Raw genomic sequence first — 55,623 nt, 5'->3', positions numbered from 1 at the left:
CGGCGCGAAGGTGAGCACCGCGCCCAGCCCCGAGGCCGGCAGCATCGTGGCGGCCAGGAGCAGCACCGCGATCGGGGCGGGCAGGCGGTGCTGCGGCGCGCCGAGCACCGGCGCCCACAGCAGCCAGGCAGCGGTGACGAAGCAGAGATGCTCGACGGCGTGCACGAGCGGCTGCTGCAGGGCGGCGACGTAGGGCGCGGGCAGGTGCCAGACCCACAGCACCAGCGTCTGCACCCCGCCTGCCAGCGCGGCCGTGGTCACCGGCCGGCGCAGCCACCGGGCGGCGGGGGCGGCCCGGAGCCGGGCCAGTCGTTGCCGTAGCGGCTGCGGGCAGGCGAGGGTCAGCGGCAGCCCGGCGGCGCCGGCGGCGAGCAGCGGCCCGGCGACCAGCAGCAGGGCCATGTGCTGGGTCATGTGCCCGGTCAACGACCGCCCGGCCAGGTCGGTCAGCGGAGGGCCCTGCGCGGCGAGCGCGACCAGCACGCCGAGGCCGAAGGTGGCCACCCGCCAGCCCGGCAGGACGCGTCCCGCGCCGCGGCGGGCCCAGAGCTCGTGCACGCCGCGGCCGTAGCCGGCGGCCAGCAGGGCCAGCGTCAGCACGAGCAGGATGTCGAGCAGCCCGGCCACGACGGACGCCTCCTGCGGCCCGCCGCCGGTCGCCGTCATCCCTGGCATGGCGCCAGCACCAGCAGGGCGGCCCCGCCCAGGGCGATGATGGTCAGGAAGAGCAGGTTCAGCCAGATCCCCACGACGGCGAGCATCCTGGTGCGGGAGACAGACCGGTCCTCGCCGTCCTGGCGGATGCGCCGCCAGGCCAGCCCGGCGGCGAGCAGCGATCCCACGGTGGCCAGCGCCGGCAGCACCACCGCCAGGGTGACGACCAGGCGCAGCGGCACGGCGCCGACGCGCGTGGAGCCGGTGGCGCAGGTGAGTTCCTCGACGCCCCAGGCGACGAGTAGGTGCACGGCCCAGGCGAGCGCGCCGCCGAGGACCCCGTACCAGAGCAGCAGCCCGCCGGCGAGGCGGGCGCGCTGACCGGGCTGGACGCTCATCACAGCCACGGCGAGACGTAGACGGTGAACAGGATGGCGGCCCACACCGCGTCGACGAAGTGCCAGTAGATGGCCGTGTTGCGGACGCGGTCGTGGCGGTGGCCCCCGAGGTTGCCGCCGAGCAGCGAGGCGGCGAGCAGCCGGCTCAGCATCGTCAGCCCGACCAGCACGTGCAGGCCGTGGAACCCCGTGATGACGTAGAACAGCGAGCCGTAGACGTTGGTGGTCATGGTGAACTCACGCAGCAGTTCGGCGTACTCGGTGGCCTGCAGGGCCAGGAACGTCAGCCCGAGGAGCAGGGTGGCGGCGACGCCAATGTTCAGCCGCCGGCGCTGCCCGGCGCGGATGCCGCGTTCCGCCCAGATCAGGGGCAGGCTGCTGGGCAGCAGCACCGCGGTCATCACCAGCGGGCGCAGCAGCGCCGGCTCGGCGATTCCGTCGGGGGGCCACGGCGAACCGTGCTGGAAGCGCAGGTAGAAGTAGCTGCCGAGCAGGTAGGCGAACAGGGCCGCCTCGGTGGCGACGAACATGACCATTCCCCACCAGCCGATGGAGCGGCCGACCGGCAGTTCCGTGGTCAGCGCCTCGGCGCCGGTGGCCGCCGCGATGCCGCCCCGGGCGTCTCTCATCCGGTCACCCCCGGCTCTGCCGCTGGCCGGCGCGGCGGCCAGAGCCAGACGGCCAACGTCGCGGCGACGGCCAGCGCGGCGGCGGCGGCGACCGGGTACCAGGCGAACAGCATCGCGGTGAAGAAGACGAGCAGTTCCACGGCGACCAGGAGCGGCTGCAGGGAGGCCTCGGGCATCTGGACCGCGCGTTCGCGTCGGCCGTCCAGTTCGCTGGTGATCAGCGTCGTCCGGCCGTCGGCGAGGATCCGGTCACCCGTGGCGCCCGCGCCCAGCGACTCCATGCTCCGGGCGTCCCACACGGGGTGCAGGCTGTGCACCCGCGGCAGCACCGGGAAGTTGTAGGGCTGCGGTGGTGACTGGGTCGCCCACTCCAGGCTGTCCCCGCCCCACGGATCGGCCGGGGCGGGCCGGCCGCGCCGGATCGCGTGCCCGACCCCGATCAGCACGAGCAGCAGCCCGACCGCGAGGAGGTACGCCCCGGCGGTGCTGACCAGGTTCCACCGCTCCCAGCCGAGCTCTGCGGGATAGGTGTAGACGCGTCGGGGCATGCCCCACAGGCCGTAGAGGTGCATCGGGAAGAACGTGACCTGCATGCCGGTGAACACCAGCCCGAAGGCCCATCGGCCGAGCCGCTCGTGGTACATCCTGCCGGTGATCTTCGGCAGCCAGTAGTAGATGCCGGCGAGGATCGGGAACAGCGCGCCGCCGACGAGCACGTAGTGGAAGTGCGCCACGACGAAGTACGAGTCGGTGGTCTGCTGGTCGAAGGCGGTGATCGCGAACATGGTGCCGGTGAAGCCGCCGACCACGAAGGTCACCAGGAATCCGATCAGGAACAGCATCGGCACCCGGAGGACCAGCCGGCCGAGCAGCATGGTGGCCAGCCAGGCGAAGATCTGGATGCCCGACGGGATGGTGATGATCGTGCTGGCCGCGCTGAAGAAGCTGTAGGACAGCTGCGGCAGCCCGGTGGCGAACATGTGGTGCACCCACACGCCGAAGGAGATGATCGCGATGGACACGATGGAGAGCACGATCAGCGCGTAGCCGACCACGCCCCGGCGGGTGAAGGTCGGCAGCACCGCCGAGACGATGCCCAGTGCCGGCAGCACGATGATGTAGACGTCGGGATGGCCGAAGATCCAGAACAGGTGCTGCCAGAGCAGCACGTTTCCGCCGGCCTCCGGGTCGAAGAAGTGGGTGCCGAAGCGGCGGTCGAAGAACAGCATCGCGTTGTCCAGGTTCAACGCGGGCAACGCGAAGATCACCATGAACGCGGTGGCGACGATCGCCCAGACGAACAGCGGCACCCGGTCGAGCGACATGCCGGGGGCGCGCAGCTTCAGCGCGGTGACGATGAAGTTGATCGAGCCGGCGGTGGTGGCGATGCCGAGGAACAGCAGCCCGAGGGTGTAGACGTCGATGTTCAACCCGGGCAGGCTCTGCTCACCGGCCAACGGCACGTACGCGAACCAGCCGGCGTTCGGGGCCGCGCCGAAGGGCAGGCTGGCCCACATGAACAGCCCGGCGAAGAGGAAGATCCAGTAGCCCAGCGCGTTCAGCTTCGGGAACGCCATGTCCCGCGAACCGATCATGAGCGGGACCAGGTAGTTGCCGAAGCCGAAGAGCATCGGGGTGGCGAACAGGAAGATCATCGCCGTGCCGTGCATGGTGAACAGCTGGTTGTACTCGTCCGGGGTGAGCAGGGTGGACTCGGGGCGGGCCAGTTGGGTGCGCATCGCCAGCGCGCTGATGCCGGCGAGGGCGAAGAACAGTCCGGCGGTGACCAGGTAGCGCCGCCCGATCCTCTTGTGGTCGACGGTGCCGAACCAGGCGACCAGGGACGGCCGCTCGCCCCAGTGTTGTTGCAGCCGTGCCAGGTCCTCGCGGGTCGCGCCGGTCGGCGGCGCGGCAGCGGTCGACATGTCGTCACCTCCCCCGTGTGGTCACTTCAGCGACTGCAGGTACGCGATGAGGTCCGGCAGCCGCGCGGCGTCGATCGGTTGCGGCGGCATGTGGCTGCCGGGTTTGACGGTCTGCGGGTTGGCGATCCAGCCGCCGAGGTGGCCGGCGTCGTTCGGCACCGCGCCGGCGCCGAGGCTCCAGCGGGAACCGACGTCGGACAGGTCGGGACCGGCCCGGCCGTCGGCGCCGGTGCCGCGGATGGCGTGGCAGCCGGCGCAGGTGCCCTGGACGAACGCCTGCCGCCCGCGCTGTTCGGCGTCGGTCCGCGGCTGCCGGGCCGGTGAGCCAAGTCGGGCCAGCCAGGCGTCGAACTGCGGGCGGGGCTCAGCCACCACCAGGAACGCCATGTGCGCGTGCTGGGTGCCGCAGTACTCGGCGCACTGGCCACGGTAGGTGCCCGCCCGCTCGGCCTGCAGCCACGTCTCACGGGTCTCGCCGGCGATCAGGTCGGTCTTGGGCATCAGCTGCGGCACCCAGAAGCTGTGCAGCACGTCCGCGGTCCGCAGCCGCACCCGGACCCGCTCCCCCACCGGGATGTGGAGTTCGTTGGCGGTCGCCCCGTCGATCCCCGGCACCCGCACCTCCCACCACCACTTGTGGCCGGTGACCTCGATGGTCGGCGCCTGCGGCTCCGGGCCGGCGCCGAGCGCCGCCAGGTCCCGCAGCCCGACGCCGTAGACCGCGACCAGGATGAGCAGCGGAACGCCGGCGCCGGCGACGGCCACGAAGCGCAGTGGCTGGCCGTGCCGGACCCGGGTCGTCGGTGCGCGGCGGAACAGCAGCGCCCAGGCCAGCAGCGCCATCACCTCGACGAAGACCGCCAGGGCGATCCAGAACAGCAGCCACCAGGTCCGCTCGACGCGCTCGGCGCCGGTCCCCGCGGTGTCGAGCGTCGACGGCGCGTCCGTGGCACAGGAGGTCAGGGCGAACAGCGCCGCCAGGGTGCCGAGCGCCATGACGGTGCGACGGTGTGACCGCCGCGCGGTCCCACCGGCCGTCGACGCCGCTGACGTGTCCACCGCCAGGGACGGTAGCGGCACGAACCGCTTTGGGCTGCAACTATGCCAAAAGCCGCCTATTGCCCTCTTTGGGCCGCTAGCGTCCTGTTCGAGCGATAGCCAGCGGAAGCGCCCGGTCGGGGCGCGGACAGGGAGATCATGCACCAGCGGGTCCTCGATCTCGTCGCGGATACCCCGCGGGCCGCCGCCGGCCGCCGCACCCTGGCCTGGATCGCCGGCGGGTTGGCCGCCGCGGCGGCCCTGACCGGCGGGTTGGTGGCGCCCGCGGACCAGCTCCAGGGGCAGGCGCAGCGGCTGATGTACCTGCACGTCCCGGCCGCGTGGGTGGCGTACGCCGCCTTCGCGGTCGTCCTGCTCGGCAGCGGCGCCTACCTGCTCAACCGGGATCTGCGGTTCGACCGGCTGGCCAGGTCGGCGGCCGAGATCGGCGTCGTGCTGACCGCCGTCGCGATCGCCACCGGCGCCGTCTGGGGCCATCTCGTGTGGGGCACCTGGTGGGCCTGGGATCCGCGGCTGGTGAGCACCGCCCTGCTGCTGGCGGTGTACGCCGGCTACCTGGCGTTGCGCCGCCTGCTCAGCGAGCGGCACGCCGCGGCGGACAGCGCCGACCATCGGGTCGCCCGTTCGGTGGCCACCGTCGGCGTTGCCGGGTTTCTGCTGGTACCGGTGGTGCACTTCTCGGTCGTCTGGTGGCGCTCCCTGCACCAGCAGGCGACGGTGCTCGCGCCGCAGCGCCCCCCGATCGACCCCCGGATGGGGGCCGCTCTGCTGCTCGCGGTCGCCGCCGCGACGGCCGCCGCGCTCTGCGTCCTGCTGCGCCGGCTGGCGGCTCTGGAACGCCAGTCCGCCCCCGCGGTGCGGCAGGCGACCGCTGCCCGGACGCCGGTCCGGACGGGATGACCCGCCGCATCGGCCGGATCGCGGTCGGCTTGGTCGGCCTTTCCGCCGGTGCCCTGCTGGCGGCTGCCGCCATGCAGGGCACTCTCACCTTCTACCGCACCCCGGCGGAGGTGTCCCGGGATCCGGAGGTCCGTCAGGAACGGCTGCGGGTGGGCGGCCAGGTGGTGCCGGGCTCGCTGCGCCGTGCCTCCGATCGGACGGAGTTCCGGCTCGCGGAGGACGGCCACGAGATCGCCGTGCGGCAGCGCGGTGTGCCGCCGGAGACCTTCCGGGAGGGCGAGGCGGCCGTCGTCGAAGGCCGCTTCTCCGCCGACGGGGTCTTCGACGCGGATCAGGTCGTCGTTCGGCACGGCAACGAGTACCGGCCTCCGGCAACCCCGGGAGGGCCGGCGGATGGCCGGTGAGTTCGGCACCGCGAGCCTCGCCGCCGGCCTGGTCACGGCCACCCTCGCCGCCCTGCTCTGGCTGCGCGCCGGGCTGTCCGGCGGGCCGGTCAGGGTGGCGCGCGCCGCGACCGTCGCCAGTTTCCTGGCCGCCGTCCTCGGTGGCGCCGTGCTGGAGTACGCCCTGCTGCGCCACGACTTCAGCGTCCGGTTCGTGGCCGAGAACGGTGGACGGGACGTGCCGGTCTACTACACCGTCACCAGCCTCTGGTCGGCGCTGGACGGCTCGCTGCTGCTGTGGCTGGTCATCCACTGCGCGATCGCCGCGCTGCTGGCGACTCGGGCGTCGCGGTACCCGGCCCGGCTGCACGCGTACGCCATGCTCGTGGTCAGCGCGGTCGGCGTGTTCTTCTTCGCGCTGACCTACTTCGCGGCGAACCCGTTCCGGGAGGTGCGGCCGGTGCCGCTCGACGGTCCCGGACCCAACCCACTGCTGCAGCAGCACCCCGCGATGGGAGTGCACCCGCCCCTGCTCTACCTGGGCTACATCGGCCTGGTCGTGCCGTTCGCGTTCGCGCTCGCCGGGCTGCTCGCCGGCCGGGACGGGCACCGCTGGCTGCGCGCCGCCCGGCCCTGGGCCCTGGTCGCCTGGTCGGCGCTCACCGCCGGTATCGGGCTCGGCGCCTGGTGGTCCTACGCGGTGCTGGGCTGGGGCGGATACTGGGCCTGGGATCCGGTGGAGAACGCCTCCCTGTTGCCCTGGCTGACCACCACCGCGCTGCTGCACACGGCGCTCGGCGGCGCCCGGGCGCGGGCGGGTTGGAACGTCGTGCTGGCCTGCGCGAGCTTCCTGCTGGTGCTGCTCGGCACGTTCCTCACCCGCTCCGGCGCGGTGGCCAGCGTGCACGCGTTCACCGAGTCGCCGCTCGGTCCGATGCTGCTGGGCTTCGTCCTGTTCGCCGTCGCGGTCTCGACCGCGCTGGTGGGATGGCGGGGCCCGGGTGCGGTCCCGCGAAGGCGGACGCCGGTGCTGTCGCGGGGCGCGGCCGTTCTGGTCAACGGGGTCCTGCTGCTCACCATCGCGGCGATGGTGCTGGTCGGCACGATCTTCCCGCTGCTGTCCGAGTCGCTCGGTGGGATCCGGACGGCCGTGGGCCCCCGCTACTACCAGCGGACCGCGGTGCCGCTGGCCGTCGTGGTGCTACTGGTGATGGGCGTGGTGCCCGCGGTGGTGTCGGCCCGGCGGGCGGGCGGGCTGCGCCGGCTGGGCGTGCCATTCGGCGTCGCGCTGGCCGTCGTGGCCGTGCTGGGCTGGGCCGGCCGCCCCGGTGCGCCCGCCCTCGCCGCGTTCGGGGCCGCGGCGTTCGTCCTCACCGGCCTGGCGGGGCAGGCCGTCCGGGCCGCCCGCATCGTGACGGCCGCCCCTCGGCTGGGCGCTGCGAGGCTCGGCGGACTGCTGGCGCATGCCGGGATCGCGCTGGTCGCGGTCGGGGTCGCCGGCTCGTCGGCGTACGGCAGCAGCATCGAGCGGGAGATCCGGGTGGGCGAGGCCCTGCGCGTCGACGGGGTCCAGGTGCGGCTGCTGGAGGTGCGTCGAACGGGCGACACGGATCGGATGGCGGTGACCGCCCGGCTCGAGCGCGACGGCGGCGGGACACTGGCGCCGGCCCTGCGCTACTTCCCCGCCCACGACACCGCCGTCACCGTTCCGCAGATCCGCACCGGAATGCTCCGGGACGTCTACGTCACGCTGATCGCCGCCGGCGCGGACGGCGGCAGCGCGACCGTACGGCTCGCGGTGAATCCGCTGGTGGCTCTGCTGTGGGTCGGTGGCGGGCTGACGGCGACCGGCGGGCTGCTCGCGGTGCCGGCGGCGGTGCGGCGCCGCCCTGCGCCCGGGGCCGCCGTCCCGACCGCGACGGCCGTCGAGCGGCCGGAGGTGCGGGTGTGAGCGTGCTCCGCACGCGGCTGTGGCCGGCGCTGGTGCTGGTGGTCACCGCCGCCGTCGGCGCCGGCCTCGCCGCCGGCCTCGACACGCCGAACCGATCGGCGCCGGCCGGCGCCTCGACGGGGGACCTCGCGCCGCCGATCGCCGGCACGACCCTGGACGGGGGCCGGTTCGACCTCGCCGAGGTGCGGGGGCATCCGGTGCTGGTGAACGTGTTCGCGTCCTGGTGCGGACCCTGCCGCGACGAGCTGCCGCTGCTGGCGGAGGCCGGCCGGCAGGGGCAGCCCGCCGGGTTGCGGGTGGTCGGCATCAACCTGCGCGACGGGCCCGACGCGGTACGGGCGCTGCTACGCGAGACCGGCGCGGAGGCGATGACGGTGGTGCCGGATCCCGACGGCACGCTGGCGATCGGCTGGGGGGTCCGGGGCGTGCCGGAGACCTTCCTGGTGGACCGGGACGGGCGGGTCGTGGACCGGCGCCAGGGCGTGGTCACCCGGCAGTGGCTGGAACAGCGGCTCGGTCCGCTGCTGGCCAGATGAGGCGGCGTCAGGCCCTCGGCGGCGCCGTGCTGGCCGTCCTGCTGGCTGCGGCGGTCCTCGGAATGGTTCGTGCGGGCCAGCCCGCACCACGGCAGGATCCGGTCCGGTCGGTCGCCGTCGGGTTGCGCTGCCCGTCCTGCCAGGGCGAGTCGGTGGCCGACTCGCGTTCCCCGATCGCCGCCGGAATGCGGCAGGTGGTGGCCGACCAGCTCGCGCGGGGCCGCGACCCGGACGACATCCGGCTCTGGTTCGTGCAGCGCTACGGCGAGGAGGTGCTGGCCGATCCGCCGGTGCGCGGTTCCGGGCTGCTGCTGTGGGTCGTACCAGCGCTGGCGCTGGTCGGCGCCGGGTACGCCGCGGTTCGGACGCTGCGCCCCCGTGCCCGGGCGGCGCCGGCACCGGCACCGGCGGAACCGGCGCCGAGCGACGCGGCGGCCCGCCGGGCCTGGCGGGCCGGCTCGCTCGGTCTGGTCGCCGTCGTCGTGGCGGTGGCGGTGGCGGCCGCCGGGGTCCGGGACGGGTCGACCGAGGGCGGCGAGCCACCGGATCCGGCGGCGGTGGCCGTGCTGCTCGCCCGGGACATGGAGCAGCAGAGCCGCTTCGACGCGGCGGCGGAACTGTACCGGCAGGCGTTGCGAACCCGTCCCGACGACGGGGTGCGGCTGCGGTTGGGCTTCGCGTTGGTCCGCGCCGGTGACACGGCCGGTGCGGAACGGGAGGCCCGGCAGGTGTTGGCGCGCGTTCCCGATTCACCGGACGCGCTGCTGGTGCTCGGGCTGGCCCAGCGACAGTCCGACCGGGCCCAGGCCGAGGTGACCCTGCGTCGCTTCCTGACCGCCGCCCCGGACCATCCCGCCGCCGCCGAGATCCGCCGGCTGCTCCCCTGACACTCACCCGTGCCGACCCACGCGGCGGCCCCGTTCGCCGACGGCACCGGCGCCGCCTCGCTCCCCCCGCGCCGGCTCATGCCTTCGGCCGGGTCGTCCGCCGACAGAACGAGCATCCCCACGTTCGGGACCAGGCTCACCCGATCCGGTGAGTGCTGTCGGCACACAGGGACGACGAGCACTTACGACCACCCAGCCGGATGGACTAGACCAGGGTGACGGCTCACCGGAGCTGGTTCCGTGCACCGCGGAGGGGGGGCAGCACCATGCAGACGCATCCGCGCGGCGGTGGCATCCACGGCGCCGAGGCGGTCGCGGAGGCGATCCTGTACGAGGGCTACCTGCTCTACCCCTACCGGCGGTCATCGGGCAAGAACCGCGTCCGTTGGCAGTTCGGTGTCCTCGTGCCCCCCGCCTGGGCGGATGCGCACGGCCTGGCCGGCAGCACGGTGGCAGGTTCGGTCGAGTCGCCGTGGCAGCAGACAGAGTGCCTGATGGAGGTCCCGGACACCGCAGTCGTCCGGATCAGGGTGCGGTTCCTGCACCTGCAAAGAAGGGTGGCCGAGGAGCGGACGGCCGACGGCGTCTACCGGCCTGTCGACCGGAAAGATGCCGGGAGCCGCACGGAACTCAGCTTCGACGAGGCCGTACCACAGGAGTTCGACCTCGAAGCGTCGGTCGCCGACCTGCGCTGCGGCCGTCGCCTCGACATCCGCGTTCCGGGCGGCGAGGACGTCGACCAGTTGGTCGACGATCGGGGCGAACCGGCGGGACGGGTGGTGCGCCGGCGATGGCCGTTGTCCGCATCGGTCACCATCTCCGCCGTGCCGTGTCAGGCGCCCTTCCGGTTGCTGCGGCTCCGGATACACGTCGAGAACACGGACCGGACGACTCCGGCGGCCAGCCCACGCGACGAGGCGTTGCGGTGTTGCCTGCTGGCAACCCACACCCTGGCCTCCGTCAGTCAGGGTCGGTTCCTGTCACTGCTCGACCCGCCCGAGTGGGCGGCGCACGCGGCGAAGGAATGCCGCAACGTGCACACCTTCCCCGTGCTGGCCGGCGAGGTCGGCGCCGCTGACGTCCTGCTCTCGTCGCCGATCGTCCTCTACGACCATCCGCAGATCGCACCGGAGAGCCCAGGCGACCTGCACGACGCGACCGAGATCGACGAGATCCTCTCGCTGCGCACGCTCACGCTCACCGACGCCGAGAAGCAGGAGGTCCGGGCCACCGATGCCCGGGCCGCCGCGATCCTCGACCGCGTCGATGCCATGCCGCCCGAGGTTTTCGCGCGGTTGCACGGCGCCGTTCGGACCCTGGAGCCCGTGCAGCGAGACGGCGGTACCGCCACCTCACGAGACTGGTGGGAGCCCGGTGCCGATGCGGGGATCGCGCCGGAGAGCGACACCGTCCTGGTCGGTGGCACCCTGCTGTCCCGGGGCAGCCGGGTCCGGTTGCGCCCCCGAAAGCGCGGCACCGACGCGCACGACATGTTCCTGGAGGGCCGCACCGGCCGGGTGGAGCAGGTCCTGCTCGACGTCGACGGGTCACGGTTCCTGGCCGTGACGGTGGACGACGACCCGGGCGCCGACCTGCACCAGTGGTACGGGCGGCTACGCCATTTCCGTGCCGAAGAGGTCGAGCCGTTGGCCGGCGAGGTGGAGGCGCCGTGAGGAGCAACGGCGGCGGGCGGATCCTGGTCGCCGGCATCGGCAACATCTTCCTCGGCGACGACGCCTTCGGCGTCGAGGTCGTCCGGCGCCTCCGGGACGCTGTCCTGCCGGAGATGGTGGATGTGTCCGATTACGGCATCCGGGGGATGCATCTGGCCTACGATCTGCTGGACGGCCACCACGACGTGTTGGTCCTGGTGGACGCGTTGCCACTGAACGAGGCGCCTGGCACGTTGGCCGTCCTCCACGTGGACCTCGACGACCCCGGCTGGACGCTGGGGCCGGCGGACGCGCTGGCGGCACCGGCAGCCGACGGGCACGGGATGGATCCGGAGTCCGTGCTCCGGTTGCTGCGCAGCCTGGGCGGCACCGTCGGCCGCGTCCTGGTCGTGGGATGCCAGCCCGCTGTCATGGACGAGCGCATGGAACTGTCGGCGCCGGTCGCCGAGGCTCTCGACGAGGCAGCCCGGATGGTGGTCGGGGTCGTGGAGGAGGAAGCAGCACGGCTCGGTGCTGCGGCAGAGCAGCGGGAGACAACCCAGCAGACGTCAGCCGAGAGGGAAGTGACCGCGCATGCATGAGACGGGGCTGTCCGAGGCGATCGTGACCGCCGCGGTGCGCAGAGCCGCGGGCCGCCGGGTCACCGGGCTACGGGTGCGGATCGGGGGTCACCCGGTCGACCCCGAGATCGTCGCGCAGGGCATCCAGTTGGCCGCAGCCGGCACCATCGCCGCGGACGCCGCCGTCGACCTGGTCCTGGAGCCGATGACGGTGACCTGCCATGACTGCGGTCGCAGCGGGCCGGTCGACGACCACCTCGCAATGGTCGCCTGTCCGGGGTGCGGCGGCGTGGACATCGATGTCACCGGCAGCGACGACGTCGTCCTGGAGTCCATCACCGTGAACTCCGGCGCGCGGAAGCCGGCCTGATGGACGCCGTCGAACTGCTGCGGCATGACCACCGCGTGGTCGAGCAGTTGTTCCGAGACTATCGGGCGGCGGCCTCCGACGCCCAGCGGCGCGGGGTGGTCGACGTCCTCATCCGGGAGCTGTCGAAGCACGCCGCGCTCGAGGAGGTGCTCTTCTATCCCTTCGCCGCGCGGGTGTTGGACGACGGGCAGGTCGACGGACACCTCGCGGGGCATGTGCCCATCAAGGAGCTGCTGCTTCAACTGGACCGGTGCGGGGTCGGCGATCCGGCCCAGGACCAGCTGATGGAGCGGCTGGCGTCCGCCGTCGCCCGGCACGTGCACGACGACGAGAACCAGCTCATGCCGCTGCTGTGCCGGCAGGCGGACGAACAGGCACTCCGCGAGCTGGGGCAGGAAATCGACCGGGGCAAGCAGCGCGCTCCCACGCGTCCCCACCCGCACGCACCGGACAAGCCTCCGGCGCTGGCCCTCGCGGCGCCGCTGGCAGCCATCTACGACCGGCTTCGGGACCGGATGCAAGGGAGGCCACGCACATGACGCAGGGTATGCGCGACGCCGGCGCGGCGATCCCGCACGAGAACGGGTTCGACGAGGTCACCGTTCTCTGGATCTCCGAGGGCATGAGTTGCGACGGAGATTCCGTGTCGATGACCGCCTCCGGTCAGCCGGCGATCGAGGACATCGTCCTCGGGCTCGTACCCGGTCTGCCGAGGGTCAACCTGCACAACAAGGTGCTGTCGCCGACGGCCGGCGGCGAGGAGTTCCTGGCGCCGTACCGGAAAGCGGCCCGTGGGGAGATGGTCGAGCCGTTCATCCTCGTCATCGAGGGATCGATTCCGAACGAGAACATCAACGGCGACGGGTACTGGACGTCGTTCGGCAACGACGAGAACACCGGTGAGCCGCTGACCTTGAACTGGTGGATCGACCGGCTCGCGCCGAAGGCCTGGGCGGTCGTCGCGGCCGGCACGTGCGCGACGTACGGTGGCATCCACGCCATGGCGGGCAACCCGACGGGGTGCATGGGCCTGGCCGACTATCTCGGGTGGGACTTCCGGTCCCAGGGCGGCTTGCCGATCGTCAACGTGCCCGGCTGCCCGATCCAGCCGGAGAACTTCATGGAGACCCTGACCTGGGTGCTCTACCACGCCGCCGGCTCGGCCCCGCCTCCGCCGCTGGACCACATGCTGCGGCCGCAGTGGCTGTTCGGCAAGACCGTGCACGAGGGCTGCGACCGGGCCGCCTACTACGAGCAGGCCGACTTCGCCAAGGACTACAACTCCCCCAAGTGCCAGGTGAAGATCGGCTGCTGGGGGCCGGTCATCAACTGCAACGTCCCGAAGCGCGGCTGGATGGGCGGCGTCGGCGGCTGCCCCAACGTCGGCGGCATCTGCATCGGCTGCACCATGCCGGGATTCCCCGACAAGTTCATGCCGTTCATGGACATGCCTCCCGGCGGCAGCCTGTCGACGTTGCTCATCAAGCCGTACGGCGCCATGATCCGCCGCTTGCGCGGCATCACCAACGCCACCGCCAACCGGGAACCGAAGTGGCACCACAACGGTCCGGAGCTCACCAGCGGCTACAACCCCCGGTGGCGCCCCTACGGTCCGGCAGATCCCCGGCGACAGGCAACAATCGAGAGGAACCGACCGTGACCGCGACGAAACCCAAGCCGGCCGCCGGCCAGAAAACCGGCGAACTGGTGGAGATGGCGTGGGATCCGATCACCCGGATCATCGGCAACCTCGGCGTCTACACGAAGATCGACTTCGCGAACCGCGTGGTCGCCGAATGCCACACCACGTCGTCGCTGTTCCGCGGCTACTCGGTGTTCATGAAGGGGAAGGATCCCCGCGACGCCGGCTTCATCACCAGCCGGATCTGCGGCATCTGCGGCGACAACCACACGACCTGCTCCGTCTACGCGCAGAACATGGCCTACGGCATCAAGACACCGCCGCTGGCGGAGTGGATCATCAATCTCGGCGAGGCCGCCGAGTACATGTTCGACCACACTCTGTTCCAGGACAATCTCGTCTTCGTCGACTTCTGCGAGGCGATGGTCAAGCAGACCAATCCGAGTGTGCTCGCCCTCGCGGAGAAGACCGCGGCACCGGGTCGGGACATCCACGGCTACCGGACGATCGCCGACATCATGCGGGCGTACAACCCGTTCGAGGGCGCGGTCTACAAGGAGGCGCTGAAGGTCAGTCGGACGACCCGGGAGATGTTCTGCCTGATGGAGGGCCGGCACGTCCACCCGTCGACGGTCTATCCGGGCGGAGTCGGCACGATGCCCCAGCCGACGCTGTTCACCGACTACCTGAGCCGGCTGATCAGCATCCTGGACTTCGTCAAGAAGGCCGTGGCCATGAACGACGACATCTTCGACTTCTGGTACGAAGCGCTGCCCGGCTACGAGGAGGTCGGTCGCCGCCGGGTCCTGCTCGGCTGCTGGGGCGCGTTCCAGAATCCCGACGTCGTCGACTACCGCTACGAGACCATGTCGACGTGGGGACGGGCGATGCACGTCACGCCCGGCATCGTCGTCGACGGCAAGCTGCTCACCACCGATCTCGTGGACATCAACCTCGGCATCCGGATCCTGCTCGGCAGCTCCTACTACAAGGACTGGGCCGGCGAGGAGGAGCCGTTCGTCAAGTACGACCCGCTCGGCAATCCGGTCGACATCCGCCATCCCTGGAACCAGACCACCCTGCCTGACCCTCAGAAACGCGATTTCGACGACAAGTACAGCTGGGTGATGAGCCCCCGCTGGTTCGACACGAGCAGCGGGGAGCACCTCGCGCTGGACACCGGAGGCGGCTGCTTCGCCCGGCTGTACACCACAGCGCTCGCGAAAATGGTCGACACGCCGTACGTCAGGTCGACCGGGACGAGCGTGCTGATCTCGCTTCCGAAGAGCCAGCAGCTGCCCGAGATGACGTTGGAGTGGAAGATCCCGCGCTGGTCGAACGCGCTGGAGCGGGACCGTTCACGGGCCTACTTCATCGCGTACTCCGCGGCGATGTCGCTCTACTTCCTGGAACGGGCGATGGAGCGGATGCGCGGCGGCGACATGCGGGTCTTCACCGAGTTCGACGTGCCGAACGACGCCATCGGCTGCGGCTTCCACGAGGCCGTGCGGGGCGCGCTGTCGCACCACCTCGTGATCCGGGATCGCAAGATCGCCAACTACCACCCGTACCCGCCGACGCCGTGGAACGGCAGTCCCCGCGACAGCTACGGCACGCCCGGTCCGTACGAGGACGCGATCCAGAACATGCCCATCTTCGAGGAGAACGGCCCGGACAACTTCAAGGGCGTGGACATCATGCGGGCGGTGCGCAGCTTCGATCCCTGCCTCCCCTGCGGGGTGCACATGTACGTCGGTGGCGGTCGTACCCTCAAGAAGATCCACTCGCCGATGTTCGGCGCGTCCCATGGGTGAGCAGCCGGACGTCCAGCGGCTCGACGACGAGGCCGTCGAGCCGCGGCTGGCCCGCCTGGACGCCGCGCTCGGCCAGCTCGAGCAGACCCCGGGCCGCACCGCCGAGCTGGGGCTGGAAGCCGTCGAGATCCTGACCGAGGTGTACGGCGAGGCGCTCGCGCGGATCATCGACGTCGTCGCCGACGTCCCCCGGACGCTCGACCGGCTCACCGGCGACGAGTTGCTGCGGCATCTGCTGCTGTTGCACCGTATCCACCCGGATCCGCTGGAGCCGCGCGTGGCCCGTGCGGTCGACGATCTCCGGCCGCAGCTGCGCGCGCAGGGCGCTGAGATCGCGCTGGTCGACGTCCAGGACGAGGTGGCGAGGATCAGCCTGTCCGCGAGTTCGTGCGGCGGTGGCGGCGGGGCCCTTGGTGACCTGGTACGGGAGCAGGTGCTGACGTTCGCGCCGGAGCTGTCCGCCGTCGAAGTGGTGGCGCCAGCGCCGACTCCGGCGCTGATCCCGGTCGCCACCTTGTGGAAGCGGCCGGACCGGACCGATGAGACGGCGACGAGCGCGGCGGGGCGAGCTGCGGGGCCCCTGGCATTGGGTGGCACGGAATGACGGCGGGCGCGCTGCAACGGGCGATCCGCCGCGCGCGGCAGCGCGCGGCCTCGGTCGAGCGCTGCGGCATGTGCGCCGGGCCGGTCGGCCCCGAGCACCGGCATGTGTGGGACGAGCAGGACGCAGAGCTGATGTGCGCCTGCACGCCCTGTTCCCTGCTGTTCGAACGTGAGGCGGCCGGCGGTGGCCGGTACCAGCTCGTCCCCACCGAGGGCAGACGGTTGACGGGCCTGTCCGTCGACGAGCTCGGCGTGCCGGTCGGCCTGGTCTTCTTCGTGAAGCAGCGGGACGGCCGAGTTTTCGCCCACTACCCGAGTCCCCTCGGCACGACCGAGTCGGAGATCGATGCCGGCGTCTGGGGGGCCGCCGAGGCGCGATCACCCGCGCTGGCCGCGCTGAAGCCACGGGTCGAGGCGTTCCTGGTGTGGACGGGCACGCCGCGCGGCGGCGGCCAACAGTGGGTGGTGCCGGTCGACGACTGCTTCCGACTCGTCGCACTCATCCGGCAGAACTGGGCGGGCATGTCGGGGGGAAGCGCGGTGTGGCGGGAGATTCCCCGATTCTTCGACGAACTCGGCCGACGACACCATCGGCCGTCCGGCAACGACTGACGGAGGAGGCGGGAATGGGCGAGATCCGAGTGGGCGATCCCGATGTCGAACTCGACGCACCGGCGCACACCAAGGGCGTGGAGGAGGGGAACTCGCGGCGGAGGAGGCAGTCAGGCCATCAGGATGACGGAACGGTGGACGCCCGTCGCTCGACCGGCATCCGGCCCGAGAAAAACGACCCGATCCTACCGATCATGCCGAATCTGCCGCCGGGCTGAGCGTGCCCGGGGCAGGCCCGAAGGAGGTGAGCTGTGCGGAAGCTGTTGGTGCTGCTGGCCGGCGTGGTGGTGGCCGGGATGTTCTGGAAGGAACTTCCCGCGCTGCGGCGCTACATCAAGATCGAGAGAATGTGATCCGGAGAGGACCAGCGGGTCGATGTGTCTTGGTATCCCGGGCGAGATCGTCGAGATCAAGGCCGGTCACGACGATCTCGCCATCGTCGACGTCGTGGGCGTCCGGCGGGTGATCAACGTCGGCCTGCTCGACGGTGATCAGACAGGTGTCGGCGACTGGGTGCTGGTCCACGTCGGGTTCGCCATGTCGAAGATCGACGAAGCCGAGGCGACCGCCACGTTGGCGCTGTTGTCCGGCCTGGGCCAGGCGTACACCGACGAGCTGCAGGCGCTCGCCGAATCCGATATCAGCTAGGGAATGACCAGATGCGTTTCGTCGACGAGTACCGCGATGCGGACAAGGCCCAGGCGTTGGCCACGCAGATCGCCGCGTTGTGCGAGCCCGGGCGGCAGTACAAGTTCATGGAGGTCTGCGGCGGGCACACGCACACCATCTACAAGCACGGGCTGGAGGACTACCTGCCAGAGAACGTCTCGCTCGTGCACGGGCCCGGCTGCCCGGTCTGCGTGATCCCGATGGGCCGGGTGGACGACGCCATCGCCATCGCACGCGAGCCGGGCGTCATCATGACGGCGTTCGGCGACATGATGCGGGTTCCCGGCGGCAGCGGCTCGTTCCTCGACGCCAAGGCGGCCGGCGCGGACATCCGGATGGTGTACTCGCCGTTGGACGCGCTGAAGGTCGCGCGGACCAACCCGGACCGCAAGGTCGTCTTCATGGCGATCGGGTTCGAGACCACCTCGCCGTCCACCGCGATGACCGTGCTGCGGGCGGCCGCCGAAGGAATCGACAACTTTTCGGTCTTCTGCAACCACGTCACCATCCTTCCGGCGATCAAGGCCATCCTCGACTCACCCGACCTGCGCCTCGACGGCTTCCTCGGCCCCGGGCACGTCTCCACCGTGATCGGGTGCCGACCGTACGAGTTCATCGCCCACGACTACGGCAAGCCGCTGGTCTGCGCGGGTTTCGAGCCGCTGGACCTCCTGCAGTCGGTCTTCATGCTGCTCACGCAGCTCGCCGAGGGCCGCTGCGAGGTGGAGAACCAGTACACCCGGGTGGTGCCCTGGGACGGCAACCCGCGGGCGCTGGAGGCGATCGGCCAGGTCATGCAGCTGCGGCCGCACTTCGAGTGGCGCGGTCTCGGGTTCATCTCGCACTCCGCGCTGCGGATGCGGGACGAGTACGCGGCGTACGACGCCGAGCGGATCTTCGACGTTCCCGGGGTGCGCGTGGCGGACCCGAAGGCCTGCCAGTGCGGCGAGGTGCTCAAGGGTGTGCTCAAGCCCTGGGAATGCAAGGTGTTCGGCACCGCGTGCACGCCGGAGACACCCATCGGCACGTGCATGGTCTCGTCGGAGGGCGCTTGCGCGGCGTACTACAACTTCGGCCGCTTCACCCGGCAGCGGGTGGCGGAGGCGACGCGGGTATGACGACAGAACGTACCGCCGAGTGGGCCGAACGCGCGGTGGCCGAGGCCGAAGCGGCAGTCGACCGGGAGCCCGGGCGGCTGTCGCCCGAGCAGCAGGTCCTGCAGCGCATCGAACGGGCGCGCCGGCGCAAGCCGAAGATCAGGGAGGATCTCGTCACCCTCGCGCACGGCGCCGGCGGGAAGGCGACCCACACCCTGGTCGAGGGGCTGTTCGTCGAGGCGTTCCGCAACCCGACGCTCGAGGCGCTCGACGACGGGGCGGTGCTCTCCGTGGCTGGCGGCCGGTTCGCCTTCACCACCGACTCGCACGTCGTGTCCCCGCTGTTCTTCGCCGGGGGTGACATCGGCGACCTCGCCGTGAACGGCACGGTCAACGACCTCGCGGTCAGCGGCGCCCGCCCGTTGTACCTGTCGGCCGGCTTCATCCTCGAGGAGGGCTTTCCGGTCGCCGACCTGCGACGGATCGCCGCCTCGATGGCCGTCGCGGCGCAGCGGGCCGGTGTGCAGGTGGTCACCGGTGACACGAAGGTGGTGCAGCGTGGCAAGGCCGACGGCTGCTTCATCAACACGGCGGGGATCGGCGTGGTGGAACGGCCGGTGGTGCTGGGCGCCGCACAGGTCAACCCTGGTGACGCGATCCTCGTCTCCGGGCCGATCGGTGATCACGGTGTCACGATCATGCTCGCCCGCGGCGAGCTGGACATCGAAGCCGACCTCGCCTCAGACACTGCGGCGCTGCACGGTCTCGTGGCGGCTCTGCTGGACGCCGCTCCCGGGGTGCGGCTGATGCGCGACGCCACCCGCGGCGGAGTGGCGACCATCCTCAACGAAGTGGCGCAGGCGGCACGGGTCGCCGTGGTCGTCGACGAGGCCGCCGTACCGGTACGTCCCGCCGTGACCGGGGCGTGCGAACTGCTCGGCATCGATCCGCTCTACGTGGCCTGTGAGGGACGCTTCATCGCCGTGGTGGACGGCGCGCAGGTGGACGTGGCGCTCTCGGCGCTGCGGGGGCATCCGCTCGGCGAGGACGCCGCGGTCATCGGCCGGGTCGTCGCCGACCCGCCCGGGATCGTGCTGCTCAAGACGGTGTTCGGCGGCACCCGCATCGTCGACATGCTGGTCGGGGATCCGCTGCCGCGCATTTGCTGACGCGACGGTCGTCGGCTCAGCTGGACGGGGTGGCCCGGTGACGGGCCGCGGCCACCACGGCCTGGCCGAGGGAGATGCCGCCGTCGTTGGGCGGCACCCTCGAGTGCACGAGCACCCGGAACCCCGCCGCCTCCAGACCGCACACCACGAGGTCGAGCAGCAGCACGTTCTGGAAGACGCCGCCGGACAGCGCAACACCTGCCAGACCCGTGCGTTCGCGGACGGCTTCGGCCGCCCGCACCACGGCGTCCGCCAGTCCTCGGTGGAAGCGCGCGGCGATCCGGCCGGGGTCCACACCGGAGAGCAGGTCGTCGACCACGCACCGGACCAGCCCGCGTCCGACGTCGGCGAGCGGGGCCGTCCCGGCCGCCTCGACCCGGTAGCCGCCGCGTTCGTCGCGATGAGCCCGCTGTTCCAGGGCAATCGCGGCCTGGCCCTCGTACGTGACGCGGTCCCGCAGGCCGAGGATCGCCGAGACGGCGTCGAACAGCCGGCCCGCGCTCGAGGTTCGCGGCGAGTTCGTCCCGCCCCGCGCCAGAGCCACCATCACGGGCCACCGCCGCTCGTGTCGCCGCAGCACCGCCAGGTCGGGCACGGCGTCGCCGTAGATGTCGTCGAGGTACGCCACCGCCATCCGCCACGGCTCGCGGATCGCCGCGACCCCGCCCGGCATCGGCATCGCGTCCAGGTGGCCGACCCGCTCGAACCCGATCAGGTCCGCGACGAGCACCTCACCTCCCCAGAGGGTGCCGTCCGGGCCGAACCCGAGGCCGTCGAAGGCGACCCCGATCACCGGGCCGCGTTCGCCGTTGTCGGCCAGGCAGGACGCGACGTGGGCGTGGTGGTGTTGAACGCCGACCAGTTCGACGTCATCGCGCTGGAGCGCATACTTCGTCGACAGGTACTCGGGATGCAGGTCGTGGGCGACCAGCTCCGGTCGGACGTCGAAGAGGCGGCTGAAGTGCTCGATCCCGTCGGTGAACGCACACAGTGTCTCGTAGTTCTCCAGGTCGCCGATGTGATGCGAGACGAACGCACGCCGTCCCTTCGCCACGCAGAAGGTGTTCTTCAACTCCGCGCCGCACGCCAGCACCGGTCGGTCGAACCGCCACGGCACCGTCACCGGGGCGGGCACGTAGCCGCGGGACCGCCGCACCGGCAGCTCACGGCCCCGGAACACGCGCACCACCGAGTCGTCGGTGCGGACGTGGATGCGCCGGTCGTGGACCAGGAAACCGTCGGCGATCCGCGCCAACCGCTGCCGCGCGTCGTCATCCCTGTGGGCGATGGGTTCGTCGGAGGTGTTGCCGCTGGTCAGCACGACGGGCATGCCGAGCCGGCCGATCAGCAGGTGGTGCAGCGGCGTGTACGGCAGCATGACGCCCAGGTCGCGGTTGTCCGGTGCCACCGACGCGGCGACCGGAGCGTCGGCGCGGCGTGGCAGCAGCACCACGGGACGGCGTGCACCGGTGAGCACCCGCACATCTGCCGGCGTCAGGTGGACCAGGGTGCGTGCCGCCCGGAGGTCGGCGGCCATCACGGCGAACGGTTTCTCCTCGCGGCGCTTGCGGGTGCGCAGGGCCGACACGGCCCGTTCGTCGTCGGCACGGATCGCCAGGTGGTAGCCGCCCAGCCCCTTCACCGCGAGGATCCGGCCGTCCCGCAGCCACCGTGCGGCGGTGTCCACGGGATCGCCGACGACAGGGGCGCCATCGGCGTCGACGAGCCGGAGAGCCGGGCCGCACTCCGGACAGCACACCGGCTCGGCGTGGAAGCGCCGGTCTCCGGGGTCTGCGTACTCGGCGGCGCAGCCGGCGCAGAGTGCGAAATCCACCATCGTGGTGGCGCGCCGGTCGTACGGCACGTCCGTCACGATCGTGAACCGCGGCCCGCAGTTGGTGCAGTTCGTGAACGGGTAGCCGTGGCGGCGGTCCGTCGGATCGGAGACGTCCGCGAGGCAGTCCGGGCAGGTGGCGGTGTCGGGGGAGATCAGTGCTTCCCGACCGGCGCCGGTGACGCTGGCGACGATGGCAAAGCCCGGCCGCCCCGTCCGGGGCACCGCTTCGGTGGTGACCCGCTCCACCTGTGCGAGTGTCGGTGCACGCCGGCTGAGGTCCGTCACGAACGCGGTCAGCTGGTTCCCATCCCCTTCGACCTCGACGAAGACACCTCCGGTGTCGTTGCCGACGAACCCGGCCAGGTCGTACTCCGTGGCCAGGGCGTGCACGAACGGACGGAAGCCAACCCCCTGCACGATGCCCTCGACGCGGACCCGCACCCGCCTCGGATCAGGCGTGACCATGCCGGCCGTCAGAGTTCGCCGGCCAGCGCCTGCTGGGTGAGTTCCCAGAGCACGTGATAGACCGTCGTCTGCGCCTCCTGCACCCGGTGCACCGACGAGGACGGCACCACGAACAGGTGATCGACGGCGTCCGACTCGGCCATCCGGCCGCCGTCGTAGCCGGCGAGCCCGACGGTGACCATGCCCCGCCGGGTGGCCTCCTCGAAGGCCCGCAGGACGTTGGACGATCCGCCGCTGGTGGAGAGCCCCAGCGCGACGTCGCCGGCGCGACCGAACGCGGCGATCTGCCGGGCGAACACCACCTCGAACCCCACGTCGTTGGAGAGCGCGGTGAGCACCGCGACATCGTGGGTCAGCGAGATGGCCGGCAGCGGTCGGGAGGTCGTCGGTGGGTGCAGGAACAACTGCGCGAGGTCCTGGGCGTCGGTGCTGCTGCCGCCGTTGCCGAACGTGAAGAGCTTGCCGCCTGCCTGGAACGCCGCCGCGAGCGTCCGGGCGCATTCGACCAACCGGCACCCGTGCTCGGCGACCAGGGAATCGCGGAGGGTGACGATCTCCCTCGCCTTGTCCGCCGTGGATCGGGCGACGTCGGCGAGCACCGCGCCGGCGTCGGCCGCCCGGGTGTCGAGGAACGGATAGAGCGCCCCCAGCGCGCCCCCGACGCGGGCGCTCACCGGGCCTTCTCCACGACCGCGATGGCCTCCTTCGCGTGTACGAGCACCACGTCGCCGGCCGCCGCGTCGACCAGCGCGACGCTGACCTCCTGCGGCCCGCCGTCCGTGTCGACCACGGCCAGGCGGCCGGCCACCAGTTCCCGGATCCGAACCGCCACCGCGGCGTCCGAACAGGTGACGCAGGCATCGCCGTGGCAGTCGGTCACGATCGTTGTGCTCGGCCGACCGGCCGGCGGGAAGAACGCGTCCCGAGTCACCGGGCCTCCTCCGGTTCGAGCAGGCCGGGCTGCTCGAGGAACACGTGCACCAACTCCCACAGAAGGTGATAGACCGTCACGTGGACCTCCTTCACGATGCACGGATCAGCTGAGCGAGCGACGACGAGATGGTCGGCGGTGGCATCACAGGCGATGTCCCCGCCGTCTCCCCCAACCAGCGCCACGGTGAGGAGGCCGAGGCGGCGGGCAGTCTCCAAGCCTCGGCGGACGTTGACACAACGGCCGTCGACGGAGAGCCCGATCGCGATGTCCTGCGGGGTGGCGAGCAGGCGCAGCTGGGCGGCGAACACCTCGTCGAAACCCTCCGCCCGGGCGATCCCGGTGAGGGTGGCGGCGTCGTTGGTGAGCGAGAGCGCCGGCAGCGCCCGCTTGCCGACGATGACGGGGTGAACGAACTCGACCACGATGTGCTGGGCATCGGTGGCCGGCCCGCCGTTACCGAAGACGATCAGCTTGCCGCCACGATGAAAGCGCTGGGACATCTCGTAACAGGCCCGCGCGACCTGCGCCGCGTCGCCGGCGAGCGCCTCCGCAGGGGCCACCCGGCGGGCGAACGCGCGGTGAACCGCCGGGAACACGGACGATTGCATCGTCCTCCTTCAACCTCGGGAAGCGGCATACGAGTCACGCCCGTCCCGCGGCCGCTCGAAGGCGACCGCCGAGCGCCGCAGAAAGGCATCCATGACGTGGTCCAGTTGCGCCAGGCGGGCAATCCACGACCGGAGGTCGTTGCGTCCCTTCGCCGTCAGCTCGTAGCGCCGACGCGCCGGGCCCGCCTCGGCGGCCTCCCACATCGACAGCAGCGAGCGGTCGCGCTCCAGCCCGCGCAGCACCCGGTAGACCTGACCGGATTCCACGTCGGACATTCCCATCGCTTCAAGTCGCTCGATCAGGTCGTACCCGTGACTGGGTCGCTCGAAGATCAGGAGCAGAAGGAATGGATGCAGCAGGCTGCGCAGTTCACGCCCATGCATGTCAGCCCCTTCCACGGTCGGGCCGCCTCTCCTCCTTGCAGCTAAGCACACCGAACCTCCCGAAAATGGAGAAATGTCCAGCTTGAGGTTGCGGAGCCGATGGCGTGAGAGCCGGGCCGCGTGCCCCTTGGGCCGCCGCCGGTCCCCACCGCGGGTTACCGGGCGGCGAGTCGGGCTTGTCGGAGCAGGTACTCGCGTTCCGGGATGCTCGCCGTCTGGCGTGCGGCGGCGCGGTAATGGGCGACGGCAGCCTCGTGATCACCGGCTTGGTGGAGCAGGTGGGCCCGCACGGCGGCCAAGCGGTGGTTGCCCGTCATCCGGGGATCGGAGTCGAGCGCTTCCAGTAGCGTCAGGCCGGCCCGGGGCCCGTGGACCATGGCGACGGCGACGGCGCGGTTGAGCGTCACGACGGGGTTGTCGTCGAAACGCTGGAGCATGCCGTACAGGTTGAGGATGTGCGGCCAGTCGGTGTCTTCGGCACGGGCGGCCTGGCTGTGCGCCGCGGCGATCGCCGCCTGGAGCTGGTAGGGGCCCGGCCGGCGGTGCGCCAGTGCCGCGGCGAGCAGCGTGACGCCTTCGTGGATGGTGCGGCGATCCCAGCGGCCGCGGTCCTGCTCCGCCAGCGGCACCAGTTCACCGGCGGGGCCGGTGCGCGCCGCCCGGCGGGCGTCGGTGAGCAGCAGCAGCGCGAGCAGGCCGGCGACTTCGGCGTCGTCGGGGCGGGTCCGGTGGCACGTACGGGCCAGTCGGATCGCCTCGGTGGCCAGGTCCGTACGCTGCAGGGCAACACCAGAGGTCGCCGTGTGGTCACTTCCTGGTCCAGCGCGTTCACCTCGTCCAGGGCGACCAGACCACCTCCGGTGTCGAGTACATCGGATACGACCCGGAGAGCGGCACCCTGAAGTCGCACTTCTTCGGCAGCACGGGAGAGATCCTGGAGTACGTGTACGAGGTGGCCGACCGCGAGCTGACCATCTGGTTCGGCGAGCCAGGCTCGCCGGCGAGGTACCGCGGGACCTTCGACGCGGAGGGCACCAGCGCCACCGGAGCGTGGTCCTGGCCCGGTGGCGGCTATCAGTCCACTATGACCCGTGTCCATCCCGTCATCTGTTGACGGCCTGGTGGGGCGGTGTCTCTCAGCAGGTACGCCGCAGTGCTGAGGCCGTGACGGTGAGCACGGACAGGGCGACCAGCGACAGGCACGGTCCGAAGACCGTCCACGGGGCGCCGTACGGCCGCGGCGGTGAGTCGGGCCCGGTCGGTGACCCCGCACAGCCGGCGAATCGGCTCCGCGACGATGTCGAGGACCCGGGCGCGCGGGTCGAGCGTGGAGCCGGGGTCCTGCGGCACGTACTGGACGCCCCGGCGGTACCAGCGCAGCCGGTGGACCGGTCCGGGCGTCACGTCCCGGCCCTCGCAGCGGATTGTCCCGGCCTCCACCGGTTCCAGGGCGAGCAGCGCCCGTACCAGAGTGGATCTGCCGGACCCGGACCGGCCGACCAGCGCGACGCGCTCACCGGCGGTGATCGTGAGATGGACGCCGTCGAGCACGGGCACGGCGGGCGCCGAGCGGTGGGACGGCGGGTAGGCGTGCCGAAGCCGTTCGCACTCGATGACGGTCATCGGCGTGCGGCCAGGGCGACGGTCGAGAGCCGGGCGGCGTCAACGAGGTCACGGGCCCGGGGATGCCGTGGGTCGTGCAGCACGTCGAGGGCCGGACGGTCCTCGACGACGCGCCCCTCGTGCAGCACCACGATGCGGGTGCACAGTTCGGCGGCGACGGCGAGGTCGTGCGTGATGAACAGCAGCGCCGGGCCGTCCGGGCCGCCGGTACGCTCCCGCAGCAGCCGCACGATCGCGGCCTGGGTGACGACGTCGAGGGCGGTCGTCGGTTCGTCGGCGATCAGCAGTGGCGGGCGGGCGGCCAGCGCCACGGCGAGGCAGGCGCGTTGGCGTTGCCCGCCCGAGAGCTGGCTCGGGTAGCGGCCGGCGACCTGCTCCGGGTCCGGCAGGCCCACAGCGGCCAGCAGTTCGAGAAGCACGCGCCGGGTGTCGGCGCGCCGGAAGTCGCGGTGCAGTGGCAGGGCGACCTGCTCACAAAAATGAGATCGGTTTTCGTCGTCCGCGTAGCCTGCCGCCCGGCCGTAACGCCGCCGGCCCGAACCCTCGAACACTGAAGGCCACAATGAGAATCGTTGCCAACCAAATCGCGGCGTCATGTCCCACCGACAAGCCGCGCTGAGGGTGCTGAGCTTTCGTCGCAGGCAGCCGCCCGCCGTTGCTGGCTTGTCAGTCCCCGAGGGCCATCCGGCGGGCACCGACGGGCCAGAGGATCGTGGTCGGGATGCCGTGGTGCCGCGCCCAGTCGACGGTCCGGTCCGTCGACGCCGCGTGGCAGCCAGGTTCGCCGTCCCATACCGCCACGAGCCGCTGCACCCGTCGCACCATTTCCCGGTTGGCGGCCACGTAGGCGGCGGTGTTCGAGCGGTCGTAGCCGGTGTGGATGACCGCCGCCGCCCGGGCGAGCAGCTCATCGAAGGCCGTCCGGTTCTCCGGGCTGATCACGGCGGTCCGGTAGTCGCGGGCCGGGAGGATCACCTCGTGCGTGCCGCCCATCTCCAGAATCGTGCGCACGAAGACCTGATCCGCACCGGCCGCCAGGCAGGTGACGCCGTGCACCGGCCGGTCGCTGATCCGGCGCAACTCGACGCGGAGCGCGTCGGCGACGAGCAACTCGGTGTCGCGGGTCAGGTTGATGTGCCCGGTCATGCCGACGCGCACCGGTGCGGAATCAGCCGGCATCCCCCGGTCCTCTCCGCTGCGCGGGCACCGCGGGTGCCAGCCGGATCAGCTCGAACCCGCTGTCGGACAGCACGTCGGGCAGCGCCCGGATCTCCTCGCGGTTCTGCTCCTGGACGTCGGGAGGCAGTTCGTGCCACGGCCGCAGGGCGGGATGACGCCGCCGGACATCGTCGCGGGGCTCGCCGTACGTCCAGCCCTCCCCTCGCCGTTCCCGGCACCACCGTTCGTGCTCGAGGCGGGCGAGTTCCTCGATCCGGTCGTCGATGACCTGCCCGGAGGCGTCGCCGGTGCCGCCGCGCCGGGGCGCCACGACGCACCCGAGCTTCAACAGCTTCGCGGCGATGTCCTGGACGTGGGCCCGGTTGGCCCGCCGCAGCGACTCGGGCAGTCGCGACCAGTCCACCATCGCCGGCGCGTCGCCGGGGCGTACCCCGGCGCGCTGCTGGGCCTGGAGGTACCGCTCGTGGATCAGCCGGGCCAGTCGCTCGGTGAGGTCCTCGGCGATCAACCGGGCATCGCAGGCGCGGGTCAGCACCGGATAGAGGCGGAGCTTGCCGTGGACCTCGTCGAGCAGGTCGTGACGGGAGTCGCCGTGGAAGGCGGCGGCGAGCGCTGCCTGCTGGTAGACCGGCACGAAGACCGAACTCTCGGCGCTCTGCCAGAGGGCGGGCGTGTTCAGCACGAACTGCAGGCCACCGGTCTCGTCCGGTGCGCAGACGTAGATGCGGTCGTAGCGGTCGCGGTCGAGCTGGTCGAGCCCGTCGAGGTCCAGGTTGTACGCGGTGAGCTGGCAGACGGTGGTCAGGAACGGGTAGCGGGACGCAGCGACGGCGAGTTCGGTGTCGGCGTCCGGGGCCACGAGGTCCACCCGCAGGGGTGGCACGACGTGGCCGGGAGGGATGTCGGCCCGGCGTGCCCGCCAGTGCCGCGCGGTTTCCGCCAGGAGGGCTCGGCGGAAGGCGCCGGTGCCGGCGATGAGGACCTTGGTGGGTCGGCCGGTCGCGTGTGGCAGCGGGTGGTGCCGGTGCAGCGCACGGGCGGCGACGTCGTCGACGTGGAAGTAGTCCAGCCGCAGCCGGCTGGATCCGGCGGCGCCGAGTCGTCGGGCCTGCAGTGACAGGCACATCTCGGAGTCGTGGACCAGTACGTAGACCCGAGGTGGTTGCCGTCGGTCCTGGACGAGCCGGCTGGCGGTGTTGGCGATCGCGTGGTTGCGGTCGTCGTCCTCGCTGCAGGCGTAGATGGTGTGGGCCCGGGGCAGGCCGGCGCCGCGCAACACCTGAGGGCTGGCCGGGTCGCCGATGACGCCAAGATACCGGCGTAAGCGGTACTCCAGCGGTCCGAACGGTTCGGAGCGCACCACGACCACGCGTTCGCCGTCGGCGAAGAGTCGGTCGGCGAGCATGTGGGCGAACTGGGAGTCGCCGCAGACCAGGACGTGACCACGGGCTCGCCGGGCCCGCAGGCGGCGGCTCTCGGCGGCCAGCAGCAGCCGGCTGGCCTCGGCCACGGCGAGGAGGGTGAACAGCGGGGCGGCGAACCGGGCGACCTGTAGCTGCCACGGGTAGGGTCCGGAGTTCTGGAAGGGTTCGGCGCCGAAGACGAAGAGTTGCAGGTCGTAGTAGAGCACGTCGTACGGGTCGTGCGCGGTGTCCGGCCGGGCCTGGAGCAGGCGCTCGAAGCCGACGTAGCCGAGTATGAAGGCGGCCAGTCCGATGACCCCGAACACGACTCGAAGCCACCATTCGGCCGGGCGGGGCGAGCCGGCGACCGGGTCTGTCATGAGCCTGATGGTATTTGACGAGGTCGATCAAGGCCGCGCTCGACGCGTACCCGCCTCCGCGCTGCCAGCTCGGGCGAACCGACGGCGGCGAGCACGTCGAACGGAGGCCGTCTCCGCAGCCGGGGCTGGTCACCCTCGCAGGTGCGGGACGATGCGTGAGCTGATGCCAGTGGTCGGTGCGAGCGTGTTGCTGACGGCGGACGGGGCTGCGGTTGGTGTTCCGCCCGGCTCGACCCGCTCACGGGCGACGGCACCGGACGCCCGGTGGCCCGGTGGCCCGGGCGGGCCCGGTCAAGGGAAGTCGTCGGGCTTGGTGTCGGGCAGCGCGGCCAGCAGTTGCCCGGCCAGCCGCCGTACGGTGGCGTCGTCCTCCTGGCGAGCAAGCCGCACGAGCACAACCCGGGTCCGGGTGTCCCGGCAGTAGTGACGGGTCAACCCGAGCAGCGCGGTCCGGCGGATCTCCCAGTCGTTGTCGTCAGCCAGCCGTAGCAGCAGCTCCTGTATCCCCACCCGGCCGGCCAGCGTGGCTCCCAACTGTTCCACGGCCCGGCGCCGGACCTCGAGGTCCGGGTCGTCGCGGACCAGCCCCACCAGCAGTACCCGGACCTCCGGGTCGGCTGCGAAGTGCGCGCCGAGCGCGGCGGCGATGCGGGCGCGGATCGCCGGGTCCTGGTCTGCCAGGCGGCGCAGGAGCCGCAGTGTCACCGCCATGGATGCCGAGCCCTGCTCGGTCAGGCAGCACACCGCCGCGTCGAACACGGTAGGGTCGCTGTCCGATTCGACGCACTCCAGCAGCACGTCGGTCACCACATCGGGGCTCCCGTACGCGCAGAGGGTCTGCACGGCGGCCAGCCGGATGCCGACGTAGCTGTCTCGGCGCGCCCGCCGGCACAGTGTCTCCATCAGGCCGTCGGCCTCGCCGTAGCGGGCGAGCGCCTGGGCGGCGGCGCGCAGCACGTTCGGGTCGGGGTCCCGACTGACCTGCTCGGCCAGGCACTCCAGCACCTCGGGGTCGGGCGGGTCAGCGAGGCGGGTCAGGCGGAGGGTGACCCGCAGCCGGACGATCGCGTCCCGCTCTTGGGAAGCGCGGCTGATGAGCAGATCACGAGTGGCGTGGCCGAGTAGCGGCCGGCCGGTGAGCAGGTCGACCGCGGCGAGCCGGACGCTCGCGGTCGGGTCGCGGTGAGCTTTCTCCAGCAGCAGTTCCCCGGTGCGGTGGTCCGGGTAAGCCTCAGCCAGCGCGCGCACCGCGGCGAGGCGCACCGTGGCGTCCTCGTCGGCACGAGCCGCGTGCGCCACCACGGTCCATCCGGTGTCGTCGGCGCGGTCCCGGTCGATCAGCGCGGTCACGGCGGCGGCACGAACGGAGGCGTCCTCGTCCTGCTCGATCTGATCGACCAGCCGGGCTCGGCAGCGCCCCTCCGGGTCGGATACGAGCGCCAGCCGCTGCACGGCGACCGCGCGGAGCCGCGCGGAGGTGTCCGAGCAGGCCAGCTTCAGCAGCAGTTCGGTGCTCTCCGGGCCGGACCGCCCAGGCAGCAGTTCGGTCACCACGCAGCGCCGCACCTCGTCCGGGGAGTCGCCGGTCACCCGCCGCAGCGCCCGGGTGCGGGCGGTCTCGGCGTGCTCCGGCAGGGCCAGCAGGCCGTCCAGCGCGCACTGCACCACGCCCGGGTCGGTGTCGGTGGCCAGCAGCCGCTGCAGTGTCTCGGGGGCGTCCGGCAGGTCGGCGCAGCGCGTGGTGAGCACTCCGGCGGCGGCCCGCCGCACCGCGGTGGCGGGGTCTTCGGTGGCCCTGGCCAGCATTTGGCGGACGTCCTCGGACAGCTCGGTCCGGCCGCCGAGGGACTGCACGGCCAGCGCGCGCACCGCGAGATCGGGTGAGTCGGCAAGGTCGCGCAGCACGTCGACGTGGTCGGGGTCGGCGCCGAAGTGCGCGACCAGAGCCCGTACGGCGGCCTGCCGCACCGCGGTGGAGACCTCGGCCCGTGCCTGGGCGAGCAGGAGGTCTCGGCATCGGCGGCGGCTGCGGCTGGTGGTGTCCAGCCGGCCGGCGGTCTCGGCCAGCCCCGCGACCAGGGTGAGGTGGGCCTGCCGCTCGCGGCCCTGCCCGAGTTCCCGGACCAGCAGTTCCTCCAGCTGCTCCTCGGCCGTGGAGAGCACCGCGGCGATCCGGGTGGCGAACGCGGAGCCGGAGCGCCAGCTGGTCCGCACCCCGCGACGGCGGTACCAGTGCAGGAAGGCTTCCCGGCCGGGCCAGCTCGGTCCGAGCGCCCGGATCGAGGACAGCAGCTCCTGCTCGGTGAGCTCCACCAGGTTGGGGTCGTCGGCGGAAATGCCGTGTTCGACCAGCCGCACGACCTGGCAGAGCACCGCGTCGCCCGCGCCGGCCAGCTCGGCGGGCTGCGGCGCCTCCGCCACGCACTGCGCGGCCAGCACCAGGTTCCACGGCGGGCCGGTCAGGTTCAGCGGCGGCCAGGGCTGGTTGGCCTCGGTGGCGAGCAGGATGACCAGGTCGTTGGCGGTCTGGGCGGGCAGGGCGCCGGCGACCAGCCGGAGCACCTCCCGCCAGGACGGGTCGGCCCAGTGCTCCCGGAACAGCGCGCGCAGTTGGTCGAGGCCCCAGGCGTCCGGATCGTGCTCGAACCTGTCCACGATCTCCTCGGCGCAGAAGAACTCCAGGAACGTGCGGTGCACGAACCCGAACAGTCGCAGTCCGTACCGTTCCAGGATGAAGCTTCGCTGACGCAATTTTTCGATCATCGAGTAGGCCATGGCGAGCGCCCGCTCGTTCTCGAAACCGTAGAACGCGACGAGGTGGTCGCGGAAGACGCGCGCCAGTTCGTCGGATTCAATGTAGTTTCCTGCCGGGCCGGACTCCCGGAACTGCATCCAATACGCCAGGTGGCGCACCAACCGGCGCTTCGCCTGCAGGTCCAGCAGCGGCACGTCGCTGTGGCTCTCCCGCAACTGTTTGGTCACGTCCCACTCGGAGATCAGAACGTCCGTGACGTGCGCGTAGAGCCGGTGCCGGTTGCGGGGCAGCGGGTGGCCCCGGCCGACGATCGCCATGAGCATCAGCAGCAGGGGGTTGCCGGCGATCTCGTGCATCGCTCGGGACCTGCGCACCACGTCGAGAATCTGTCGCCGCTGCCGGTCCGCCTCCGCCGCCGGTGTGGGCATCACGTAGCGGTACCAGTTGCCGAGGAACCGGGCGATCCGCTCGTCGTCGAGATCCTCGAGGGTGAAGTGGTCGAAGCCGGCGTTGGCGAAGGTGTGCCGCAGGTACCCGGCCGCCCGCGAGGTGACCATCGTCCGCACCCCCGGGTACTCGCTGGCGAACGTGGCGATCTGTGCGGCCACCTCCTCCCGCTGCGCGGGGTCGAACACCTCGTCCAGGCCGTCGAACAGGAACAGCGCCTGGCCGCCCTGATGCAGGTACGCCTCCAGCACGCCCTGGTCGATTCCGGCCAGTCCCTGCTGGTGGCGGTGGCCCACGTAGTCCAGCAGGCCGTCGCACCGCCCGTCCCCGCAGTGCGCGGCGTAGGAGCGCAGCTCGATCAGGACGGGTAGGTACCGGTCCAGCGCCGCCAGCCGGGGCTCGGCGCAGACGCCGGCCAGCGCCAGCGCCAGGTACCGCGCGGCCGCCGACTTGCCGGAGCCGGGGTCGCCGAGCAGCACGATCGCCGGCCGGCCCGGATCGCACACCACGTCGAACAGGGCCAGCGCGTCCTTGGCCGCATATTCTTCCCAGAGCCGCTCCACCTCCTCCGGGTTGACCACCCCGGGCAGCGCGCCGGCATCACCGTCCGCCGTGGAGCTGGCCCAACGCCACCAGGCCAGTGGCATCTCCGGCCGGGTGTCCTCGTGCACGCGGGGCTCCACGAACATCTTCGGTAAGCCGACCGTGAGATATCCGATGGTGGGGCGTGGTGAGACCGCGTCCAGCGGAACGGCCTGGTACCTCAGCGCCAGCTGTTTGTAGTACTGGTTGCGCACGGCTTCCGGCAGGTGGGTGTCCGGGTCGGCGGGCTCGCGCGCCGGGGATCGGCCGCTGCGCACCTCGGCCAGGGCCATGGTCACCTTGGCGGCGAGGTCGTCCACGCCGGAGAAGAAGGCACAGAGGTGGCGCTCCTTGAGCTCCCGGCGCAGCGCGACGATCTGCTGCCAGTCGGCGTCCCGGTCGATCATGTCGACCGGCCAGGGGGTGTCCTCGGCGAGCAGGAAGATCAGGCAGGGCTTCCCGGCCGCGAGTGCCTCACGGTACTCCAGTTCCGTGATGGAGGAGTCCTGGCCGGGCGGCCGGAACCCGTACCGCCAGGCGAACAGCCCCACGTAGAGATCGCATCGGCGCACGTCGGTCAGGCAGCGTTCCAGCGGTGGCCGGACGTCGGCGCCGTACGCCTCCATGGCCACGTCCTCGATCTCCAGACGACGTGCCACGACGTGCACGGCAGCGCGATATTCCAGCAGGTCCTTTTGGGTGGCTGAAATGTAGACCTTCATGAACGGCAACTCCAGGGGGTGGCTGGCGACCGCACCAATGAAAATATCAGCTGCCTTCACATCCCTCTGACCCGCGAACACTCGCAACCCCCGCCGTACATGGGATTCCCGCCAACCGTGGGCCTATGATGGCCACAGGACGGATACGGATCCGGGCGGGCCGAATGCCGTGCTCACGAGGAGTTTCGGTAATCCCACACGGACCCGTGTCGGTGCGGGTCACGGCGGCGTACGTCAATCACCATGGGACCGCATTCCGCGGGTCTACCGCGGACCGGTGCCGGCAATGCGGAGGAAGCCATGCTCACGGTGGGTGAGGTGCACACCAGCCTGCTGCAGCACAGCACGGCGCTGACCCAGGAGCAGAGCTCCGAGGTGCTCGGCCTGGTCGAGGGCGAGGTCGTGCTGACCTCCCGACGCCCTTCGCTCTACGCGGTGTCGCCCGACGTCCGCACCGGCGTGGACTGCTGGCTACCCAGCGCCAGGAAGCGCCAACTGCGCGGGGTGGGTGCGGTGGTCACCCGGGCCATCGTCACCGGTGGCCGAATCGTGCAGGCTTCCTCGGTCATCCAGGTCGTCGCTGGAGATCGCCGCCAGCCGTGGTCGCACTATCTGGCCAACCCCGGCGTCCTTGAGACGGTCGGCAGGCTGGACGCCGCGGACCTGACCGCAGGCTTCCTGCACGGCAACAACGCGGACGTGCTGAACCTGGAGGCGATCACCGGCCGAGTACTCGACGGCGTGCAGATGTCCGACTTGCTGGACCGGCACCCGCCACTGCGCGCGGCGCGCACCCGGCTGCGCTGGACCGCGCAGGTCGACCAGCAGCCGGGCCGGGCCGTCTCGGCGGTGGTCACCGTGGACTCCCCCACGCTGCGCACGGTCGAACTCGTGGTCGGCCCGCAGGACGTGCCGGCCGCCGTGGCCGGCCTCTGCGAAGATCTCGCGCTGCACGATTGGCTGCTGACCATGCTGTCCTCCCTGGTGGAGGCCGCGGTCACCCGACCAGCCTCCGGGCAGGAGCACATCGAGCGGCTGCGGCCGGTGCTGGAGCACCTGCTGCACCTGTGGCTGCCTGGCGCTCGGGTCCACCCGCGGCTACGGCCGATCTGGGACCGCCTGGAGCAGGTGCCCGGGTTCAGCCGGCAGTGGAAGTCGTCGGTCAACTGGATCCGGGATCAGATCAGCGTGAACAACATGGCACTGCTGCGCGACCTGGCCGACCGGGTGGCGGTCAAGCAGCCCTGCGGCCGCTGACCACGCTCACTCGCCGATGAACACGTAGCTCAACCGGTCGACCAACTCGCTCGGCAGCTGCAGGCCCTCGCCGCCGGCCCGCTTGGCGACCTGCTGCGCGACTGCCGGCGGTACCGCCACCTGGCCGAGGATGGTCCGTACGGCCAGTTCGACCGGCAGGTACTGGGTGTCCATGAGGGTCAGCGTGCGGTACGCGCAGAACGGCGCGGCGACCGGATTCAGCTGGACGATCGCCGGCAGCTCGTCCCAGTCGGTGGGCAGCTCCCCGACAAGCCGGCACGGCTGCCTGATCGTCTCACCCCGGTGCCGTAGCACGCCCAGCCGGGTCAACTGCCAGACCGAGGCGAGCAGCGCGCAAGCCCACACCCGGGTGTTCGGCTCGTCGGACCACAGCTCGATGTCGACGAAGATGGAGTGCTGTGGGTCGCCGGACTGCACCGGCGGGGACCACGGCCGTGGCAGGGTCATCGCCGGGGCGTCGACGTGCCCGGGCGACCGCTTACCGTTGGACAGCCAACCCGACTCGTTCAGCGGTGGGCGACTCCCGGTGGTGTGCCGGGGCGGTTCCACCACCAGTGTGTCGACCACCAGCTGGGCCAACTCGACACCGTCGTGCCGCGCGAAGCTGGACTCCCGGGCCACGTAGTCCAGCATCAGGCCGTGCTCCGCTGCGGCGCTCTGCACCTGCGGGATCACCTCGCGGGGGGTACCGAAGCGGTGGAAGTAGTCGTCCACCATGAAGCAGGTGCTGATCCGCGGTTGCCGGTGTGGGGGCAGGCCTCGTCGGGCCAGGGCCGGGATCGCGGCCGACCAGTCCGCGATCCGCTCGAACTTGCGCCGCAGCTCCTGACACCCGTCGCCGAAGTCCTCCGCGTAGAAGTGCCCCAACTCCACCGACAGGTGCGAGTACGCCACGCTCTCTGTACGTCGCACCGCAGCTGCCTCCTGGAACCTGACATCCACGCCAATCACACGGTCTCCCATGCCGTCTCGTCGAAGAGCTTCTCGGTCAGATCCACGAAGGCGTCCACGGTCTTGACGTTCGCGATCTTGCTTTGTACGTCGTGGTCCGAGATGAGCTGCTCCCGCCACTGCAACAGAGGATCCAGCGGCACCGCGCCGAACAGCGTGGTGCGCCCGACGCCCCGCCGTCGGGCCAGCTCCGACAGCTCCGCGTCGCACTTGCGCAGGAATGCCTGCTGCGCAAGGTCGAGGTAGCCGACCTCGGGGCCGCGTGAGTCGATCACCGCCGTGCGGATGAACCGCAGCGACTCCCGCAGCCGGTCCGGCTCGTGACCGTACTCCTTGCCCATGGCCACAATCCCGCCTGCCTCGAAGGCCAGATCCGCAGCCGCGGTGACGTGCTGGGGAGTCCACCGGTGGAAGACCAACCAGCGAACGGTGACCTTGCGTAGGGTCGGGGTGGCGGTGGCCGCCAGCGCGATCTGGCTGGCGTACGACCGGCCGGCGCTGAGGTCTACCAGGGTCAGGTCGAACTCCTCCTCGAGACGAAGGAAGAGTTCGGCGCAGCGCTTGGCGATGTCGTTGGTGAAACCGAACTCGCTGCCGTTGCGCTGCCCGGGCAGGAGCACCAGCGGACCGGACCCGATGGGCCGCTGGCGCAGGCTGGCACGCTCCGACGTGCTCCACACGTCCAACTGCTCCGGAGACGGGATCTCCCCGCGTAGATACCGGTGCAGGCCGCCGCCGTTGGGCCCGGCGCCCTCCACCCCGTTGACGGCCTGCGGGATCTGGAACGTGATGCCGGCCGTCGGCGAGCCGAAATCGTAGTCCAGGTAGCAGGTGGGGCGGCCGGACAACGCGCTGCGGTAGGCGATGTTCGCCGCGGTCACCGAGCGCCCGGTACCACCCTTGTGCGACGTGACGAAGACCAGCATTCAGATCCCCTCGCTGGCTTTCTGCTGCCCGGTGGCGACGTCGTTGAGCAGCAGCAGCAGGGTGTTCGCCAGGGCGGCCGCCGTGCCGGGGCGTTCGTCCACCAGCAGCTGTGCCCGGCGCAGGCTGGCCCGGATGCTGCGCATGCTGCGCTGCATCGCCTCACCGGCGAACGTGCCCCGCATCAACTCCCGGTCGAACAGGTACTCGGCCTCGTCGATGAGATCCTGCGCGTACGCGGCGAGCCGGCCAGCCCGCGGGAACGGCCGGTCCCAGAGCAGCTGACCGGCGCTGACCAGCGCCTCCACCACCCGCTCGGTCAGATACCAGGAGGGTGCGTCCGGCTTCGGCGCCAGCCCGGGGAAGGCGCCGCCGGCGTGGTCCCACAGCCCTCGGTGCTGGCCGTCAGGAATACGCCGCTGCAGCAGGTGATCCCACACCTCGTCCGCCAACTCGAGCAGCTCGCTGCGCCGCCGGGCGTTGCTCAGCAGACCGGCGACGGTGGCCGCCCGCTGGAGCAGCACCGTGGAGTACTCGTTCACGTTCCACGTCATGATCGGCTTCGACGTGTCGTCGTTCAGGGTCACCCGCTTGCCTGGCGCGTGCAGGAGCAGCGCCGGCTCGTCGGGCGAGGCACGCCGGGTGATCCGTGCCCGCTGCGCCAGCTCCACCAGCACCGAGGCGATCCGGCCGAGTTCTTCGTCGGCGCCGCGCCCGCCGGCGATCAGGCCCTTCACCGCCAGCGATGTGGCCTGGAGGGTGTAGTAGTCGGTCCGGTCACCGTCGGTCGTCCGCCAGGGAATGTCCTCGATGGGCCATCGCCGTCGGTTGCCGAAGGTCGCCACCGTCGCCCAGTAGGTCCGGGTCAGCTCCCAGCGCAGCTGCAGCGCCCGAGACAGCCGCTGCTGCTCCTCGTTGAGCAACCCGAGCAGGCGGGTGCGTTCGGAGTTCAGGTCCTCGATGGCGTCCATCGCGATGACCGTGAAGTAGAGGTAGGGGGCGTTCTCCGCCGAGCCCTCGCGCTGCAGGCCGATCGGCTCGGTGGTCGGGACCTCCTCGGCCCCGGCGATGATCCCCCACGACCAGCCGCACTCGAACAGCATCTCGCTGTTGTCCAGGTCCTCGGTCACCCGGCCCGACCCGATGACCACGCTGCGCAGGCTGGCCATGGTTTCCCGCAGCTGTTCGCGCAGCGCGGCCACGACTTCGCGGCGCGGCAACTCGTCCTGGTTGATCATGTCGCACAGCCGGACGCCGTACTCGTCGGTGGAGGTGAAGACGAAGGTACTGAAGCTGCGGAGCAGGCCGACCATGGCCGCGGTGAGCCGCGCGCTGGCCATCGCTTCCAGGGCGTCCAGTTGCGCCAGCAGGTCGCGTCGCTTGGTGGCGCCCCGGTAGACCTTGACGAAGCCGATCGTCGCCAGGGTAAGCGTGACGGACACCGCGAACGAGTCGACGATGTCCAGGGACCGTTGCTCGTCGGTGAGCTCCGAGCCGCCCTCCAGCGCGTTGAGGTAGCTTCCGCCGCTGAAGATCGGGGTGCCGGCGTCGTCGGTGTAGCGCGTGAAGTAGTCGATGATCACGCTGACCAGCCGGCGGGGAATCTCGATCGCGCCGCCGATCGGGCTGAGCGCCTCGATCACCTCTTCGTCGGCGCGATCCGGGTCGTCGAGCGACAGCACGGGGACCCTGGCCGCCGGGAGCAGCAGGGTCAGTAGTTGCTCCGCATCGCTGATCGAGTTGCTGCCACTTCGACCACCCCAGTGCCATTCACCGTTCTGCCAGCAACTACGCACCGTGGCCCGCCAGATGTCGAGGATTTCCTGGCGTGGCTGTATCCGCACGATTCACCGCCGTCTGCTGTAGTCGACTCGAAACTGCTGGTGGTGCCGTTCACACGATGATCCACGGTGGTCCACAATGACGCGCAACAACATGGTAGCGGTCCAGTCGAGTGCCACTTGAACAGCTTCGATGGCCGCGTGTCGGCAACCCGGCCCGTCGGGCGCGGTGGGAATGCCCATACCGGCAGGCCGGGCCGACCTCACGGCACCAGCGCCTCCCATGATCAGGCACGGCACTGACCGCGGGTACGGCCGGTGGTCAGCAGCATGCTCAGGTACCCGTCACGCAGCGGCGGCGTGAGGCGCACCTCGTGGACGGCCAGGTCGTACGCGCCGGCCGCGATGCTGGCCACCACCTCGGCGCGCCGCAGCGCCACGGCCGGGAACAAGCGCTGGCCGACGCTGTAGCCGCGGGAGCCGAGCATGACCGCCACGGCAAAGGGCGAGCCGGGCCGCAGCGCTCCGAGGAACCGGCCGATCGCGCGCTCGGCCTCCGCGCGGTCGGCCGATATGGAGCAGGCCACGAAGAACATCGTGCCGGCGTCCCAGGCGTGTTTCGGCGCATCGAAGACACTGGCCCTCAGCACTCGGCCCACCCGCGCCAGACGGCCCCGCGGATCGGTCAGCGCCGAGTACGCCGGGTGCTCCGCGCACACCTGCCAGTACGGGTCCCAGAGCTCGTCGTAGCTGTCGATCTGCGTACGCAGCCAGCTCACATTCGACGTCGACCAGTCGCACAGGTCGATCGTGCGCGCAAACGGCAGGAGCGACAGCGCCGGGTAGAGGTTCGCCCCCGACCCCACGTCGACACAGTGCGCGCCGGACAGCTTCGCCTCGGCGAGAAAATCTCTGGTACGGCAGAGGATTTCACGATCGTCGGCACGCAGAACCGCGTAGTTGTGCCGGACGTACGCCTGGGGGTCGAAGCTGTCCCACTCGACGTCGGAATTTACCGGCCTCGGAGACTGGATCGGCGGGGGTGGCGCCGACTCGCCGCAACCGCCGCCAGCCGCCGGGGTCAACGTCATGGACGGGCCTCCATCGATGTCGGCTGATCATCTTGGCCGTCGTTTCGGCGCGCTCCTTCTCGCTGCCCATTGTGTATCGAAGATGGTGTTGGTTCGCAAGCAGCGGCATTTCACCAACTCCAGGCAATGACGACCTGACGGTGTTCGCCCCGCCTCCCCCAGTTCACACGGCCGAGGCGTGGGCCTGACCCGCTTTGACGGACATCCGATATCGGGAGCCAGCGGCTCCGCGGAACCTGTCAGTCAAGTGAGACTTCGTGGTCAAGTGTCTGCATCTCGGTGGTTTGTTGATCCACACGGTGCCGGGCAGGGCTGGGGTCCGGGGGGGCAGCCAACATCAGGTCGCCGAACAACACCTGCCACCGCTGGGCGTCTACCCTGTGTCCCGCAGCCACCGCTGCGTCATGGTCAGTCCACACAGCCGTCCATGATTGACGGTGGCTGCATTCGTCCTGCACCGCGTCAACCCGCAGCTCAGCCAAGGTCAGAATCCCGGCTGGGTAGCTACGGGGGTGCGCTCAAGCGGCGAACTGTCGTTCAGGCTCCACACGTCGATTGTCTTGGACAAGGATGTCTCAGTGAGCAACACACCGCATCTCGGTCCCGTGCCTCAGCGCATTGCCGTCGGCGCGGAGCAGGTTCGTTCGCTCGTCGCCGGCCAGTTCCCTCAGTGGGCCGACCTCCCGGTTCAGCCCGTGGCCAGCGGCGGCTGGGACAACTGGACCTTCCACCTCGGCGACGGAATGTTGGTGCGTCTGCCCAGCGCATCCGAGTACGCCTTGGCGGTCGACAAGGAACACCGGTGGCTTCCGACGCTCGCCCCCCGGCTCCCGCTGCCCATCCCCGTCGCACTGGCGAAAGGGGAACCCGGCGCGGGCTACCCCTACTCGTGGTCGATCTACTCATGGCTTGACGGCGAGCCTGCGAGCGCAGACCGCATCGCCGACCCCGTCCGATTCGCCATCGACCTGGCTGGATTCCTGGCGGCCTTGCAGAGCGTCGATACCACTGACGGTCCTCGCCCCGGACAGCACAACTGGTTCCGGGGCGGCCCGCTGCGCACCTACGGCCGGGAAGTCCAGCGCGCGCTCACGGCGCTGGACGGCCACGTCGACGTCGACTTGGCCCGCGAGATCTGGAAGAGCGCACTGGACGCCCCCTGGGATGGTGTGGAGAGCTGGTTCCACGGCGACGTCGCCCAGGGAAATCTCCTGCTCAACGACGGGGAGTTGGCAGCCGTCATCGACTTCGGGACATGCGGCGTCGGCGATCCGGCCTGTGACCTGGCAATCGCATGGACACTGCTGACCGCCGACGGCCGGCAGGCGTTCCGGGAGCGGCTGTCCGCCAGTGAGGCGACATGGGCGCGCGGGCGCGGCTGGGCCCTCTGGAAAGCGCTCGTCACCTGTGCCCAGCCCTTGGGCACTGCCGACGAGCCGGCCCCGAACGCACTGCGCGTCCTCGCCGAGATCTTCTCCGAATACGTCGCCGACGCCGTCACCAAGCCCAAGCCATGAACAGTCACTATGACCAGATCTGGCGCTGCGGTTTGGCTACCTTGGAGCGCTTTTAGTCACATCGATGACTGGCGTGTTCCTGTTTCTGATGTGACAGTGGCTTCCTGCGATTTGTCCCCGGGAGGCTGTGATGGATTCGGCGGTGCACGGCACGGTGGCGGGGGTGGTGCGCGACGTGGTCGCTGTCCACGCGCCGGAGGAGCTGGCGGTGGTGGAGGGTCTGGCGACGCTGGGCGGCCGGGCGGTCGCGCGCCGGTTGCGGGGTTCCGGAGCGCGTCGCGAGGCGCTGGGGTTCGGCCTGGCCGATGTCGCGGTGCTGGTGACCCCGGTGGTCTGGCTGGTGTTGAACGAGGTGGCGCAGCGTGCGGCCGGCGCGGCCGTCAACCGGGCAGAGCGGGGGTTCGGTGCGCTTTGGCGGCGAGTGTTCCAGCGGGGCACCGGCCAGGTCGTGGTGCCTCCGTTGTCCAAGGAGCAGCTGGGTGAGGTTCGGCGGCGGCTGTTGGAGGTCGCCGCCGAGCGGGGCCTGCCTGAGGCGAAGGCGGTCGCGGTGGCCGACGCCGTGGTGACCCGGCTGGCCCTCGATCAGAGCGCTGCGGAGGGGTAGGTCGTGCCTGGTGCCGGGCGGCAGCTTGCCGCCACGACGCTGCGTTTCGTGTTGTTGTTGACGCTGCTGCTGGTCGCCAGCGTGTGGATGACTCAGTTCACGCTGGCGAATCTCGGGTTGCTCCGGCGGGCCGCCGTCACCTGCGCCGGCATGGTCCCGACGGATGACCGGCGGGTCACCTGGGATCCGACGGACTGCGTTGAGTTGCAGGCCGTCACACCGCCGTGGTGGGTGATCCCGGCGGCCTCCATGCTGTTGCTCGGCGCCGCCGCGGTGTTGTTCGCGGTTCTGCCCCGGTGGAAGGCCCGGCGTGGGCGGGTGCTGCCGCTGGCCGCCGTCGACCGGGATGGGCAGGTCGGCCGGATGATCGCGGAACTGGTGGCGCAGACCGGGCTGCGGCGTGTGCCGACAGTGCTGGTCGACCCCACCGCGTTGTCGGCCGGTGCGGTGGTGTTCGGCCGGACCGGACGCCCCCGACTCTGTCTGCACGGTGGGCTGCTGGCCCGGATGCGCACCGACCCGCATGCCGTCCGCGCGGTGCTACTGCACGAGCTGGGGCACATCGACAACCGGGACGTGACGCTGACGTACGCGACGGTCGCGCTGTGGCGGTCCTTCGTCGTGGTGGCGCTCGTGCCGTTCGTGGCCACGCACCTGCACTTGTTCGTCAGGTTTCCCTTTACCCCCGATGCAGTGCCTACGCATCGCAACCTGCTGGCGGCGGCCCTGCTGGTGGCGCTGGTCCACCTGTCGCGTTCGGACCTGCTCCGGACCCGGGAGTTCCACGCCGATCTGGCGGCGGCGCGGTGGGGCGCGGATCTGCGCGGCTGGTCGGCGGCGTCGCCGGTGCGGGCCGGCCGGGGTCGGCGGCTGCTGGCCGGTTTCGGTGGGCTGTGGCGGATCCATCCCGACTGGGAGTCCCGCCGGCGGGTGCTGGCCGACCCCGACATGTTGTCCCGCATCCCGGCGCTGGCGATGTTCCTCACCGGTGCCGCCCTGATCCTGGTCGATGCTCAGCTGTGGTTGATTGACCCTTCGGCGGTCGCCTCCACGGCCGCTCCGACGGTCGCCTTGGCGGCCGATCCGGCGGTCGCCTCGGCGGTCGCGGTGGCGCTGCTGGCCACCGGCGTGATCTCCAGTCTGGTCTGGCAGGCGGTGGAGCCGGCCTGGCAGGCGGGTCGCGGTGGCCCCCGGGGCCTGCGGGCCGGGTTGTGGCTGGGGCTGGGCATGCTGGTGACCGAGTTCGTGTCCGGCCGGGTCGCGATCTGGGAGTGGCTGCCCCAGCAGCCCTTGCTGCTGGTCCTGCTGGTCCTCGCCGGCGTCGCGGTGACCTGGTGGATCACACAGTGCTGCTACCTGTGGGTGTCGGCATGGCCGGGACGTTCCCTCCGCCCGGTGCGGTGGATCGTGTTCATCACAGGCTTCGTCGCGATCGTGGGCTGGATGACGTGGTGGCGCGGCCCGGGTGTCTGGCTGGCGCACGGCATGCCCATACCGCGGAGCCAGATCGCGCTGATCTTCGCGCCGGGTGGTCTCGAACCCGGGCAGATGCTGCCGTACGAGGCGGTGCTGCCGGCCTACGTCACGTTCGTCTGGTTGACGTCCATGTTGGTGCTGGAGGCCGTGCCGCTCAGTCAGATCGCGGTCGCGGTCTCGTGGGCCGTTCCGCTCGCCGCCTGGCTGGTCCAACACCGCCCGGCGTCGAGCCCAGGTCTGGCTTCCGTGCCGGGGCCGGGTGCGGAGGTCGTCGTCACGCCGGCTCCAGCCATGCCGCCGCGGCCGGTGCCGCTGCCCCGACTCCGGCGGCTGGTGCTGCCCGCCCTCGCCGGTACTCTGCTGTGCTGGGCCGCGGTTGCGACGACGATGGCGGTCATGCACCTCGCCCTGCCGGTGATCGGGGCCCGGGCCCGGATCTTCGTCAACGCCTACCAGGGCTGGGTCACGTTCGCCCTGCTGGGCGCGGCGGCGCTGAGCGCCTTCGTCGCCAGCACGCTCGCCGGCCGCTACCAACTCGTCGCGGCGGTCACCGCAGGCCAGCTGACCGTGCTCGGCGGTTCGGTGGGCGTGCTCGCGCTCATCGCCATCGACGGCTGCGTGAGGCCGTTGACGCTGTTCCACGCCTCCTGCGGCTGGCAGCCAGGGCAGTCGTGGACGGCGTGGCGCGGGCTGCTCGACGAGATTGTGGTGTTGGCGCTGATCGTGGCCATCCCGGCCGCCGGGCTCGTCGCCGGCGCGCGGGCCGTCACCGCCCGGTGGTGGCGGGACCGCCCGGCGGCCGTCGACGTGCCGGGGCGGGCGCGGATGGTGGTGCGGCGTGCGTTCGTCACAGTGGTCATCTCGATGGCAATGACGCTGACGGTCGCGCTCGGGGCGGCCGCACCGGCCAGCGAGGGCACCGCTGCCCGCCCCGGACCGAGCGGCAGCACTCCGCCGACCGGCGGTGTCGCGCCCACGGCCGGGCCGACCGGTTCCCCGGGTTCGCCGCGGTTAAAGGCCATCGAGGTGTCGGCCTGGATCAGGCGGGGTGGCGGCAGCCTGACGACCCGGTTCTTCGACGTGCACGGCAAGTTCGCCGTCGCCATCAGCGACCTGAAAACGCGGAAGCCGGGCGCGAACGGCAAAGTCGAGGTGGACGAGGCCCGGATCCGGCCGCTGTGCGCGAGCATCGAGACGATCGCCGAGGAGGCCGCTCGCTACGCAGCTGTCCCCGACGCGCAGGCGCAGGCGAGCTGGCAGTCCTTTGTCGAGCATGCCGCGCGGGCAGGCCGCGACTGCTCGCGCTCCTTCGAAACCGGGGACAGTCAGCCGTTCGTCACCTCGATCGCCGACCTGCAGCTCGCGTACACGCACCTGGCAGCGGTCGGCCAGCGGTTCACGGACATCCGCAAGGCCGGCGGGGGCTGACAGCCGCTGTTCCCCCGGCCGACACACCCTCACCGCCCGTGCTGGGGCCACGACGGGCCGCTCTCCGGCCCCGGCGCCGGGTGACGGCGGCAGCGGCAGCTCGACGGCGTCCGCCGCCATCGACCCGTCACCGACCGCCGGGTGCCCGCCCCAGAGCCCGCGCCGCGTTGTCGGTGGCCACCTGCCGGGCGTAGTCAGCGCCCCGGTGTGCCACGGTGGCGGAGGGAGCGTCGGTGCCCATCGGGAACGGCCAGTCGCTGCCGAGCACCAGCCGGTCCGCGCCGAAGACCGACACCGCCAGGTCGACCACCTGCGGGTCGTGGGCCAGATTGTCGACGTAGAGGGCGCGCACCGCCTCGGCCGGGGTGGGCGACAGCACGGGTACGCCCGGTCGGGTGGTGGTGTGACCGCGCTCCCAGCGCCCGACCACCGCCGGCACGCAACCGCCACAGTGCACCAGCACGAACCGGATCCCCGGGTGCCCGCCGAGCACCCCGCCGAAGACGAGCTGGGCCACTGCCACCGTCGTCTCGACCGGGTTGCCCAGCAGGTTGGCCAGGTAGTAGGGCTCCAGACGGGGGTCCGTCGAGTGCGCGGGGTGCAGTTGCACGGTGCGCCGGTCCGCGTCGAGACGCTGCCACAGGGGGCGCAGCGGCGGGCCGTCGAGCGGCCCGACGTCTCCACCGGCGGCACCCACCACCCCGGCCCAACGGTCGTCGGCGGCGATCCGGTCGTACTCGGCGAGGGCCACTTCGGGATGTTCGAACGGCAGGTACGCCAGCGGGGTGAGCCGGGGCCGGTCGGCGACCACGGCGAGCAGGCCGTCGTTGACCGCACGGACCCACGCCGCCGCCTCCGGCCCGGACAGCCGCTGGCGGTAGAAGGGCGGCGGCACGCTGACGATCGCCTCGTCCAGCCCTGCCTGGTCCAGGTGGTTCTCGAGCCGGTCCGGGTGGTACAGGTCGGGCGGGCCGACCCGTTTGCCGCCGAGAACGGCGGCGCCGTCACTGTCGACCGCGACCCCTGGCAGGTTGGCCGGGCGCAGGTCGGGGGCGAGGTGGGCGTGCATGTCGATGCCAGGCAACGGGGGCTTCCTAACGGTTGGCCCGACCGGCGGTCACGACGGGACGCGCCGACGGTACGGGATGGTGGCTGGCGTGGCCGCTCACCCGGCGGCGGACGGTCCGTCGGGGCGGAGGTGCCCCGACGGTTGGAGGGCGGCGCCACTACCGGTTGACGCGGTGGCGCCGGCGGTCAGCTCCCGGTACGCGCGCTTCCCGGTGCCCGGGCGGCGGGCACCGCCGCGGCGTCGGTGTTCATCTTGCCGATCACCCGGTCGGCCGCGTGCTGGATGTGGACCTGCACGGCGGCCACCGCCGCCGCCACGTCCCCCGCCACGCACGCGTCGAGGATGGCCCGGTGCTCGCGGACCCGCTCCTCGTTCTGCCCCGTCGGGATGACCGTCGCGAACCGGTACCGCTCGCTGTTCTCCCAGACCGGTTCCAGGCCGCGCAGCAGCCAACGCGATCCGGCCGCCCGGTAGATGGTGAAGTGGAACTCGGTGTGTGCCCTGCGGGCAGCCGTGGCGTCGCCGCGCGCGGACGCGGCGACGTGTTCGTCGAGGGCCGCCTCGGCCCGCCGGGCGTCCTGCGCGGTGAACCGGGTCGCCGCCCGCTCGATCAGTGCCGTCTCCATGGCGATCCGGGTCTCATGGGTGTCGACCGCGTCCTCGACGGTCAGTGGCATGACCCAGGCACCCTTGTGCTGGACCACCTCGACCAGGCCGAGCGCGGCCAACCGGCGGATCGACTCGCGGACCGGGCTCATGCTCATACCGAGCAGGTCGGCCATCTCGTTGAGGCGCAGCGGGGTACCGGCCGGCAGCCGGCCGGTGAGGATCGCCTCGTGCAGGACCGCGGTCGCCGAGTCGGCGAGGGTGCGGTGCTGTCCGTCGGCTCCACCGGCACCGGCCCGGCCGTCGTCGTCGTTGGCGTCGCTCAGGACGGATCGACGATGCGTTGTTGCCACGGGTTGCCTCCGGATAGGGCCGCTGGTGGATGCCGTGCTCGTCCCGTTCTCGCGGGACATGATCCATGTTCATGGGGTGCTCGGGTGATCCCACAAACGCATCAGGGCCCTGGAAATGGTACCAATTTCGTCGCTGTGGAATGGTGCGGGTCGGCGCCGCGCTGCGCCGCCCCGCACCCGTCGTGGGGTCAGTGCAGCTTCGTCAGTCGCACCCGGTTGCGCAGCTCACCGAGCGCTTCCACCCGGGTCACCACCAGGTCCCCGTCGGTCAGGAAGACCTGTGGGTCACGGGCGTTCCCGATGCCGCTCGGCGTGCCGGTCAGCACCACGTCGCCGGCCCGCAGGGTCATCCCCCAACTCAGTTCCGCGATGATGCGGGCGAATGGGAAGGCCATCTGCCCGGTCGACGCGTCCTGGAGCAGCACGCCGTTCACCTCGCACTGGATGCGCAGGTTCGCCGGGTCCGGCACCTCGTCCACGGTGGTCAGCCACGGCCCGAGCGGCATGGTGGCGTCGATGCTCTTGCCCTTGAGCCACTGGCCGCCGTGCGCGCGTTGCAGGTCGCGCTGCGACACGTCGTTGGCCACGCAGAACGCCGCCACGTACGACAGCGCGTCCGCCTCGCTCACCGAACGGCAGTCCGCACCGATGACCAGCGCCACCTCCGCCTCGTAGTCCCACTTGGCGGAGAGTTGCGGGTCGTAGGCGATGTCGTCGTACGGGCCGACGACCGTGTCCGGGCCCTTGGTGAAGAAGGTCGGGTGCTTGGGCCGTTCCGCGGGGTCCTGCCCTTCCCGCTTGCCGCGCGACTCCTCGAAGTGGTCCCAGTAGTTCCAACCGGTGCAGAGAATGTCCCGGTTGAACCGGCGCAGCGGCGCGTCGAGCCGGACCTCGGCCAACGGCACCGCCGCGACCTGCCGCGCGGTGGCGCGGACGGCGTCCAACGCGTCCGCGCCACCACGAATCGCCTCGTCGAGGTCGCCCAGCTCGGCGGGGAGCACGGCGACGGTGTCGCCGTCCACCACCCCGATCCGCCGGCCGGTCTCGGTACGAACGCTGGCGAACTTCATCAGGCGTCCTGCTCGTCGTCGATCACGCCGATTGCGTTGATCTCGATCAGGTAGTCCTTGTTCACGAACTTGGAGACCTCCACCATCGTCGAGGCCGGCGGCTCACCGGTGAAGTACTGCCGGCGCACCTCGTGGATGGCGTGGAAGTCCTCCATGTTGCGGACGTAGACATCCACCCGCACGATGTCCTCCAGCGACCCGCCGGCAGCCGTCATCGCGGCGCGCAGGTTCTGGCAGACCTGGTGCGTCTGGGCGGCGATGTCGCCGACGCCGGTGACCCCGCCCTCGCGGTTGCGGGCGGTCATGCCGGACACGAACACCATCCGGCCCCGCGCCCTGATCTGGGTGGCCTGGGCGAAGTGACCGTTCGGGGCGGCCAGCTCGGGGGAAACAATCTGCTGCTTGGGCATCGTTGTCTTCTCTTCTTCGAGGTGGAGCTAGCGGGCGTCCGCCGGGTCGGTGTACCACTCCGGCTGGGTCGGGTAGTGCGGCCCGTCGTAGATCTCCAGCAGGACGCTCTCTTCTTCGGCGAGCGTGGGCCCGTGCAGGCTGCCCTTCGGGTTCCAGTAGAAGGAGCCCGGGGTGAGGGTGAGCCCGGTGGGCACGTAGGTGTACCGGCCGCTGAGGCAGAACATGAACTGGTTGGACGCGTGTGAGTGGCGCAGCGGGATGCCGGCGCCCTTGCGGAACCGGATCAGCGAGATGGACGCCTCGGTCTCCTCGTTGCGCCACAGCGCCTTGTGGGAGAGGCCGGCCAGCGTCTTGTCCGCCCAGTCCAGCTCGTCGGTCTGGAGCAGGATCTCGCGGAAGCGGGCCAGCACCAGGCCGTCCGGGCCGGGCACCAGTTCCTCCCGCGACCGGTCGGCCGCCTCGCCGCCGTAGTTCGACGGCTCGGAGAGGTTGTTGGCCCACTCCTGCGGGTCGACGCCGGCCGGCACCGGTGGGGTCGGTACGAGCGGCAGGTCGCTCACCGCTCGCCCTGACCGGACACGAGGTTCTCCCCCAGGCACTTCAGCTCGACGAGCCGGCTGCGGTACCGGGTGGTGCCGTTGTTGGTGAGCATGTGGATCTCCCCCGGCTCGCGGTAGACCACCCCGCCGATGGCCTCGTGCACCAGGCGGGGGTCGCCGCCGGCGAGCGCGTCGATCCGGTTGTCGGCGGCTTCCAGCGCGATCACCAGGTACGGGTTGAGGTGGTGGTGCCAGGGCTGCTGCTCGCCGGGCGCCAGGCTGATCTCCCAGACCCGCACCTGGTCGTTCTCGAAGACCACCTGCTGGCCGACGGCACCGAGCTCGACCTGGGTTCCGTCCGGGGCGGTCGCGTGACCGTAGTTACTCATTGTCATCCCTTTCGCAGACGAGGGTGTTCTCGGGCCGGGTCACGGGCGGTGGGCAGCCGGTGACCCGGGCGTAGAGCTGGGCGGCCGTGTCGATGCCGGAGACGGGGTCGAACGGGACGATCGCCGCCACGTGCCCGTCCGGGCGGACCAGCACCAGTGTGTCGTTGTCGACTCCGAAGCGGCGCCGCACCCGGTCTCCCGGGTCGAACAGCGCCCGGTCCCGCAGCCCGGAGTCGTGCGGCGCGTCCCACCGGCTCACCACGTAGTGCCGCAGCGCGGGCGACTCCTGTGGCGGCAGTGCCGGGACCCGGCGCGGGTCGGTGAAGTAGAGCGCCACGAAGGCGTCGGCAGCCAGGTCGTGCAGGTGCACCGTGCCGGACTGGCCGAACAGCGGCAGGTCGGGGCTGCGTGCCCCGGCCAGCACCGGCAGCGGCTCGTCACCGGCGGCGACCATCGACCAGTCGCCCGTGCCGCTCACGTCGAGGCGTACGCCGAGCATGGCGCGGGTGAACGCGTTGCCCCAGTTGCCGGCGGTCATCACCCCCGGGTCGTCCGCGCGCCGGGCCATGTAGGCCCGCGCCGCCGCGGCCATCGCCGCGGAGCCCTTGGTGGCGACCGGTTCCTGCTCGACCTGGTAGCCGTCGAGCAGGCTCGGCTCGGCCCAGCCGCGCAGCACCCAGGCCATCCGCCAGGGCAGGTTGGAGGCGTCCAGGACACCGGTGTTCAGGCCCAGCGCCCACATCGGGGTGATCAGGTGCGCGGCGTCGCCGAGCAGGAAGACCCGCCCGTCCTGCCACCGGTCGGCCACCCGCTGGTGCACGTTGTAGATGTTGGTGCCGACGATCTCCAGGGTCTTGGTGTCCCCGATGAACCGGCGTGCCTTGTCGGCCAGTTCCTCCCGGTCCGGCTCGGCCTGCCCGGCCGGCAGCGGGTAGAGGAAGCGCCAGCAGTGCGGCTGGCGGACCAGGATCATCCACTCCTGGGGATCACCGAAGTAGGCCAGGTACGGGTAGTCGCGCGGGTTCTCCACGTCCAGGTCGACCTTCAGGTCGACCAGCATGTAACGCTCCTGGTACGTCTCGCCCTCGACCCGCGCGCCGATCTGGTCCCGGACGGCGGACCGACCGCCGTCGCAGCCCAGCAGGTACCGCACCGGAACCGTCCGCTCCCCCTCGGCGGTGCGCAGCCGCAGGTCCACCCGGTCCGGGTGCTGGACGAAGTCGAGCAGCCGGTGTCCCATGTGCAGCGCGCCGGGGGCGGTGGCGTCGAGCCGCTGCCGCAGGATCGGCTCCAGCTCGTGCTGCGGGATGTTGATGACGAACGGGAAGCGGGTGTCCTCGGTCAGTTCGCCGGTCCGGACGCTGAGGGTCTGGGTGTTCGTGGCCCGGTCCAGCTCGCCGATCTCGTCGATGCGCAGCGAACCGGCCAGCACGTCGTTCAGGGCGCCGTACCGGTGCAGCACCTCCAGGGTGCGGGTGAGGACGGTGCCGGCCTTGGTGTCCAGCGACAGCCGCTCGTCCTCCTCGAAGATGACCACCGGCACGCCGTAGTGGGCCAGGCCCAGCGCGGTGACCAGGCCGACCGGCCCGGCGCCCACGATGCCCACCGGCAACTGCTCGGTCGTGCTGCTCATTGTGCTTCGCTCCTCGGGTACGCCCGGTCACGGGTGAGGGTGGATCCGGTCATGGTCGCGGCCGGCGAGAGCAGGAACATCAGCGGACCGACCACGTCGGCCGGCGTGCCGATGCCGGTGGCCCGCGCCCAGTGCTCCCGTTCGCCGCCGGTCGGGTTGGCCTGCTGGAACTGCGGGGTGTCCACCACGCCGGGGAAGACGGTGTTCACCCGGATCCGGTGCTCGGCGACCTCGGCGGCGAGCGACTTGGCGAAGGCGATCAACGCCCCCTTGCTCGCCGCGTAGGCCGACGCCTGCGCCCGGCCGGCGGTGGCCAGGCCCGAGGCGAAGACCAGGATGGCGCCCGAGCGGCGGGCGATCATGTCCGGCAGGACCGCCTGCGCGCACCAGACCACCCCGTCGAGGTTCACCGCCAGCGTGCGGCGCCACTGCTCGGGGTCCATGTCGACCACGTCGCACCGCGGCTGCACCGCCGCTCCGGCCACCAGGGCGTCGATCCGGCCGTGCTCGGCGAGCACCCGGGCGACCGCGGTGTGCACCGCGTCGCGGTCGGACACGTCCACCCGGTGCTCGTGCACCCGTCCGCTGGGGTGCGGCTGACCCGATGTCACGTCGAACACCACGGCCGTGCCCCCCGCGTCCGCGTACGCGTGGGCGAGGGCGGCGCCGATGCCGTTGGCGCCCCCGGTGACCACGAGCACCTCGCCGGTGGCGTCGAAACTGGCCTGCATGACTTCCTTTCCTCCTTCGTCGACCGGGGTCAGCCGGCGCTGGGCGGTGGCGGGAGCGGCACGCCCAGCCCGGCGGCGACCTCCACCAGTCCGGCGAAGACCGACGGCTGGAGCGCCACACCGTCGCGCGACGCCCGGTCGTACCGGTCGGCTTCGATGTCACCAGGCAGGTGGACCCGCTCCGTGCCGGGCGCCAGCGCGGAGCCGAGCACCTGGTCGGCCAGGTCGGCGACCCGGCGGGCGAGTTCCTCCGCGTCCTCGGCGAACGCCTCGGCGTCCAGGGCGAGGAAGAAGTGCGCGCAGTCGTTGGGCACCGACACGTCGGCGTAGAGGCCCTGGACGCCCCGGCCGTACGCCCCGCCGGACAGCACCCCGGTCAGTACGTCGATCATGAGCGCGAGACCGTATCCCTTGTGGGCGCCGGACGGCAGCAGCAGTCCCTTGAGCGCGGCGGCCGGATCGGTGGTGGGCCGCCCCTGCGCGTCGGTCGCCCAGCTCGCGGGGATCTCGCGGCCCTCACCGGCGGCCAGCCGGATCTTGCCGAGCGCGGCCTCGGAGAGCGCCACGTCGAGGATCACCGGCTTGCCGCCCGCGCGGGGTACGCCCACCGCGAGCGGGTTGTTGCCGACCACCGCCGAGGCGCCACCGGGGGCGGGCATCAGCGGGCGGGTGTTGGCCGCCGCGATGCCGACGCAGCCGTTGTTCGCGGCGAGGTCCACGTACCGGAACGCCCCGCCGAAGTGGAACGCCCGGCGGACGGTGACCACGCCGACGCCGTACGTCTGCGCCTTCGCCACCGCCAGCCGCATCGCCTGGTCACCGGTGAGCTGCCCCAGCGCGTGGCCGGCGTCGAGCACCGCGATGGCGCCCTTGTCGCGGACCACCTCGGCCCGCTCGGCCCGGCTGACCGAGCCGGCCCTGATCCGGTCGACGTACATCGGCAGCAGCATCACCCCGTGCGAGGGAATTCCCCGCATGTCGGCGTCCACCAGGGAGCCGGCGACCAGGCCGGCCGCCCGCTCGGAGTAGCCCAGTGCGCCGAAGACCGAGGCGACGGCGTCGGTGAGCCACCGGACCGGGACCGTCGACGGGAAGTCCGGCGCGGTCATGACCGGTCCGCCCACGGTACGAAGAACCGCTCGACTGCGGCGAGCAGGTAGAACAGCACGACACTCAGCACCCCGAGCAGGATCATCGCGGCGAAGGCCAACGCGGTGTCGGCGCTGGCGCCGGAGGCGACGATCGCGTAGCCCAGCCCCTCGGTGGCGCCGACGAACTCGGCGATGACCGCGCCGATGACGGCGAGGGTGATGGCGAGCTTGAGACCGACGAAGAGCTGCGGGATGGCGGCCGGCATCCGGATCATGCGGAACGTCTGCCACCAGTTGGTCTTCAGCGACCGGCCCAGCTCCACCAGGTCGGCCGGGGTGGAGCTGAGGCCGGCGGCGGTGGAGATGACGATCGGGAAGAAGCAGACCAGGAAGACCAGGAAGACCTTGGGGAACTGGCCGAAGCCCATCCACACCACCAGCAGCGGCGCGACGGCCACCTTCGGTACGGCGTTGAGCATCAGCAGCAGCGGGTAGACGGTCCGTTCCAGCATCCGCGAGGCGGTGACGATCAGCGCCAGCGGCACCCCGACCGCGATGGCCATCAGGAAGCCCAGCAGCGTCTCCCAGAGGGTGACCAGGGTGTTGTCCCACAGGTAGGCGGACTCCTCGACCATGGTCTGCGCCACCTGCCCCGGGGACGGCAGGATGAAGCTCTCCACCTCGAAGACGACCGTGATCGCCCACCACAGGGCGGTGGCGGCCACGACGCCGAGCACGGGCGGGAGTTGCTGGGCCCAGCGGCCTGCGGCGCGTGACTGGTCGCGGCCGGTACGGCGGGATTCGGTGACCGTCACCGTGCCACCTCCTCGGGGGTCATGAGCAGGTCGTGCAGTTGGGCGCGCAGCACGCCGAGTTCGGCCGAGTGGCCGTCGCGTCCCAGCGAACGCGGACGGGCGATGTCGATTCCCACGATCTGCCGCAGCCGGCCCGGTCGCGGGCTGAGCACGACGACCCGGTCGGCGAGCAGCACGGCCTCGTCGACCGAGTGCGTCACGAAGAGCACCGTCGAGGCGTGCTTCATCTGGAGGCGCTGGAGTTCGACCGTGAGGTCGGCGCGGGTGAGCGCGTCGAGGGCGGAGAACGGCTCGTCCATCAGCAGCACGCGTGGCTGCTGGATGAGGGCCCGGCACAGCGAGACCCGCTGCTGCATCCCGCCGGAGAGTTCGTGCGGCAGGCGCTTCTCGAAGCCGTTCAGCCCGACCATGTCGAGCAGTTCGTGTGCGCGGGTCCGGGCGTCCCGTCGGTCCTGCTTGAACACCTCGGTCGGCAGCAGCACGTTGTCGATGACCGACCGCCACGGCAGCAGAGCCGGGCGCTGGAACATGAAGCCGATGTCCCGCCGTGGCCCCCGGATCGGGGTGCCGGCGACGGTTATCTCGCCCGAGGTGGCGGCCTGGAGGCCCGCCACCAGCCGCAGCAGGCTGGACTTACCGCACCCGGACCGCCCGACGATCGCCACGAACTCGCCGTCGGCGACCTCCAGCGACACGTCACGCAGGGCCTCCACGTCACCGGCCCGGGTGCGGTAGATCTGCGAAACGTTACGAATTCCGATCATGGTTTCGCCCCTCGCGGTGCGCGCCGCAACCAGCCGCGCGCTCCGCCGTCGAAGAGGAAGTTATGGCCTTGCGATGTCGTAGACGCCGATGTCGTCGGCGTTCGGCGTCGACTTGAGGGTGCCGGTGCCGGCGAGCAGCTTGATCATCGCCTCCACCCGCGCCCGGTCCAGCTTTCCGGCCGGTCCGCCGTCGCCCAGGACGTACGGCTTCATCTCGGTGAGTTCGGCGGCGGCGACCTTCTCGTCGGCCGTCCGGTCGTGCTTCTTGAGCAGCTGGGCGGCTTCCTCGGGGTGCTCCACCGCGTAGAGCAGGCCCTTGACCAGCGCTGCCGTGAACTTCTCGACCTCGGCGCGGTTGCTTTCCAGCTTCGCGGCGGAGACCAGCAGGCCGTTGCCGTACAGGTCGGGAAGCTTGTCCGCGTACGGCAGCATGGTGACGGTCTTGCCGCCGGCCGCCTTCTCCAGCAGCGGCTTGCCGGCGGCGAACTGGCCGATCGCGTCCACCGAGCCGGCGGCGAGCAGCTGCGGGAGCGACTGCGGCGAGGACGGGACGAACTTCACCGACTTCGGGTCGATGCCGGCCGCCTTGGCGTACGCCGGGAAAATGATCATGTTGGTGGAACCGGAGCTGTCCGCGATGCTGGCGCCGGGCAGCTTCTCCGGCGAGTCGATCGCCTTATCCAGCGAGGCGATGCCGGCCATCGACCGCTGGTGGATGGCAGCGACCACGCGCACCGGCATCTTCTCGTTGGCCAGCGTGGTGATGACCCCGGAGAGGTCGCCGGGGCCGTAGTCGGCCTGCCCCGACCCGATCAGCTTCATGACATCGACGGTGCCGGTGCCGGGCTTGATCGTGACGTTGAGCCCGGCCTCCTTGAAGTAGCCCTTCTCCAGGGCGACGTATGCGTACGCGTCCCGACCGAACGTCCCGAAGGAGGTCAGGTAGGTGACGGAGGCGGCATCGGGGGAACCGGCCTTCTCCGAACCACCACAGCCGGCGACGGTGAGTGTGAGAGCCGCTGCGGCGACGGCCGCGACGAGACGGGTGCGAGCTGACATGAGACCTCCTGCATCGGCGGGATTTATCAAATGTCAAACTTCCCGACTCGTCAAGACCTCGTTTTGGCAACACCGCCCCGCTTCGGCGGTCCCGGCCCGGCGCCCGCACCCCCGCCAAGCCCACTGACCTGGCAGTACGCCCCGCCGACCGCCGGTGGCGTCGACAGTCGACACTGCAGGATCGCGTTACGCGCCGACAGCGAACACGTCGCCGCTCGGCTCGGGTCGGCTGTATGGTGCCGGCATCCGGCCGCTCGAAGGGCCCGGCAACCCCCAACTGCCCGTACGAACGGAGCACCGCCTGGACGGCCTCGCGTTCGTCGAGGAAACACAGATCCGCGAGAAGACCCCCTGGCCATCACGTCGAAGGCCTGCCCGCTGCTCGCCCACATCCCGGGCCTGGTCACCATCCGTGGCAACTGTTCGAGCCAGCGTCGCGTCTGGGACAGGGCCACGCCGAAGCGCCCGCGGTAGGCGCCGGCGAGCGGCCGAGATGGGTGAAGCCCCAGCGGTAGGCCGCCTCACTGACGCTGACCTGCCACGGGTCCGAGCGGCGGGAAGGTTCGTCGTGCACGCCGTCCAGCCGCAGCCGCCGCAAGTGGTTCAGCGGGGACACGCCGACGTGCTGGCACAGAAGGAGCCCTGAAGCACGCGCACGCCGCCGGCAGTGAACTGACGCCATGGCTCGGCGTGCATTGCGTCAAGGGTGCCGCCGCGCGGGGGCGGCGCGAGCCCTGCAGGCCCGCCGGTTCCTCGCCGTTCGGGTGCTCAAGGTCAGGACGAGTCCGCTCGCCACCATGTCACGCCACCCGGCCGCCCTCCGTGGCTGCGCGGCCAAGCCGTCTCGACGGTGGCGCAGCATGTCGATGTCCTCGATCGCTTCCCCGCCATCGGCGATCACCACCCGCGAGTTCGACCGACACCCAGCCAGGAACGCGGGAGGGTGGGTTCAGATCATTGGCGCGTACCACTGAGCACCGGTCACCCGGATCCGCCTCGACTGCTTGCGGTTCCACTCCACCCGCAGCCGTAGCCGAGATACCTCGCCGTCCTCGCTCGCGTGCGCCCGTTAGCGCGTGTTTCGTAAGGGCTTGCCGAGCGGTGAGGTAGGCCCGGCGTGGCGGTGATCGATAAGAGAGGAGGTCTCCGGTAGATCGGTTAGCGACCAAGCAAACCGAAGACCGACCGGAGAC

The 55,623-nt window shown here is 71.3% G+C and carries 55 protein-coding genes (1 of these 55 only partly in view); 22 read left to right on the top strand and 33 right to left on the bottom strand.

Going from position 1 to position 55,623, the window contains the following annotated elements; genetic code table 11:
* The 5 genes in view from ACGF5C_RS24950 to ACGF5C_RS24930 are tightly spaced (at most 21 nt apart) and all read right to left on the bottom strand, a layout consistent with a single transcriptional unit that may run on beyond the window.
* Positions 1-675, bottom strand: partial view of a cytochrome c oxidase assembly protein gene (locus ACGF5C_RS24950; protein WP_393305319.1) — the 5' portion only. 225 nt of this gene lie to the left of the window's left edge; 675 of the gene's 900 nt are visible here — the first part of the coding sequence; its start codon is at positions 673-675; its stop codon lies off the left edge, out of view.
* Positions 663-1,052 carry a hypothetical protein gene (locus ACGF5C_RS24945; RefSeq protein ID WP_393305317.1) on the bottom strand — a complete coding sequence of 130 codons (390 nt, stop codon included), beginning with the start codon at positions 1,050-1,052 and terminating at the stop codon, positions 663-665. Before ACGF5C_RS24945 ends, ACGF5C_RS24950 begins: the two co-directional genes overlap by 13 nt.
* Positions 1,052-1,681, bottom strand: a complete 630-nt coding sequence (locus ACGF5C_RS24940; RefSeq protein WP_393305315.1) for a heme-copper oxidase subunit III — start codon at positions 1,679-1,681, stop codon at positions 1,052-1,054. Before ACGF5C_RS24940 ends, ACGF5C_RS24945 begins: the two co-directional genes overlap by 1 nt.
* The gene (ctaD, locus tag ACGF5C_RS24935) at positions 1,678-3,606 is read right to left on the bottom strand and encodes a cytochrome c oxidase subunit I (RefSeq protein WP_393305313.1); all 1,929 of its coding nucleotides are present in this window, start codon (positions 3,604-3,606) and stop codon (positions 1,678-1,680) included. The genes ACGF5C_RS24940 and ctaD overlap by 4 nt, the downstream gene beginning before the upstream one ends.
* Before the next feature lie 21 nt (positions 3,607-3,627).
* Entirely contained in the window at positions 3,628-4,602 is a 975-nt protein-coding gene (locus ACGF5C_RS24930; protein ID WP_393305311.1) for a c-type cytochrome, read from the bottom strand.
* 201 nt (positions 4,603-4,803) lie between these two features.
* Between ACGF5C_RS24930 and ccsA the strand changes: the two genes are divergently transcribed.
* From ccsA to hypE, 18 genes are all read left to right on the top strand, one after another.
* Entirely contained in the window at positions 4,804-5,565 is a 762-nt protein-coding gene (ccsA, locus tag ACGF5C_RS24925; RefSeq protein WP_393305310.1) for a cytochrome c biogenesis protein CcsA, read from the top strand.
* Positions 5,562-5,969 carry a cytochrome c maturation protein CcmE gene (locus tag ACGF5C_RS24920; protein WP_393305308.1) on the top strand — a complete coding sequence of 136 codons (408 nt, stop codon included), beginning with the start codon at positions 5,562-5,564 and terminating at the stop codon, positions 5,967-5,969. The genes ccsA and ACGF5C_RS24920 overlap by 4 nt, the downstream gene beginning before the upstream one ends.
* Positions 5,959-7,899 (top strand): heme lyase CcmF/NrfE family subunit, encoded by a 1,941-nt coding sequence (locus ACGF5C_RS24915; protein WP_393305306.1) that lies wholly within the window; start codon positions 5,959-5,961, stop codon positions 7,897-7,899. Before ACGF5C_RS24920 ends, ACGF5C_RS24915 begins: the two co-directional genes overlap by 11 nt.
* Positions 7,896-8,435: a TlpA family protein disulfide reductase gene (locus ACGF5C_RS24910; protein WP_393305304.1), complete on the top strand. Its 540-nt coding sequence runs from the start codon at positions 7,896-7,898 to the stop codon at positions 8,433-8,435. Before ACGF5C_RS24915 ends, ACGF5C_RS24910 begins: the two co-directional genes overlap by 4 nt.
* Positions 8,432-9,322, top strand: coding sequence for a cytochrome c-type biogenesis protein CcmH (locus ACGF5C_RS24905; RefSeq protein WP_393305303.1), 891 nt, complete (start codon positions 8,432-8,434; stop codon positions 9,320-9,322). Before ACGF5C_RS24910 ends, ACGF5C_RS24905 begins: the two co-directional genes overlap by 4 nt.
* Positions 9,323-9,588: 266 nt before the next feature.
* Positions 9,589-10,995 carry a hypothetical protein gene (locus ACGF5C_RS24900; RefSeq protein WP_393305301.1) on the top strand — a complete coding sequence of 469 codons (1,407 nt, stop codon included), beginning with the start codon at positions 9,589-9,591 and terminating at the stop codon, positions 10,993-10,995.
* Positions 10,992-11,576 carry a hydrogenase maturation protease gene (locus ACGF5C_RS24895; protein ID WP_393305299.1) on the top strand — a complete coding sequence of 195 codons (585 nt, stop codon included), beginning with the start codon at positions 10,992-10,994 and terminating at the stop codon, positions 11,574-11,576. Before ACGF5C_RS24900 ends, ACGF5C_RS24895 begins: the two co-directional genes overlap by 4 nt.
* Complete coding sequence (locus ACGF5C_RS24890) at positions 11,569-11,925, top strand: hydrogenase/urease maturation nickel metallochaperone HypA (protein ID WP_393262411.1); 357 nt, start codon at positions 11,569-11,571, stop codon at positions 11,923-11,925. Before ACGF5C_RS24895 ends, ACGF5C_RS24890 begins: the two co-directional genes overlap by 8 nt.
* Positions 11,925-12,464, top strand: a complete 540-nt coding sequence (locus tag ACGF5C_RS24885; RefSeq protein ID WP_393305297.1) for a hemerythrin domain-containing protein — start codon at positions 11,925-11,927, stop codon at positions 12,462-12,464. The genes ACGF5C_RS24890 and ACGF5C_RS24885 overlap by 1 nt, the downstream gene beginning before the upstream one ends.
* The gene (locus ACGF5C_RS24880; RefSeq protein WP_393305295.1) at positions 12,461-13,585 is read left to right on the top strand and encodes a hydrogenase expression protein HypE; all 1,125 of its coding nucleotides are present in this window, start codon (positions 12,461-12,463) and stop codon (positions 13,583-13,585) included. The genes ACGF5C_RS24885 and ACGF5C_RS24880 overlap by 4 nt, the downstream gene beginning before the upstream one ends.
* Entirely contained in the window at positions 13,582-15,381 is a 1,800-nt protein-coding gene (locus tag ACGF5C_RS24875; RefSeq protein ID WP_393305293.1) for a nickel-dependent hydrogenase large subunit, read from the top strand. The genes ACGF5C_RS24880 and ACGF5C_RS24875 overlap by 4 nt, the downstream gene beginning before the upstream one ends.
* The gene (locus tag ACGF5C_RS24870; protein ID WP_393305291.1) at positions 15,374-15,985 is read left to right on the top strand and encodes a hypothetical protein; all 612 of its coding nucleotides are present in this window, start codon (positions 15,374-15,376) and stop codon (positions 15,983-15,985) included. Before ACGF5C_RS24875 ends, ACGF5C_RS24870 begins: the two co-directional genes overlap by 8 nt.
* Entirely contained in the window at positions 15,982-16,596 is a 615-nt protein-coding gene (locus ACGF5C_RS24865) for a DUF5947 family protein (protein ID WP_393305290.1), read from the top strand. The genes ACGF5C_RS24870 and ACGF5C_RS24865 overlap by 4 nt, the downstream gene beginning before the upstream one ends.
* 14 nt (positions 16,597-16,610) lie before the next feature.
* Positions 16,611-16,814, top strand: a complete 204-nt coding sequence (locus tag ACGF5C_RS24860; protein ID WP_393305288.1) for a hypothetical protein — start codon at positions 16,611-16,613, stop codon at positions 16,812-16,814.
* A 33-nt stretch (positions 16,815-16,847) separates the two neighbouring features.
* Positions 16,848-16,949 (top strand): DUF6893 family small protein, encoded by a 102-nt coding sequence (locus ACGF5C_RS24855; protein WP_393305286.1) that lies wholly within the window; start codon positions 16,848-16,850, stop codon positions 16,947-16,949.
* A 22-nt stretch (positions 16,950-16,971) separates the two neighbouring features.
* Positions 16,972-17,244: a HypC/HybG/HupF family hydrogenase formation chaperone gene (locus tag ACGF5C_RS24850; protein ID WP_393262430.1), complete on the top strand. Its 273-nt coding sequence runs from the start codon at positions 16,972-16,974 to the stop codon at positions 17,242-17,244.
* Between the two features lie 11 nt (positions 17,245-17,255).
* Positions 17,256-18,383 (top strand): hydrogenase formation protein HypD, encoded by a 1,128-nt coding sequence (gene hypD, locus ACGF5C_RS24845; RefSeq protein ID WP_393305284.1) that lies wholly within the window; start codon positions 17,256-17,258, stop codon positions 18,381-18,383.
* Positions 18,380-19,531: a hydrogenase expression/formation protein HypE gene (hypE, locus tag ACGF5C_RS24840; protein ID WP_393305282.1), complete on the top strand. Its 1,152-nt coding sequence runs from the start codon at positions 18,380-18,382 to the stop codon at positions 19,529-19,531. Before hypD ends, hypE begins: the two co-directional genes overlap by 4 nt.
* A 16-nt stretch (positions 19,532-19,547) precedes the next feature.
* On the opposite strand, the gene hypF is transcribed toward hypE, so the two are convergent.
* The 12 genes from hypF to ACGF5C_RS24780 form a co-directional block, all read right to left on the bottom strand.
* A complete protein-coding gene (gene hypF, locus ACGF5C_RS24835; RefSeq protein WP_393305281.1) occupies positions 19,548-21,833 on the bottom strand; it encodes a carbamoyltransferase HypF in 2,286 nt (761 codons plus the stop codon).
* Between the two features lie 8 nt (positions 21,834-21,841).
* Positions 21,842-22,507 carry an SIS domain-containing protein gene (locus ACGF5C_RS24830; protein WP_393305279.1) on the bottom strand — a complete coding sequence of 222 codons (666 nt, stop codon included), beginning with the start codon at positions 22,505-22,507 and terminating at the stop codon, positions 21,842-21,844.
* Entirely contained in the window at positions 22,504-22,764 is a 261-nt protein-coding gene (locus ACGF5C_RS24825) for a HypC/HybG/HupF family hydrogenase formation chaperone (protein WP_393305277.1), read from the bottom strand. Before ACGF5C_RS24825 ends, ACGF5C_RS24830 begins: the two co-directional genes overlap by 4 nt.
* Positions 22,761-23,375, bottom strand: coding sequence for an SIS domain-containing protein (locus ACGF5C_RS24820; RefSeq protein WP_393305275.1), 615 nt, complete (start codon positions 23,373-23,375; stop codon positions 22,761-22,763). The genes ACGF5C_RS24825 and ACGF5C_RS24820 overlap by 4 nt, the downstream gene beginning before the upstream one ends.
* A 9-nt stretch (positions 23,376-23,384) precedes the next feature.
* Complete coding sequence (locus ACGF5C_RS24815; RefSeq protein WP_393305273.1) at positions 23,385-23,759, bottom strand: helix-turn-helix transcriptional regulator; 375 nt, start codon at positions 23,757-23,759, stop codon at positions 23,385-23,387.
* 155 nt (positions 23,760-23,914) lie between these two features.
* Positions 23,915-24,637, bottom strand: coding sequence for a DUF6596 domain-containing protein (locus ACGF5C_RS24810; RefSeq protein WP_393305435.1), 723 nt, complete (start codon positions 24,635-24,637; stop codon positions 23,915-23,917).
* Positions 24,588-24,803 (bottom strand): hypothetical protein, encoded by a 216-nt coding sequence (locus tag ACGF5C_RS24805; protein ID WP_393305271.1) that lies wholly within the window; start codon positions 24,801-24,803, stop codon positions 24,588-24,590. Before ACGF5C_RS24805 ends, ACGF5C_RS24810 begins: the two co-directional genes overlap by 50 nt.
* Before the next feature lie 30 nt (positions 24,804-24,833).
* Entirely contained in the window at positions 24,834-25,382 is a 549-nt protein-coding gene (locus ACGF5C_RS24800) for an ATP-binding cassette domain-containing protein (protein WP_393305269.1), read from the bottom strand.
* Entirely contained in the window at positions 25,379-25,933 is a 555-nt protein-coding gene (locus tag ACGF5C_RS24795) for an ATP-binding cassette domain-containing protein (RefSeq protein WP_393305267.1), read from the bottom strand. The genes ACGF5C_RS24800 and ACGF5C_RS24795 overlap by 4 nt, the downstream gene beginning before the upstream one ends.
* A gap of 115 nt (positions 25,934-26,048) precedes the next feature.
* Positions 26,049-26,561: a hypothetical protein gene (locus ACGF5C_RS24790; protein WP_393305265.1), complete on the bottom strand. Its 513-nt coding sequence runs from the start codon at positions 26,559-26,561 to the stop codon at positions 26,049-26,051.
* Positions 26,551-28,344 (bottom strand): RyR domain-containing protein, encoded by a 1,794-nt coding sequence (locus tag ACGF5C_RS24785; RefSeq protein ID WP_393305264.1) that lies wholly within the window; start codon positions 28,342-28,344, stop codon positions 26,551-26,553. Before ACGF5C_RS24785 ends, ACGF5C_RS24790 begins: the two co-directional genes overlap by 11 nt.
* 291 nt (positions 28,345-28,635) lie before the next feature.
* Entirely contained in the window at positions 28,636-32,850 is a 4,215-nt protein-coding gene (locus ACGF5C_RS24780; RefSeq protein ID WP_393305262.1) for a HEAT repeat domain-containing protein, read from the bottom strand.
* Between the two features lie 300 nt (positions 32,851-33,150).
* Here ACGF5C_RS24780 and ACGF5C_RS24775 point away from each other — a divergent pair, with 300 nt between their 5' ends.
* Complete coding sequence (locus ACGF5C_RS24775) at positions 33,151-34,107, top strand: SCO2521 family protein (protein WP_350704502.1); 957 nt, start codon at positions 33,151-33,153, stop codon at positions 34,105-34,107.
* A 6-nt stretch (positions 34,108-34,113) separates the two neighbouring features.
* On the opposite strand, the gene ACGF5C_RS24770 is transcribed toward ACGF5C_RS24775, so the two are convergent.
* The 4 genes from ACGF5C_RS24770 to ACGF5C_RS24755 form a co-directional block, all read right to left on the bottom strand.
* The gene (locus ACGF5C_RS24770; RefSeq protein WP_393305260.1) at positions 34,114-35,091 is read right to left on the bottom strand and encodes an SCO2522 family protein; all 978 of its coding nucleotides are present in this window, start codon (positions 35,089-35,091) and stop codon (positions 34,114-34,116) included.
* The gene (locus tag ACGF5C_RS24765; RefSeq protein WP_393305258.1) at positions 35,076-36,005 is read right to left on the bottom strand and encodes an SCO2523 family variant P-loop protein; all 930 of its coding nucleotides are present in this window, start codon (positions 36,003-36,005) and stop codon (positions 35,076-35,078) included. The genes ACGF5C_RS24770 and ACGF5C_RS24765 overlap by 16 nt, the downstream gene beginning before the upstream one ends.
* On the bottom strand, positions 36,006-37,847 hold the full coding sequence (locus tag ACGF5C_RS24760) for an SCO2524 family protein (RefSeq protein ID WP_393305256.1): 1,842 nt from the start codon (positions 37,845-37,847) through the stop codon (positions 36,006-36,008).
* A gap of 224 nt (positions 37,848-38,071) precedes the next feature.
* Complete coding sequence (locus tag ACGF5C_RS24755; protein ID WP_393305254.1) at positions 38,072-38,875, bottom strand: SCO2525 family SAM-dependent methyltransferase; 804 nt, start codon at positions 38,873-38,875, stop codon at positions 38,072-38,074.
* A 578-nt stretch (positions 38,876-39,453) separates the two neighbouring features.
* On the opposite strand from ACGF5C_RS24755, the gene ACGF5C_RS24750 reads away from it, so the two are divergent.
* The 3 genes from ACGF5C_RS24750 (at position 39,454) to ACGF5C_RS24740 (ending at position 43,900) form a co-directional block, all read left to right on the top strand.
* Positions 39,454-40,392: an aminoglycoside phosphotransferase family protein gene (locus ACGF5C_RS24750; protein WP_393305252.1), complete on the top strand. Its 939-nt coding sequence runs from the start codon at positions 39,454-39,456 to the stop codon at positions 40,390-40,392.
* Positions 40,393-40,522: 130 nt separating this feature from the next.
* Positions 40,523-40,996, top strand: a complete 474-nt coding sequence (locus ACGF5C_RS24745; RefSeq protein ID WP_393305250.1) for a hypothetical protein — start codon at positions 40,523-40,525, stop codon at positions 40,994-40,996.
* 3 nt (positions 40,997-40,999) lie between these two features.
* The gene (locus ACGF5C_RS24740) at positions 41,000-43,900 is read left to right on the top strand and encodes a M48 family metalloprotease (protein ID WP_393305248.1); all 2,901 of its coding nucleotides are present in this window, start codon (positions 41,000-41,002) and stop codon (positions 43,898-43,900) included.
* A 127-nt stretch (positions 43,901-44,027) separates the two neighbouring features.
* On the opposite strand, the gene ACGF5C_RS24735 is transcribed toward ACGF5C_RS24740, so the two are convergent.
* From ACGF5C_RS24735 to ACGF5C_RS24680, 12 genes are all read right to left on the bottom strand, one after another.
* Positions 44,028-44,984 carry an amidohydrolase family protein gene (locus ACGF5C_RS24735; protein WP_393305246.1) on the bottom strand — a complete coding sequence of 319 codons (957 nt, stop codon included), beginning with the start codon at positions 44,982-44,984 and terminating at the stop codon, positions 44,028-44,030.
* Between the two features lie 170 nt (positions 44,985-45,154).
* Positions 45,155-45,928: a GntR family transcriptional regulator gene (locus tag ACGF5C_RS24730; RefSeq protein WP_393305244.1), complete on the bottom strand. Its 774-nt coding sequence runs from the start codon at positions 45,926-45,928 to the stop codon at positions 45,155-45,157.
* 188 nt (positions 45,929-46,116) lie between these two features.
* Positions 46,117-46,998 carry a fumarylacetoacetate hydrolase family protein gene (locus ACGF5C_RS24725; RefSeq protein ID WP_393305242.1) on the bottom strand — a complete coding sequence of 294 codons (882 nt, stop codon included), beginning with the start codon at positions 46,996-46,998 and terminating at the stop codon, positions 46,117-46,119.
* Positions 46,998-47,408, bottom strand: coding sequence for a RidA family protein (locus ACGF5C_RS24720; RefSeq protein WP_350712641.1), 411 nt, complete (start codon positions 47,406-47,408; stop codon positions 46,998-47,000). Before ACGF5C_RS24720 ends, ACGF5C_RS24725 begins: the two co-directional genes overlap by 1 nt.
* 27 nt (positions 47,409-47,435) lie before the next feature.
* Positions 47,436-47,969, bottom strand: coding sequence for a cupin domain-containing protein (locus tag ACGF5C_RS24715; RefSeq protein WP_363704988.1), 534 nt, complete (start codon positions 47,967-47,969; stop codon positions 47,436-47,438).
* On the bottom strand, positions 47,966-48,337 hold the full coding sequence (locus ACGF5C_RS24710; RefSeq protein WP_357695882.1) for a cupin: 372 nt from the start codon (positions 48,335-48,337) through the stop codon (positions 47,966-47,968). The genes ACGF5C_RS24715 and ACGF5C_RS24710 overlap by 4 nt, the downstream gene beginning before the upstream one ends.
* Positions 48,330-49,970 (bottom strand): FAD-dependent monooxygenase, encoded by a 1,641-nt coding sequence (locus ACGF5C_RS24705; protein ID WP_393305240.1) that lies wholly within the window; start codon positions 49,968-49,970, stop codon positions 48,330-48,332. Before ACGF5C_RS24705 ends, ACGF5C_RS24710 begins: the two co-directional genes overlap by 8 nt.
* The gene (locus ACGF5C_RS24700) at positions 49,967-50,701 is read right to left on the bottom strand and encodes an SDR family NAD(P)-dependent oxidoreductase (protein WP_393305238.1); all 735 of its coding nucleotides are present in this window, start codon (positions 50,699-50,701) and stop codon (positions 49,967-49,969) included. Before ACGF5C_RS24700 ends, ACGF5C_RS24705 begins: the two co-directional genes overlap by 4 nt.
* 29 nt (positions 50,702-50,730) lie before the next feature.
* Positions 50,731-51,810 carry an Ldh family oxidoreductase gene (locus ACGF5C_RS24695; protein WP_393305236.1) on the bottom strand — a complete coding sequence of 360 codons (1,080 nt, stop codon included), beginning with the start codon at positions 51,808-51,810 and terminating at the stop codon, positions 50,731-50,733.
* On the bottom strand, positions 51,807-52,607 hold the full coding sequence (locus tag ACGF5C_RS24690; RefSeq protein WP_393305234.1) for an ABC transporter permease: 801 nt from the start codon (positions 52,605-52,607) through the stop codon (positions 51,807-51,809). Before ACGF5C_RS24690 ends, ACGF5C_RS24695 begins: the two co-directional genes overlap by 4 nt.
* Positions 52,604-53,371: an ABC transporter ATP-binding protein gene (locus tag ACGF5C_RS24685; RefSeq protein ID WP_393305232.1), complete on the bottom strand. Its 768-nt coding sequence runs from the start codon at positions 53,369-53,371 to the stop codon at positions 52,604-52,606. The genes ACGF5C_RS24690 and ACGF5C_RS24685 overlap by 4 nt, the downstream gene beginning before the upstream one ends.
* A gap of 60 nt (positions 53,372-53,431) precedes the next feature.
* On the bottom strand, positions 53,432-54,430 hold the full coding sequence (locus tag ACGF5C_RS24680) for an ABC transporter substrate-binding protein (protein ID WP_393305230.1): 999 nt from the start codon (positions 54,428-54,430) through the stop codon (positions 53,432-53,434).
* Positions 54,431-55,623: the final 1,193 nt, after the last annotated feature.

This window comes from Micromonospora sp. NPDC047620 (assembly GCF_043205005.1).
Taxonomy (GTDB): Bacteria; Actinomycetota; Actinomycetes; order Mycobacteriales; family Micromonosporaceae; genus Micromonospora.
This window is presented reverse-complemented; position numbering and strand designations above follow the sequence as displayed.

Excerpts from the sequence above, each read along its gene's own strand:
- ACGF5C_RS24865 (WP_393305290.1), top strand. The coding sequence starts at position 15,982 with ATGACGGCGGGCGCGCTGCAACGGGCGATCCGCCGCGCGCGGCAGCGC.
- ACGF5C_RS24685 (WP_393305232.1), bottom strand. The coding sequence starts at position 53,371 with ATGATCGGAATTCGTAACGTTTCGCAGATCTACCGCACCCGGGCCGGT.
- ACGF5C_RS24860 (WP_393305288.1), top strand. The coding sequence starts at position 16,611 with ATGGGCGAGATCCGAGTGGGCGATCCCGATGTCGAACTCGACGCACCG.
- ccsA (WP_393305310.1), top strand. The coding sequence starts at position 4,804 with ATGCACCAGCGGGTCCTCGATCTCGTCGCGGATACCCCGCGGGCCGCC.
- ACGF5C_RS24900 (WP_393305301.1), top strand. The coding sequence starts at position 9,589 with ATGCAGACGCATCCGCGCGGCGGTGGCATCCACGGCGCCGAGGCGGTC.
- ACGF5C_RS24770 (WP_393305260.1), bottom strand. The coding sequence starts at position 35,091 with ATGGGAGACCGTGTGATTGGCGTGGATGTCAGGTTCCAGGAGGCAGCT.
- ACGF5C_RS24785 (WP_393305264.1), bottom strand. The coding sequence starts at position 28,344 with ATGACAGACCCGGTCGCCGGCTCGCCCCGCCCGGCCGAATGGTGGCTT.
- ACGF5C_RS24755 (WP_393305254.1), bottom strand. The coding sequence starts at position 38,875 with ATGACGTTGACCCCGGCGGCTGGCGGCGGTTGCGGCGAGTCGGCGCCA.
- ctaD (WP_393305313.1), bottom strand. The coding sequence starts at position 3,606 with ATGTCGACCGCTGCCGCGCCGCCGACCGGCGCGACCCGCGAGGACCTG.
- ACGF5C_RS24700 (WP_393305238.1), bottom strand. The coding sequence starts at position 50,701 with ATGCAGGCCAGTTTCGACGCCACCGGCGAGGTGCTCGTGGTCACCGGG.
- ACGF5C_RS24880 (WP_393305295.1), top strand. The coding sequence starts at position 12,461 with ATGACGCAGGGTATGCGCGACGCCGGCGCGGCGATCCCGCACGAGAAC.
- ACGF5C_RS24800 (WP_393305269.1), bottom strand. The coding sequence starts at position 25,382 with ATGACCGTCATCGAGTGCGAACGGCTTCGGCACGCCTACCCGCCGTCC.
- ACGF5C_RS24915 (WP_393305306.1), top strand. The coding sequence starts at position 5,959 with ATGGCCGGTGAGTTCGGCACCGCGAGCCTCGCCGCCGGCCTGGTCACG.
- ACGF5C_RS24815 (WP_393305273.1), bottom strand. The coding sequence starts at position 23,759 with ATGCATGGGCGTGAACTGCGCAGCCTGCTGCATCCATTCCTTCTGCTC.
- ACGF5C_RS24780 (WP_393305262.1), bottom strand. The coding sequence starts at position 32,850 with ATGAAGGTCTACATTTCAGCCACCCAAAAGGACCTGCTGGAATATCGC.
- ACGF5C_RS24920 (WP_393305308.1), top strand. The coding sequence starts at position 5,562 with ATGACCCGCCGCATCGGCCGGATCGCGGTCGGCTTGGTCGGCCTTTCC.
- ACGF5C_RS24720 (WP_350712641.1), bottom strand. The coding sequence starts at position 47,408 with ATGCCCAAGCAGCAGATTGTTTCCCCCGAGCTGGCCGCCCCGAACGGT.
- ACGF5C_RS24775 (WP_350704502.1), top strand. The coding sequence starts at position 33,151 with ATGCTCACGGTGGGTGAGGTGCACACCAGCCTGCTGCAGCACAGCACG.
- hypF (WP_393305281.1), bottom strand. The coding sequence starts at position 21,833 with ATGGTCACGCCTGATCCGAGGCGGGTGCGGGTCCGCGTCGAGGGCATC.
- ACGF5C_RS24765 (WP_393305258.1), bottom strand. The coding sequence starts at position 36,005 with ATGCTGGTCTTCGTCACGTCGCACAAGGGTGGTACCGGGCGCTCGGTG.
- ACGF5C_RS24725 (WP_393305242.1), bottom strand. The coding sequence starts at position 46,998 with ATGAAGTTCGCCAGCGTTCGTACCGAGACCGGCCGGCGGATCGGGGTG.
- ACGF5C_RS24930 (WP_393305311.1), bottom strand. The coding sequence starts at position 4,602 with ATGGCGCTCGGCACCCTGGCGGCGCTGTTCGCCCTGACCTCCTGTGCC.
- ACGF5C_RS24680 (WP_393305230.1), bottom strand. The coding sequence starts at position 54,430 with ATGTCAGCTCGCACCCGTCTCGTCGCGGCCGTCGCCGCAGCGGCTCTC.
- ACGF5C_RS24705 (WP_393305240.1), bottom strand. The coding sequence starts at position 49,970 with ATGAGCAGCACGACCGAGCAGTTGCCGGTGGGCATCGTGGGCGCCGGG.
- ACGF5C_RS24820 (WP_393305275.1), bottom strand. The coding sequence starts at position 23,375 with ATGCAATCGTCCGTGTTCCCGGCGGTTCACCGCGCGTTCGCCCGCCGG.
- ACGF5C_RS24695 (WP_393305236.1), bottom strand. The coding sequence starts at position 51,810 with ATGACCGCGCCGGACTTCCCGTCGACGGTCCCGGTCCGGTGGCTCACC.
- ACGF5C_RS24905 (WP_393305303.1), top strand. The coding sequence starts at position 8,432 with ATGAGGCGGCGTCAGGCCCTCGGCGGCGCCGTGCTGGCCGTCCTGCTG.
- ACGF5C_RS24945 (WP_393305317.1), bottom strand. The coding sequence starts at position 1,052 with ATGAGCGTCCAGCCCGGTCAGCGCGCCCGCCTCGCCGGCGGGCTGCTG.
- ACGF5C_RS24790 (WP_393305265.1), bottom strand. The coding sequence starts at position 26,561 with ATGCCGGCTGATTCCGCACCGGTGCGCGTCGGCATGACCGGGCACATC.
- ACGF5C_RS24870 (WP_393305291.1), top strand. The coding sequence starts at position 15,374 with ATGGGTGAGCAGCCGGACGTCCAGCGGCTCGACGACGAGGCCGTCGAG.
- hypE (WP_393305282.1), top strand. The coding sequence starts at position 18,380 with ATGACGACAGAACGTACCGCCGAGTGGGCCGAACGCGCGGTGGCCGAG.
- ACGF5C_RS24850 (WP_393262430.1), top strand. The coding sequence starts at position 16,972 with ATGTGTCTTGGTATCCCGGGCGAGATCGTCGAGATCAAGGCCGGTCAC.
- ACGF5C_RS24940 (WP_393305315.1), bottom strand. The coding sequence starts at position 1,681 with ATGAGAGACGCCCGGGGCGGCATCGCGGCGGCCACCGGCGCCGAGGCG.
- ACGF5C_RS24745 (WP_393305250.1), top strand. The coding sequence starts at position 40,523 with ATGGATTCGGCGGTGCACGGCACGGTGGCGGGGGTGGTGCGCGACGTG.
- ACGF5C_RS24890 (WP_393262411.1), top strand. The coding sequence starts at position 11,569 with ATGCATGAGACGGGGCTGTCCGAGGCGATCGTGACCGCCGCGGTGCGC.
- hypD (WP_393305284.1), top strand. The coding sequence starts at position 17,256 with ATGCGTTTCGTCGACGAGTACCGCGATGCGGACAAGGCCCAGGCGTTG.
- ACGF5C_RS24885 (WP_393305297.1), top strand. The coding sequence starts at position 11,925 with ATGGACGCCGTCGAACTGCTGCGGCATGACCACCGCGTGGTCGAGCAG.
- ACGF5C_RS24710 (WP_357695882.1), bottom strand. The coding sequence starts at position 48,337 with ATGAGTAACTACGGTCACGCGACCGCCCCGGACGGAACCCAGGTCGAG.